Origin of the sequence: Pseudomonas sp. CFBP 8772 (assembly GCF_014841665.1) — a bacterium.
In the GTDB taxonomy this organism is placed as follows: Bacteria; Pseudomonadota; Gammaproteobacteria; order Pseudomonadales; family Pseudomonadaceae; genus Aquipseudomonas; species Aquipseudomonas graminis_B.
On sequence record NZ_JACYUI010000006.1, the window covers coordinates 57,334 to 115,004 of the forward strand.

Consider the following 57,671-nt stretch of genomic DNA (forward strand, 5'->3'; position numbering starts at 1 on the left):
TGACCATTGATCATGGGCGCCAGGTCGCGGCCCGTGAGCTTCTGCGCCACGATGAACACCGTCGACAGGCAAAATAGCAGCGCGGCGTGGGTCATGTAGATGGAGTACGACAATTTGCCCAGCAGCCTGAACACGGCGGTTTTCAGGAACGTCGATACCAGCCCGGCCTCGAACGCGAACACCAGCACCAGCACGCAGAACGTCAGACTGGCGATGGGCGAGCGGTCGCTGTAGTCGTTCATCACCATCCAGTACGTGGTGCCCGTCAGCGCCACTTCGAACACCGTCATCAGCCAGCGCACCGGCACGAATCGGTCGCGAACCAGCAAGTAGGCCAGGTACGTGATGTTGCCGGCGAAGAAGCAGGACAGACCCAGCATCGCACGCCAGACCAGCGGCTCGTTTTCGGTGAAGATCATCGTGAACGCGACGACGGCCACGCAGGCAAACATCGCGAAACGGCTTCTCAGCGAAAGCAGGCACAGGGCGCCAAAGAGCATGTAGATGTAGAACTCGATGCTGATGCTCCATGACGGGTAGTTGAACGACATGGTCTCAGTGAGCGGCGTCCAGGCTTGCAACAGCAGCAGATTGGGCAGGATCTCTGTCGGGTCGAACAGCCCGGTGAACGGCACGTTGTTGAGGGTGAAGCCTTTCTTCCAGGCCGCCCAACGCACGCCTTCGAAGCCAATAAACACCAACAGCATCACCACGTGCAGCGGGTACAGGCGGAACAGGCGCGAGATAACGAAACGCTTGAAACCGAACTGCGGCTTCAGCCCATAGGAGTGGGCCAGAACAAAACCGCTGAGCACGAAGAAGAAGTTAAGCAGGATGTCAGCTCTGCGGAAAAACGGCAGCTCGATGAAAGCGCCCACGACATGCAGGTGGTAGAACACCACCAGCAAGGCGAAAACGCCCCTGAAGCTGTCGAGCGTCGTAAATCGCTGAACTGATCCCATGGCCCAACGCCCCGTCCTGAGTGAGAAAACGCCTTTGGCGGCCGCGAATTCTCGTGGCCTTTACACGGTAGGGGGTTGGCCGGCTTATCAACAGTTGAAATATTTCATGTCCGGTACATCCGACGGCGCAAAGATTGACGCCAGCGTTTGTCAGTAGTGACCGATGAGTCACTTTGAGGATTTCTGGTCGCAGTAGCAACGACACCCGTCAATACTTTGCTGCCAGCCTCGCCGTCGACTGTCGGACAATTCCTACATCGGTTTCAGATTCTCGCGAACCTGCCGATGCACTCGTACACATGAATGTTTTGCTGGCTCCATAACAAAAAAACTCCAGCTGACGATTTCAAATATTACGGATTCTGGAGAAATGGAATGAACAGCTGGATGGCCAATATCAGCGTCAACAAGAAGCTAGCCCTCGGCTTCGGCGTCGTGCTTGTACTGACTGCCCTGCTGGCCCTGGTGGGCTGGAACAGCTTGGGCCAGATGAGCTTGCGCAGCCAATGGGTGGGTGATATCACCAAGCTCAGCCAGAAGCTCACAGACCTGCGGGTGACGCGCCTGCAATATATGCTCAGCAACGGCGACGAAGTGGCCGCGCGAAGCGTTCAGACCGCGCTCGACGCATTCAAGGCGCAGCAGCAATTTCTGCAAAAAACGTTCACTAACCCACAGAATGTGCCGCTCATCAAAACGATGGGCGAGCAACTCAGCGCTTATGAGACCTCGTTGAAAAAAATGCGCGAGGCCTACCAGGCGAGCGCCGGGGTGCGCGATAGCATGGGCGTCGACGCGGTAAAAGCAGCGGAGCTGATTGCCGCGATCAACGATGATGTGATGAAGCTCGACCCTACGGATGAACGTCGTTCCGAGCAGTACCAGGCCGTCATTAAAGCCCGCGAAGACGTGATGCTGGTGCGCTACGAAGTGCGCGGCTACACCGCCGGCGTCTCGGCCAAAACTGAGGAAGCGGCCATGCGCCAACTGACCGTCGCCCTTGACGGCCTCGCCCCACTCAACGCCATGTTTGGCGGTACTCAGGCCGAGCGCCTGAAGCAGCTGGAAGCGGCGCTGATCGGCTATCGCAACTCGGTGCAGGGATTCAAGCTCGCCACTGGCAATATCAATGCTGCGCGCACAGAGATGACCGAGGAACAGGGTGTCATCGTCAAGCTGGCACAACAGCTCACTGATCTGCAGAACACCTTGGGCCAGGCTGACATTCAGCAAGCCCGTATGCTGCAGTTGGCCGGCACGCTTCTGGCGCTGATCCTTGGCACCTTGGCGGCGATCATCATTACCCGTCAGATCACCCGTCCGCTTCAGCAGACCCTGGCTGTCGTTGACCGCATTGCCTCCGGCGACTTGTCCCACAACATGGTCGTGACCCGTAAAGATGAGCTGGGCGTTCTGCAAATGGGCATCCAGCGCATGGGCGCCACGCTGCGCGAATTGATCGGTGGCATTCGTGACAGCGTCACGCAAATTGCCAGCGCTGCTGAAGAGCTGTCGGCGGTGACCGAACAGACCAGCGCCGGGGTCAACAGCCAGAAAGTCGAAACCGACCAGGTCGCCACCGCGATGCACGAAATGTCAGCCACTGTTCACGAGGTCGCGCGCAACGCGGAGCAGGCATCGGTTGCCGCCTCCGCCGCTGACAAGCAGGCACGGGAAGGCGACAAAGTGGTGGGCGAAGCGATCATACAGATCGAGAAACTGGCCAGTGAAGTGGTCCGTTCCACTGACGCGATGTCCGTGCTGGAACAGGAAAGCGACAAGATCGGCAAGGTCATGGACGTGATCAAAGCCGTTGCCGAGCAGACCAATCTGCTGGCCCTTAACGCGGCAATCGAGGCGGCCCGTGCCGGTGAAGCCGGTCGCGGTTTTGCCGTGGTCGCCGATGAGGTCCGTGGCCTGGCGCAACGCACTCAGCAATCCACCGAAGAGATCGAAGGCCTGGTCGCCGCACTGCAAAACGGCACACGCCAGGTGTCGGAGATCATGCTCAGCAGCCGCAACCTGACTGACAGCTCGGTTACCCTGACCCGCAAGGCCGGGACGTCGCTGGAAAGCATTACCCAGACGGTGTCGAACATTCAGGCCATGAACCAGCAGATCGCGGCAGCTGCCGAGCAACAAAGCTCGGTGGCCGAAGAGATCAGCCGCAGTATCGTCAACGTGCGCGACGTGTCTGAACAGACGGCTGCCGCCAGCGAAGAAACCGCCGCTTCAAGCGTCGAACTGGCACGACTGGGCAATCAGCTGCAAATGCTGGTCAGTCACTTCAAGGTGTAAACCGGCTTTATCTGCGTCGGACGAAAAGCCGCCCGGCGCAGGCGGTGCAAGGGGTTGAAGACGAACAGCGCGGGTGCGTTGGCAAGAAAGGGATTTACTGATCCTACAATTGCCACATACTGCCCGCGCTGTTTTATTTCGTCATATTCATCTCCAACGCCGGATTTATCTCCATGAAAAGAATGTTGCCTTATCTCCTCAGTGCTGCCCTCTCCCTCGTTCCAGTCGCCTTCTCCCATGCCGCCACGGCACCTGCACCTGTCCAGCTGATCGTACTGAGTTCCGGCGGAATCATGGGCGCGTTCAAAGCAGTAGCCCCCGATTACGAACAGCGCGCGGGTGTGAAGCTGCAGGGCGAAGTCGCGCCGTCAATGGGCGCGACGCCCCAGGCCATTCCCAACCGACTGGCCCGCCATGAACCGGCCGACGTGGTGTTGATGGTCGGTGCAGCGCTGGACAAGTTGATCAAGGACGGCAAGGTCGATCCGAAAACCCGCGTCGATCTGGGCAAATCCTACATCGCCATGGCCGTGCGTCATGGTGCGCCGCACCCTGACATCAGCAGCATGGAAGCCTTCAAGCAGACCCTGCTGGACACTAAAAGCATTGCGTACTCGGACAGCGCCAGCGGCGTGTACCTGTCCCGTGTGCTGTTCAGTCAGATGCACATCGCCGACCGGATCCAGAGCAAAAGCCGCATGATCCCCGCCGAGCCCGTCGGCGAAGTCGTGGCACGGGGAGACGCCGAGATTGGCTTTCAACAGCTGAGCGAGCTCAAGCCGGTGGACGGTATCGACATCATCGGCCTGATCCCCGACCAGGCGCAGCAGATGACCCTCTACTCCGCAGGCGTCGTCACTCAGAGCAAACACCCTGAACAGGCGAAACAGTTTCTGGAATTCCTGAGTTCATCGGCAGCGGCCCCGGCCATCAAAGCCAGTGGCCTGGACCCGATCGCGAAGTAGCTGGATGCCCGGCGGCTTATTTGAGCGCCAGCTCGATCAACTCGCCGCGCACCTCATCGCCGTCGATGTGCAGCAGACCCACCGTGATCGGCAACTTGAAGCGACGCGGCCCGGCGCTGCCCGGGTTGATGAACACCACGCCATCGCGCATCTGCTGCAAGGGTCGGTGTGAGTGCCCGGTGACCACCACGCGTATCCCATCCGGCAGCGATTTCGGTACGTCGGCCAGTATGTGCGTGGTGTAAATCCCTACGTCGCCAATCCGCAAAACCGCCTCATAGGGCACGTCGCAAGCCCAGGCGTCATCGGTGTCGTTGTTGCCTCGCACCACCGTCAGCGGCGCGATGGCCTTCAACGCGTCGAGGATTTCCGGCTTGCCGATGTCGCCGCCGTGGATCAGGTAATCGCAGCCCTGCAACGCCTCCAGTGCCTGAGGGCGCAGCAGACCGTGGGTGTCCGAGATCAAGCCGATTTTGACGCTCATTGCTCAGCTCCTGGACGCCGACAGAGCGGCCTGTCTGGACTGCACGCGTTTCATGCTGATCATCGCCAGCAAGGCAACCACCGCCACCAACGAGGCGAAGAATTCGCCCACATGCTCCAGCCCGAACACTCGCACGCTGAAACCCACCGCCACCACCGGCACCGAAATCGACACGTAAAGCACCACGAAGAAGGCGGACGTCACGGCAGCCTTCTGATCAGGCGGGCTCCTGGCGGTGACCGCGCCCATCCCGGCGCGCAGGATCATGCCCTGGCCGATACCCGCCACCAGACCCGCCGCGATCAACAGCCCCAGCTGCGACGTGGCAATGCTCAGTCCCAGACAGATCATGCCGACAATCAGCCCGACGCAACCGAGGGTCATATGCCGGTCCTTCGGCAGCACCTGCAGCAGCGCCTGGCCGATGATCGACGCGACGAAGAACAAGCCGATGACCGCGCCGATCAACAGCCCGCCTTGCTCGTGCATGACGTGAATCATCACCGACGGCACCATGCTGGTGAACAGGCCTGCCACGCTGAAACCCGCCAGCCCGGCGATGGACGCGGAGATAAACACGCTGCGCACGGACGCCGGCACGGAAGGCTTTTGAATGCCCAGTTTCAGCACCGCCGGACGCTGCACGGTTTCGCGAATCAGCGCGATACCGACCGTCGCCAGCAGGAGCATGCCCAAGTGCACGTAGAACACCAGGTGCAGCGCGTCCGGCAGAAACTGGGATGTGTAGCCGGCGAGCAGAGGCCCGATGCCGAGGCCGAACATGTTGGCGGCCGTGGCCACCAACGTGGCGTTCTTCCAAGTCTTGGGGGCCAGCTCGATGACGGCCACGGTGGCCGTGCCGGTCATGATGCCCGCGCTGAAGCCGGAGAAGAGCCGTCCTGTCAGCAGGCCGCCAATCGAATCGCTGAACAGAAAGATGACCGCACTGATCGCCCCCATTGCCAGCCCTGCCAGCAGCAACGGCTTGCGCCCCAGTTGATCGGACCAGCTGCCCACCGCCAGCAGCGCTGCGATAACGCCCGCCGCGTAGATCGAGAAAATGATTGTCAGCCAGCTGGCGTCGAAGCCGAGCCGCTGTTGATAGAGGGCATACAGCGGCGTCGGCAGCGTGGTGCCGACCATGGCAATGAGCAACGCGCAGGCGGCGAAGATGAAGTCGCGCGTGGAGGTAGAAGCAGGCAAAGACATGAGCGCTCCGGGCACCGGTATAAACAAGACACGCAGTGTCGCTGATACCGGCCAGGCAAGGTAGACCTGCAAGCGTTATCGGGGCTCATGCTCAGGGCAGTTTTGATGTATGCGTGAAAATATTCATCATCAGGTTAAACACTTTGACTTTGCGTGCGTCTCGCCCATTCGCGCGGATCAACGCCCTAACGCAACAATATTGAGAGAACAATCAGGCCAACAGGGCAGATTTAAAAAACCGCAATACCGGATACCGCAAAAGACTGTTACTGAATGGAAGAATAACTAAAAGAGAGCACTAAGCGGCCGTTTGGCTAACCCGGAAAAGTTCTTTAGAGTCCCGGCCTTAATACCCGCTCAACAGTGAAAAACGTGTGAATAACGATCTACAACTTGTTAAGTCAGCACTGATGCGTTTCGCCGTCATGCTGACGCTGACGCTCTTCAGTATCGGCATGGTGTTCATCGACATCTTTGTCGCCAAGACCGACATTCTCGAAACCTCGTTCACCGAGGTCAGCCAGGAAGTCATGCTGGCGCTCATCGCCGGTGTGTTCTGGCTTTCGGCGCGCCAGCCAGGGCAACGTGGCGTTGGCATCCTGATTGGCGGCTTCTTCGCCTGCATGCTGATCCGTGAGCTGGACGGGTTGTTTGACCCGATCAGTCACAGTTTCTGGCTGTGGCCTGCACTGCTGACGGCTGGTACCTGCGTCTATAAGGCATTGGGTTACAGGAACGCGTGGCGCGACGTGGTCTCGGGGTTGGCTCGTTTTTCAGTGCGCCCGGCCTTCGGTTTCGTCATGGCGGGCCTGTTGGTGCTGATCTTCTCGCGACTCTTCGGCATGGGCTCGCTGTGGCACGGCATCCTTCAGGGCGGCTACGCGCGACTGGCGAAAACCACTGTCGAAGAAGGCGTCGAATTGCTGGCCTACAGCATCTGCCTGAGCGGCGCGCTGGATTACATCCTTGAACTGCGCCGCGAGCTTTCGCGCTTTGACGAGTTCACCGAATTGCAGATTTCCATGCCCGTCAAAGCCAGACCTCGTGCCGTCGCCGAGGCCATGGAAACCAGCATCTAAACCCGGCGCCTGCGTGTTGGCCGAGCGTCATCGGACGCTCGGCCAACGCCCGAAAATAAAGCCATCGGTTTGCCTGTCAGGCCCGACATCGGCATCCCTTTGGCGCCCTCCATCGTGCTAGCCTTGGCACTCTTTGGAGGGATGCGACTGCCCCGCAGGTTGTCCCGGATTTCAGGCAGCCAATCGCCCATGAGCAAGAAAACCCCCGTCACCATTTCCGACATCGCCCGCCGCGTGAACATGACGCCTGTCACTGTTTCCCGGGCGCTGAACAAACCCGATCTGGTCAAGCCCGCCACCCTGGCGCGCATTCTGGAAGTGGCGCAAGAACTCGATTACGTCCCCAATGCCTTTGCCCGCAGCCTCAAGCGCAGCGAGAGCATGATCATCGGTGTCATTACCGCGTCGGTGGACAACCCCTTCTACAGCGAGATGATCAAGGCGATCTCCCGCGAGGCGAAAACCCGTGGTTACACCATCATGCTGGTGGACACCGACGGCTCTGAAGAACTCGAGGCCAAGGCGGTGGATACGCTGCTCAGTTACCGCGTGGCCGGCATCGTGCTGTCGCCGGTGTCGGACGAGCCGGCGTACCAGCCGGTCTATCTCAGTCGCCTGAGCAACGGCGACATTCCCGTGGTGCAACTGGACCGCGCGCTGCCTGCCAGCCCGTTCAGCCATGTGGTGCTCGACAACTATCACAGCGGCCTGAAAGGCGCCCGTTACCTACTGGCACAAAGCCCGTCGATGCGCCGCATGCTGGTGCTGACCGGCCCTGCGCATTCGCGGATTTCCGAGGAACGCCTGAAGGGCGTGAAGGCGGCAATTGCCGAGAGCGGCAAGCCGGTGCAAGTGGATGTGTTTGCCGGTGACTACACGCTGGAGCCGTCGCATCAGAGCACACTGGATTACCTGCGCGACCACCCGCTACCGGACGCGATTTTCGGCTTCAACCAGCTCATCACCCTGGGCGCCATGAAAGCCCTGCGCGACCGCGACATCGCCCACAACAGCGTGGCCATCTGCGGCATTGACCGGCTGCCCTTCGCCGACATCTTCGGCATCCCCATCGCCTGCATCGCCCACGATGCGTCGCTGGCGGGAAGCAGCGCGGTGAAACTGCTGCTGGAGCGAATCGAGGATCGGCATCTGCCGAAGGCGCAGGTGGTGATTGTCGGGGAGCTGGAGAATGGCGTTAGCGGGTGAGCCTTTATTATCGACTCATCGCCAAACCTCTCCCGTGAAACTCTTACCCTCCCCAACTCGACGCGGTCCCCTGTAGGAGCGTGGCTTGTCCCGCGATCGACCGGGAACCGGTCGCGATGACAGACGGTACGGTATTTCTGTTTCACCGCGTCGACAGACTTTGCTGCCGGTGCCCGGCAGATCGCGGGACAAGCCACGCTCTTACCATTGCGAGTTGCGTTCTAGCGGCTCGTATATCCCCCATCAATCGGCAGCGACACACCGCTGATCATCGACGCTGCGCTGCTCAGCAGGAACAGGATTGGGGCCGCGACCTCAGCGGTTTCGGCGAAGCGGCCGAGGGGAATCGCCGCCAGCGCCGGGTCGCGTTTGCTCGGCTCGCTCCAGGCCATCTGCGCCATGGGCGTCAGGGTCACAGTGGGGTTCACGCTGTTGACGCGAATCCCGTGGCGACCCCATTCGCCACACTGCACCCGGGTCATGGCGTCCATCGCGCCCTTCGACGCGCAATAGCTCAGATGGTCATCCAGCGCCACCAACGAAGCCTGGCTCGACACGTTGACGAGGCTCCCCGCCACGCCTTCGGCGATCATCTTTTTCGCCACCGCCCCGGCGATCATCGCCGCTGCCCGCACGTTGACCGCCATGACCTGATCGAACGCCCCGGCGCTCACCTCGGTCGCGGACTCCAGTATGGAAATCCCGGCGCAGTTGACCAGCCCGTGCATCACCGGCAAGTCCGCCAACACTGCGGCCAATGAAGGCTGATCGGCCACGTCCACGCGCAACGCCACACAGCCCTGCCCTGCCAGGTTTTCCAGCGCCGCTGCATCGCGGCCCATCGCATACACCTCGGCGCCGCTGTTCAGCAGTTGCTGCGCGACCTCCCAGCCAATACCGCTGCTGGCGCCGGTGACGAGCATCCGCTGGCCGCTGAAATCAAATTGAGCCGTGTTCACAGTCACGCTCCCTGCAAGCGATGCATGATCGGTTTCAGCGCTGGATACAGCGCCACGTAATCGGCGAACAGTCGCGAATACAACTCGACGTTCTCCGCTTGAGGCTCGGCCCGGCGCTCGAGTTGAACCCAGCCTTTATGAACCTGCGCCTCGTCCACCAGACCGACCGCGTGGGCGGCGAGCAAAGCTGCACCGAGCGCCGCTTCGACTTCCTGGACGATGGTGTAGACCGGGAAGTTGGTGACGTCAGCGATGATCTGCATCCACAGGTCCGAGTGGCTGCCGCCGCCGACCACGATCAGCCGAGGGTCCAGGGATTGCGCGCCTTTTGTGCCCGCTTCGATGTTGTGCCGAAGCGCGAACGTGACGCCTTCGAGCACCGCGCGGTACAGGTGAATCCGGCTGTGATAGAGGCTCAGCCCGACAAAGCTGCCGCTGGCTCTGGCGTCCCACACCGGGCTGCGCTCGCCCATCAGGTAAGGCTGGAACAGCACGCCGTCACTGCCGGCCGGAATCTTCATCGCGGCGCGTTCGAGTATGACGTGGCTGTCTTCGCCGCTCTCGCGACCCTGCTGCTCTTCGGCCTGGCAGAACTGCTCGCGAAACCAGCTGACCGAGGCGCCGGCGGTGATCGCGCCGCCGAAGATGTAGAGGTCTTTGGCGCCGTTGAAGACGTGGGGAAAACTGACCAGACCATGCCGGGCATCGACCTGCTGATTGAGGTAGCCCCAGCACATGCTGGTGCCGATCATGGCCACGTGGTTGCCGGCCTGGGTAACGCCTGCGGCGAAGGTCGCCATGGCGGCATCGACCCCGCCCCCAAGCAGCGGAATGTCAGGGCTAAGCCCAAGCCGATCGGCCCATTCGGGTAACAGACCGCCGACCACCTCACCGGAGTGAACCAGCCGCTCGGGCATCATCGACGCCGGGATGCCCAGCGCGTCGAGCATCTCTGCCGACCAGCCCCGTGCCTTGACGTCGTAGACGCCGCCGATGTTGCCGGCAGAGCTGTGGTCCACCGCAACCTCGCCGGTCAGGCAGTAATTGACGTAGCTGTTGGGCGGCAGCAGGTAGCGCGTGTCGGCCCAGACTTGCGGCTGCTTGTCCTTGAGCCAGAGCATTTTGGTGAAGCCGTAATAACTGTCCACCGCATTGCCGGTGATCGCGTACAGCCGCTCCAAATCCACGTGCTGATTGACCCACTCGACCTGTTCCTCAGCGCGGCGGTCCATCCAGATCAGGCACGGGTACAAGGGTTTGATCTGCGCATCGACCGCAATGCCGGAGCCGCCGTACAGGCTGCTGACACACAGGGCTTTGACGCTGTCTTTGGGCAACGCGCTCTTGCGCATGCAGGCGGCGACGCAGATTTCCACGGCGTCGAGCCAGACCTGTGGCCATTGCTCAGCCCAGCGCGGTTTGGGGGTGTCGACCTTATAACTGTGGCTGTGCTGCGCGACGATCCGGCCCTGACCATCGACCAGCAATGCCTTGGTGCTTTGGGTGCCGATGTCGACACCGATGACGTAATCCATCCGGGTGCGCTCTAGTTGTTATTGGAGTGCTACGCAAAACCTGTAGGAGCGTGGCTTGTCCCGCGATCGACCGGGAACCGGTCGCAATCATGAGGCCACGGTATGCCTGATTCACCGCGTGGCGAGGTTTGCTGCCGGTGCCCGGCAGATCGCGGGACAAGCCACGCTCCTACAGAATGGGGGTTATCAGTTCACCGGTTTGAGCAGCACTTTGATCGACTTGGTCGAGTCTGCCAGGGCGAACGCTTCGGCGTAGTCGTCCAGACCGAAGTCGTGGGTGACGATGCCTTCCGACGTCACCAGCCCGCGCTCGAACAGGTCGATGGCAATCGGGTAGCAATACGGGCCCAAGTGAGCGCCGCGCACGTCGAGTTCTTTACGGTCGCCGATGATGGACCAGTCAGCGCTGGTCTCGGCGCCGAACACGCTGAACTCCACAAAGCGGCCCAGCTTGCGGATCAGATCAAGGCCTTGGGTGACGCCGATCGGCACGCCCGTGGTCTCGATGTAAACGTCGCAGCCATAGCCGTCGGTGAGGCCGTTGATGATCTCTTTGGCATTGTCGCGGCTCGGGTTGATCACCACGTCGGCGCCGAATTTTTTCGCCAGCTCCAAGCGCTCGTCGACCATGTCGATGACCACCAGCTTCTTCGGCGTTTTCAGCGCGGCGACCTGCACCATGCACAGACCCAGCGTGCCGGCGCCGGCGATCACCAGCACGTCGTCGAGCTGAACATCACCGCGGTTCACCGTGTGAATCGAGCAGGCCATCGGCTCGATCAACGCCGAATCTTCCAGCGAAACCGACTCGGGAATGTGATGCACGATAGCGGTCTTCGGGATGCGCATGTACTGCGCCATGCCGCCCTCGGCGACGTCCTTCTGGAAGCCAAAGATGTTGTGCACTTCGCACATCCAGTACTTGCCGGATTTGCAGAACTTGCACTTCTCGCACGGGACGATCTGCTCGGCGATGACCTTGTCACCCACCTTCACGCCGAAGTGCTCTTCAGCGCCCTCGCCCACCGAATCCACATAGCCGAAAAATTCGTGGCCCGGCACCACGGGCGCCTTGACCCACGGGCTCTCGCCGCCCCAGAACATCGCCGCGCCTGAGTGGCATTTGCAGTCACTGGCGCAGATCCCGCAGGCACCGATGCGAATCACCAGTTCATTGGCCCGCGCAACGGGCTTGCTGATCTGCTCCAGACGGTAGTCTTTCGGCGCATGGCAGACGACGGCCTGCATGGTATTTGTTGTGTTTTGTTCCATGTCGGTTCACCTGTTTTGATCGTTGGATGGCGTGTAGAAGCTCGCTTCTACACGCACTGCTTTTCGGTTTATTTATGCCGCTGCCGACTGATGAAGATCGCCAGCAAAATGATTCCGCCCTTGATCACGCTCTGCACATAAGGCGAGACGCCGAGCATATTCAGGCCGTTGTTCAGCACGCCCAGCAGCATCGCGCCCACCAGCGTGCCGATGATCACGCCGCGCCCGCCGGCAATCGAGGCGCCGCCCAGCACCACGGCCGCAATGGCGTCCAGCTCGAAGCCGACGCCCGCGTTCGGTTGCCCGCTCATCAGCCGCGACGACAACACCAGCCCGGCAATCGCCGCGGTCAGCCCGCTGATCGAGTACACCAGCAGCTTGAACCGCGAGGCGCGAACGCCGGACAGACGCACGGCTTCTTCATTGCCGCCGATGGCATAAACGTAGCGACCGACGCGGGTGTGCTGCAGCAGCACCCAGGCGAAGAAGTAGGTGGCAAGCATGATCAGAATCGGCACCTGGATGCCGAACAGCGTGCCGCGTCCGAACCAGGCGAACCAGTCCGGCATCCCTGCAATCGGGTAGCCGTCGGTGTACATCAGGCCCAGCCCGCGCGCGATGCCCATGGTCGCCAGCGTGACGATGATCGGCGGCATTTTCAGGTACGCGACGAAGATGCCGTTGCCCACTCCGAAGCCCACGCCAATCAGCAAACCGATGAGGATGGCGATCGGCGCCGGCACGCCTGCGACCATCAGTCCGGTGGTCAGCGTGCCGGACAAGGCCATCACCGGACCGACCGACAAATCGATGCCGCCGGTGAGGATCACGCAAGTCATGCCGACCGCAATGATGGCGTTGATCGACACCTGGCGGGCGATGTTTTCCAGGTTCGCCCCAGTGAGAAACTTGTCGCTGGCGAAGATCATGAAGACCGTCACCACCACCAGGCCAATGAAGGGATAGAAGGCGGGCGAGCGGATCAATCGGGCGAAGTTGAGCTGCATCCGGTTGGGTTGCGCGTTCATGGGTTTAATGGAGGTGTTCACTGTTCAGACTCCCGGTGGCGTGGCGCATCACTTCCTGCGGATTGATGGCCGAAGCCTCCAGCATGTTGACGATGGCGCCCTTGTTGAAAACGGCCACGCGGTCGCACATACCGATGATTTCCGGCAGTTCCGAAGAGATCATGATGATCGCGAAGCCTTGTTCGGTGAGTGTGCGCATCAGGGTGTAGATCTCCGCTTTCGCGCCGACGTCGATGCCTCGAGTCGGCTCGTCGAAGATCAGGATGTCGCAGTGGTGATTGATCCAGCGCGCGATCACCACCTTCTGCTGATTGCCGCCGCTGAGATTAATGACCCGGCTTTCACAGCTCGGCGCCTTGATCGACAGCTGCTTCATCAGTTGAGCGGTAGTGGTGTCTTCCTTGTGCCGATCAAGCAGGTGAGCCGCGCCTTCGTACTTGCCCAGATTGTTCAGGGAGATGTTCTCGCGGATGCTGAAATCCACAATCAGCCCTTCGCTCTTGCGGCTTTCCGGCAACAAACCGATGCCACTGGCCAGCGCCTGCGCCGGATCATTGAGGTGCGCAGGCTGCCCCCGCAACAGTACGTCCTTGCTGACCACCGGCAACGCACCGATCACCCCCAGCGCCAGTTCCGTGCGCCCGGACCCTACCAGCCCGGCAAAGCCGAGAATCTCGCCCTTGTGCAGATTGAAACTGTTGTGCGGGCCGTTGCGGGTCAGCTGGATGTCACGCACTTGCAGCACCACTTCGCCCTGGGCCCGGGACTGCTTGGGCGGAAAGCTCGCTTCCAGACGCCGCCCCACCATCATCTCCACCAGCGTGTCGATGTCACTGTTGGCGACGGTCAGTGCGCCGACGTTAGCGCCATCGCGCAGCACGCTGATGCGGTCGCAGACCTGAAAGATCTCTTCCAGATGGTGGGAGATGAAGATCACCGCTACGCCCTGGCTTTTCAGCTCGCGCATGATGTCGAACAGCAGCTCGGCCTCGGACGGCGTCAGGGTGGCGGTGGGTTCGTCGAGAATCAGCAAACGCGCTTCAAGGGCCAGTGCCTTGGCGATCTCGACAAACTGCTGCTCGGCCACGCTCAAATGCTGCACCGAGCAATCCAGATTGATCTTCACGCCGAGCCGGTCGAACAGCGCGATGGCCCTCTCGCGCATCTCGCCTTTGCGCAGCAAGCCGAAGCCGTTGACGATCTCGTGGCCGAGGAAAATGTTTTCCACGGCATTGAGATAGGGGATCAGGCTGAACTCCTGAAAGACAATGCCGATGCCGGCGGCAATGGCCTCGTTGTAGGTCGCGAAATGCTGCTCCGCGCCGTCAATGAGAATGCTGCCTTTGTCCTGATGCTCGACGCCCGCGAGGATCTTCATCAGGGTCGATTTGCCCGCACCGTTTTCACCGAGCAGCGCGTGAATCTCGCCGCGCTCGACCTGCAGGTTGATCGACTTGAGCGCCTGCACGCCGGGGTAGCTTTTACAGATGTTTTCCAATTGCAGAAGGCAGCTCATGGGCACCTCGTCGCAGCAGAATATCGCTGCGCAACTCGCATCAATCCGTGGCGCCCGCCTGGGCAAAAAGCCTCAGGCGAGCGGCGCCACGGCCGTTACCAGGTGAAGGTTTTCGCCTTCGCCTGATCCACCAGCAGGATGTCGACCGGAATGGTCGCCGGGACTTGTGAGCCCCACTTCTTGGCGAGCGCCAGCCCGAGGGCCAGACGCACCTGGTCGCGTGGGTATTGAGCGGAAGTGGCGATGAACTTGCTGTTGGGCTTCTGGATTTCCTTGATGGCTTCGGGCGCGCCGTCGACGCTGGTCAGCTTGACGTCCATGCCGCTGGACTCGATGGCAGCCAGCGCGCCGAGCGAGCCGTTGTCGTTGACGCTGAACAGGCCTTTGAGAGTGGGCTGCGCCTGCAGCATGTTTTCAGTCACGGTCAGCGCCTGATCACGCTCCTGCTTGCCGTTCTGGATGCTGACAATCTTGATGTCTTTGTACTTGCCCAGGGCTTCCTTGCAGCCGCGCACGCGCTCAAGAATCGGCACTACCGCGATGCCGTCGAGAATCCCGACGTCGCCCTTGCCGCCGATGTTCTTGGCCAGGTAATCGCAGGCCTGCGCCCCGGCGTCGAAGTTCTTCGAGCCAACGAACGAGTCCAGCGGGCCATTGGCCTGTGCGTCCACTGCGACGACCACCACGCCTTTGTCATGGGCCTGCTTGACCGCGGACTGAACGCCCACCGAATCGGTCGGGTTTATGATCAGGATATCGATGCCTTTCTGCAGCATGTCTTCGATGTCGCTGATCTGCTTGGACACGTCATGGCGCGCGTCAGTGACCAGCAGCGTTGCACCGATGCTGGCAGTGGCGTCCTGAAGGGCGTCCTTCATGGTCACGAAATACGGGTTGTTGATCTCTTGAAACGACGCACCGATCTTCAGCGGACCGGTCTTGGCGGCGTCTGCGGCTTGAACGTTGAGGGCGCTGCCGCAGGCGACAGCCACGGCGAGGGAACAGAGAACGGCGGAGAAGCCCTTCTTGAGGCGAGTTGTCATAGCGAAAAATCCCGTTGTTTTTATTTTTAAAGCGGAAATGTCATCGTTAACATTTTCGAAATTAGCAGAGAAACAAGGGGGCCGCAATATCCGCCAGCGACCGTTGGTAAGGCCGGCATGACGACCGTTGGCGAGTTTCCTAGCCCCGCGCGTTGACAGTCTAAAGATCTCTGCCGATACTCAGGATCGCGTTGTACGACAACGCATAACTGATAACAAAAATAAAAAGGAATGCTTCCATGACGATGACAGTCAACCGGCGCCTGTCGCCCCAAGAAATCCGCCCCACCTCCCCTTCTCATTCTGTTGACTCCGCTGTGCCCGTGTCCGCGCGTGCGCCTGTGTTTGCCCACGCCGCCACCGCGAGGGACTGATCGACGACGGCCGTTTCGATCAGCCAGTGAGCCTCATTCAAAACCGGTGACTTGAGCACCCATGTCCACGCCTTCGGCGCCTCGGCGGCGACCTCCGGTGCGGGACCGTTTTGTCAGCAGAAAGGGAGAACAATAAGAAATGAAGATCCAGACCAACCGTTCGTGGCTGTTGCTTGGCGCCGGCAGCGTCGCGTTCAGCCTGCCATTGATGAGCCTCGCTGAAGGTTTTATCGATGACACCAAAGCCACGCTCAACCTGCGCAATGCCTACTTCAACCGCAACTTCACCAATGCGGCGAACCCTCAGAACTACGCCGAAGAGTGGACGCAAAACTTCATCCTCGACGTGAAATCGGGCTTCACCCCGGGCACGGTCGGCTTCGGCCTCGATGTGCTGGGCCTGTACTCGCAAAAGCTCGATGGCGGCAAGGGCACGGGCGGCACTCAGTTGTTGCCGATCCATGACGACGGGCGCCCCGCCGACAATTTTGGCCGCCTGGGTGTGGCGGCGAAGGCGCGGCTTTCCAACACCGAACTGAAGATCGGCGAGTGGATGCCGGTGCTGCCGATCCTGCGCTCCGATGACGGTCGTTCTCTGCCGCAAACCTTCCGCGGCGGGCAGATCACCTCCAAGGAGATCGCCGGCCTGACGCTGTACGGCGGCCAGTTCCGCGGCAACAGCCCGCGCAACGATGCGAGCATGGAAGACATGTTCATGAACGGTAAATCCGCTGCGTTCAAGTCGGACCGCTTCAACTTTGGCGGCGGCGAATACACCTTCAACGAGAAGCGCACTCAGGTCGGGCTCTGGTACGCGCAGCTGGAAGACGTCTACCAGCAGGAGTTCCTCAACGTTATCCACAAGCAACCCATCGGCGACTGGACCCTGGGCGCCAACCTGGGCTACTTCCTCGGCAAAGAGGACGGCAACAAGCTGGCCGGCGAGCTGGATAACAAGACCGCCTACGCGATGCTTTCCGCTAACTACAAGGGCAACACCGTCTACCTCGGCCTGCAAAAGGTCTATGGCGATGATCAATGGATGCGTGTCAACGGCACCAGCGGCGGCACGCTGGCCAACGACAGTTACAACTCCAGCTACGACAATGCCAAGGAACGCTCCTGGCAACTGCGCCACGACCTGGATTTTGCGATATTCGGCGTCCCCGGCCTGACAATGATGAACCGCTACATCAGCGGCGATAACGTGCACACCGGCACCGTGACCGACGGCAAGGAGTGGGGACGTGAGTCCGAGCTGGCGTATACGGTGCAGAGCGGCACGTTCAAGAGCCTCAACGTCCGGTGGCGCAACTCCTCGATGCGGCGTGATTACAGCACCAACGAGTTCGACGAAAACCGAGTATTTGTCAGCTACCCGATCTCGCTGATGTAAGCGTTCAAGCGTCGTGCCGGGCAGTCAGTGGGACCGGCTTCAGCCGGGAAAGCGTCGGGCGTCACACTGCAAAGTGCAGGCACGGCATTCTCCCGGTAGCTGCGCTGTTCGGACGACATGTACAAACCGGCGTCAAAGGGGCTTACACCTTCGTCGCGTTGACAAAATTTGTGGGCCCTGTCGATAATCCCGCAAGCGTCATACGACAACCGATGACACCATAAAAACAACATCAGAATCAGGGTTTCCCACGATGACTGAATTCAACGCCCAGGCCCCGCTCAACCGCATTTTGCTGACGGGCGCCGCAGGCGGCCTCGGTAAAGTCCTGCGCGAAAGCCTGCGTCCGTTTGCCAAGGTCCTGCGTCTTTCCGATATCGCCGAAATGACACCGGCAGCCGGCCCCCACGAAGAAATCCAGATCTGCGACCTGGCCGACAAAAACGCGGTTCACGAGTTGGTCGAAGGCGTCGACGCCATCGTCCACTTTGGCGGCGTCTCGGTGGAGCGGTCTTTTGAAGAAATCCTCGGCCCGAACATCTGCGGCGTTTTCCACATCTACGAAGCCGCGCGTCGACATGGCGTGAAGCGAGTGATCTTCGCCAGCTCCAACCACGTCATCGGTTTCTACCGTCAGGATGAAGTCATCGACGCCAGCGCCGTGCGTCGCCCGGACAGCTATTACGGCCTGTCGAAATCCTACGGTGAAGACATGGCCAGCTTCTATTTCGATCGGTATGGCATCGAAACCGTCAGCATCCGTATCGGCTCCTCATTCCCTGAAGCACAGAACCGCCGCATGCTCGCCAGTTGGCTGAGCTACGACGACCTGACCCAACTGATCGAGCGCGGCCTGTTCACCCCGAACGTCGGCCACACCATCGTTTACGGCGCGTCGGACAACAGCAAGGTCTGGTGGGATAACCGCCTGGCCAATCACTTGGGCTATCAGCCGAAAGACAGCTCCGAGCAGTTTCGCGCCAAGGTCGAAGCACAACCGATGCCGGCTTCCGACGACCCCGCCATGGTTTATCAGGGTGGTGCATTCGTGGCGAGCGGGCCGTTCGGCGACGAGTAGGCCTCAACGACGGCCAGGCCGACTGCAAGGTCGGCCTCTCATCATAAAAATCAGGGAATGATCGTCATGGAAGCTGAGCTGATTCTCGATGCACGCAACGCAACCGGTGAATCGCCGGTCTGGAACGCCCGGGAACAGGCGCTCTACTGGGTCGACATTCCGGCCCGTCGCCTCCACCGCTGGAGCCCGCAGGACAGTCTCACCACAAGCTGGGAAACGCCGGAAATGCTCGCCTGCATCGCCCGTTACGATGACGGCAGCTGGCTGGCCGGCATGGAAAGCGGCCTGTTCCGCCTTCATCCCCAGGACAATGGCACTGTCGCCACGCAACTGCTGAGCAGCGTCGAGCACGCGACCGACAATATGCGTTTCAACGATGGTCGCTGCGACCGCCAGGGCCGCTTCTGGGCCGGCACCATGTTCATGGACATGGCCAAAACGCTGGCAGTGGGCTCGTTGTATCGCTACAGCGCCGGCCAGCCCGAGCCACTGACCGCGCAGCTCACAGACATGATTGTGCCCAACGGCCTGGGGTTCAGCCCCGACGGTCGCGTCATGTACCTCTCCGACTCCCACCCCTCCGTGCAGAAGATCTGGGCGTTCGATTACGACATCGACACCGGCACGCCGCACAACCGTCGGCTGTTCGTGGACATGAATCACCACGCCGGCCGCCCTGATGGCGCAGCGATCGACGCGGAGGGCTGTTACTGGATCTGCGGCAATGACGAGGGCGTGATCCACCGTTTCACCCCCGCAGGCAAGCTGGATCGATCGCTCAAGGTGCCGGTTAAAAAACCGGCCATGTGTGCCTTCGGCGGCTCAGGCCTGGACACCCTTTACGTCACCTCCATACGCCCCGGCGGGGACATCAGCGACCAGCCGCTGGCCGGCGGCGTGTTCGCGTTAAACCCTGGGGTCAAGGGCCTCGAAGAACCCCCGTTCAACGGCTGAGCCACACCCTCGGCCACCGCTGCGCCGCCGTACCGCTGTCCCGTTCTATCTGAAAAAACAATAACAACACCGGAGAACATCCATGGAATTCAAACGCACGTTGCTCCTCGCCGCACTCCCTCTCGCGCTGTGCCTCGCGAACACAGCGCTGGCGGAAACCAAAATCAAATTCGCTGAAGTACACCCCGCAGGTTATCCACCCGTTGTCGCTGAACAAAACATGGGCAAGAAACTGGAGGAGCAAAGCAAAGGCGAGATCAGCTTCAAGATGTTCGCCGGCGGTGTGCTCGGCTCCGAGAAGGAAGTCGTCGAACAGGTTCAGGCCAACGCCGTCCAGATGACCCGCATCAGCCTCGGCATCGTCGGGCCGGTGGTACCGGACGTGAACGTCTTCAACCTGCCCTTCGTGTTCCGTGATCACGCCCACATGCGCAAGGTTATCGATGGCGAAATCGGCCAGGAAATGCTCGACAAAATCACCAACTCCGAAGCCAAACTGGTCGCCCTGGCCTGAATGGACGGCGGCACCCGCAACCTCTACACCAAGAAGCCGGTACACGACGTAGCCGACCTCAAGGGCATGAAGATCCGCGTGCAGGGCAACCCGGTGTTCATCGACACCATCAACGCGATGGGCGGCAACGGTATTGCCATGGCGACGGGCGAAATTTTCAGCGCCCTGCAGACCGGTGTCATCGACGGCGCCGAGAACAACATGCCCACCCTGCTTGAACACAACCACTATCAGAACGCCAAGTTCTACACCCTGACCGAGCATCTGATCCTGCCGGAGCCTGTGGTGATGTCCAAAGCCGCCTGGGAAAAACTGAACCCGGAACAGCAGGCGCTGGTGAAGAAACTTGCAGTCGAGGCCCAGGCTGAAGAGCGCGTTCTGTGGGACAAGAAGTCGGCCGAAAGCGAGACGAAGCTTAAGGCGGCAGGTGTGGAGTTCATCACGCTGACGCCTGAGCAGAAGAAAGCCTTCTACGACGCGACAGCGGGCGTGCGAGCCAAGTATGGCGCGCCTTACGCTGACTTGATCAAGCGCATCGAAGCGGTCCAATAAGTCCTTCAGCCCGATAGCACGGCGGTGGCGGCCCTGGCCGTCCACCGTCGTTGTGGTGAGCCTATGAAAAACACGATTCTGCGCTTCAATGACGCACTGTATCGCCTCTGCATCGGGATCGCGGGCCTGTCGATGCTGACCATGGCGCTGATCATCCCGTGGGGCATCTTCGCCCGCTACGTCCTGGGTACCGGCTCCAGCTGGCCGGAACCGACTGCCATTCTGTTGATGGTGGTGTTCACCTTCTTTGGCGCCGCTGCCAGTTACCGGGCCGGCGCGCACATGGCCGTGAATATGGCCACTGACCGCCTGCCGGAAAACGCACGCAAGGCTGCCGCCGTGCTGGTGCAAATCCTCATGGCCGTGGTCTGCGTGTTCATGGCGGTCAAGGGCATGAAGCTGTGCCTGAACACCTGGAATCAGTTTCTGGGTGAAATGCCGGGGCTGCGGGTTGGCATCTCCTATCTGCCGATTCCCATCGGTGGCGTACTGACGCTGATCTTCGTTCTGGAGAAGCTGTTTCTGGGTGACCAGCGTCACCGTCGAGTGGTGAGTTACGACGTGGTCGAATCCAGCGAAGAGGCAGCATGATGGACGCATTTATTCTGTTGGGCAGCTTCATCGCACTGATCCTGGTCGGCATGCCGGTGGCGTTCGCTTTGGGCCTGTCTGCGCTGATCGGCGCATGGTGGATCGAGATCCCGTTCGACGCACTGATGATTCAGGTCGCGGGTGGCGTGAACAAGTTCTCGCTGCTGGCGATCCCGTTCTTCGTGCTGGCCGGCGCGATCATGGCCGAGGGCGGCATGTCCCGCAGGCTCGTGGCGTTTGCGGGTGTGCTGGTGGGCTTCGTGCGCGGCGGCCTGTCGCTGGTTAACATCGTCGCCTCGACGTTCTTCGGCGCCATCTCTGGCTCGTCGGTTGCCGACACCGCGTCGGTCGGTTCGGTGCTGATTCCGGAAATGGAGCGCAATGGCTATCCCCGCGACTTCTCCACGGCGGTAACGGTGAGTGGTTCGGTGCAGGCGCTGCTCACACCACCCAGCCACAACTCGGTGCTGTATTCGCTGGCAGCGGGTGGCACCGTATCGATCGCGTCGCTGTTCATGGCCGGGATCATGCCGGGCCTGCTGCTCAGCGCCGTGTTGATGGTGCTGTGCATGATCTTCGCCCGTAAGCGCAACTACCCGAAGGGCGAAGTGATCCCGCTGCGCAAGGCGTTGAAAATTGCCGGTGAGGCCCTGTGGGGCATGATGGCGATGGTGATCATCCTCGGCGGCATCCTGTCGGGGGTGTTCACCGCCACCGAGTCCGCGGCGATCGCTGTGCTCTGGGCGTTCTTCGTCACCATGTTCATCTACCGCGATTACAAATGGCGCGACCTGCCCAAGCTGATGCATCGGGCCGTGCGCACGGTTTCCATCGTGATGATCCTGATCGGTTTCGCCGCCAGCTTCGGCTACATCCTGACGCTGATGGAAATCCCCATGAAGATCACCACAGCGTTTCTGACGCTGTCGGACAACCGCTACGTGATCCTGATGTGCATCAACGTCATGTTGCTGCTGCTGGGCACGGTGATGGACATGGCGCCGCTGATCCTCATCCTCACCCCGATCCTGCTGCCGGTGATCGTCGGCATCGGCGTCGATCCGGTGCACTTCGGGATGATCATGCTGGTCAACCTGGGCATCGGGCTGATAACGCCGCCTGTGGGAGCCGTGCTCTTCGTCGGCGCCGCAGTGGGCAAGGTCACGATCGAGGCCACGGTGAAAGCGCTGCTGCCATTCTATGTCGCACTGTTCCTGGTGCTGATGGCAGTCACGTACATCCCTGCGATCTCGCTGTGGCTGCCGAGCGTGGTGCTGTAAGTCACGTGAAGTGAAAGCGCTAAAAAACGCCCTCTTTCCGAGGGCGTTTTCAGTTATCGCCCATGGCAGACATCCTGGCCTGTCTCACGGAAGGAACAGGCGTCGACATATTCAGTGACACAAATTCGTTACGTCTCGCCGCCCATCTATCCGGCGCGTTCTTCGCCGATCTGTTTCATAAACGGACGGAAAATCTCGGCTTTTTAGCTGAAAAATAACATTTTGAAATATTCCTTACTTGCGCGTGGATAAAGTTGTGCTAGCTGCTAGGCTCTGGCCTCGCCCGGCTGAACCGGTACATCTCAAGCAGTAGGTCCGACGGGTTTCGCTGTTCCTCGGTCTACGTCATGAGGTTGCGCCAGATGCCTTACACGACTTTTTCGGAAGCTCAGGTTCAGAGCTTGATCAAGGCCATCGACAGTGACGGATACGCTGTCTTGCCGGACTGGGCCAGTCCGTCCCAGCTCGAATCACTGCAAGCACTGGTTGCCCGGACCGTGGCCGATAGCGGCAACGATTACGTGGCCCTCTCTGGCCGACAGGCCGTGCAGGGAACGCCGCTCCATGAGTGGGGCTCGTCGCGGGACTTCGTCGATTTATGCCGACGCATCGTGGCGGGCGTCACCGGCGATCGCTCAAGCGAAAATGGCATGACCCAGACATTGCGCTGCCTGACCGGCAGCGGCGGGCGTCGCGAATCGCTGATCTTTCACTACGACTCGTTTGTGCTGACCACCATCCTCCCGGTCTGCATGCCCACCAGCGGAGAACGCGGCGACCTGCTGATGCTGCCGAACCGTCGGCCAATCCGCCGCACCTACTTCGCCAACCTGCTCGACAAGGTGCGCGTGGACAACGGCTGGGTGCAGCGCCGCCTCAGGAGCAAAGCCGCGAAGGCTGACAACGCCTTTACACGCATCGCCATGCAACCCGGCCACCTGTACCTGTTCTGGGGTTATCGCTCGCTGCACACCAACATGCCCGTAGCCGAAGACGCCCTGCGCGCCACAGCGGTGTTTCACTACCACAACGTCCACGGCAGCAGTTCGCTGGCCAGCCGGCTGCGCCGATCACTCGGCACCTGGAAGGACCAGGGTTTGCAGGAGGATGTGCCACAGATGTGAAGTGATCGGGTGATGCCGCAAAACGAAAGGCTTATGACGATGAGTCATGGAGATTAATCTGACGCATAAACTCTCCTTCTATATTTATGCCAAATAGTGATTAGCGAAGCGCCGATTTATATCCTTATGATCTGAGCCTCAATAGCCCAGATCGAGGTCAAGGACATGGCGATTCAGATCAAACCCGTTGCGGGAAAAATCGGTGCCGAGGTGAGCGGCGTCAAACTCTCCGCAGATGTCTCCACGCAGGATTTCGAATTCATTAATCAGGCGCTGCTCACGCACAAGGTGCTTTTCTTCCGTGAGCAGTTTCTCAGCGACGAACAGCATGAAGGCTTCTCCCGCCGCTTCGGTGATCAGGTCCCTCACCCCACCGTTCGCTCCGCCGAGAAAAGCAGCGCCATCCTGCACCTCGACGCCAGGGAAACTCGGGCTAATTCGTGGCACACCGACGTCACCTTCGTCGCCAACTACCCGAAAATCTCGATCCTGCGTGGCGTGGTCATCCCGCCCTACGGCGGCGACACCGTGTGGGCCAACACCGCGGCTGCCTACGCTGACCTCCCCGACAGCCTGAAAACCCTGGCCGACGGCCTCCGCGCGCTGCACACCAACGTCTACGACTACGCGGCACCCCGCGACACCGGCGAAGCGGGCGTGAAACGCTACCGCGAGCAGTTCACCGCCGAAGTCTACGAAACCGAACACCCACTGGTGCGCGTGCACCCTGAAACCGGCGAGCGCAGCCTGTTGCTCGGCCACTTCGTCAAACAGATTCAAGGCGTCAGCAGCAACGACTCGAAACAGCTGATCCGCTTGTTCCACGATCGCATCACGCACCTGGACAACACCGTGCGCTGGCGCTGGAACGAAGGCGACGTGGTGATCTGGGACAACCGCGCCACTCAACACATCGCCGTCAACGACTATGGCCAGGCCGAGCGCGTGGTGCGCCGTACCACCGTGGCAGGCGACATTCCGGTCGGCGTCGACGGACACGCCAGCCAGGCCATCAAACCCACACCCGAAACCCTCTCGCCCAAGACCGAAGCCGACAAGAAACACCTGGCTGCCTGATCGCGCGTCAACCACTTTCCAAGGAAGAAACGCCATGGCAAATCCCAAGCGAACATCTCTATTCAGCAAGACACGCGTAGCTACCGCACTGGCGGCGCTGCTGATGATGCCCTTGGCCGAAGCCGACGTTCTGCGCATTGGCGTGGCCAGCGCTGGTGGCGGTGATCCGGTCACGTTCAGCGGCTCGTCCCTGGGCATCGTGCGCAACCAGCAGCTCCTTGAAAAAGCCTTCGCCGGCACCGACACCGAAGTGCAGTGGTTCTTCTTCAAGGGCGCCGGGCCGGCCGTCAACGAGGCACTTTCCAATCAGCAACTGGACTTCGCCTACGAAGGCGACTTGCCCGCGGTAGTCGGCCGTTCCAATGGCTTGGACACCAAATTGCTTGCGGCCATCGGCGTGCGCTCGAATGTGTATCTGGCCGTCCCCAAAGGCTCCGAGATCAAGAGCGTCGAAGACCTCAAGGGCAAGAAGGTCGCGGTGTTCCGTGGCACCAACGCCCACCTGGTGTCGATCAAGTTACTGGCCGATCACGGCATGACCGAGCGCGACCTGAAAGTGATCAATCTGGACAGCGGCAGCAGCCAGGCCGCGCTGGCGTCCAAAGGCGTCGATGCCGCATTCGGCGGGCGCGAGCTGTTTAAACTGCGCGATCAAGGGCTGGCCGACATCATCTTCGATAACCCTGACAACAACGTGCGCTACACCCGCCAGTGCGCATTGGTGGTCCGTGGGGATTACGAAAAACAGCACGCCGACAATGTGCAGAAAGTCGTCAACGTGCTGGTCGATGCCGCGCGATGGGAATCCGAAGCCAGCAACCGCGACGCCGTGCTCAACGAGTGGGCGAAGACCAACGAACCGCTGGCCTCGCTGCAAGCCGACTTCGGTGGTCTGGATTTGCGCGACAGCGCGTCACCGCTGGTGGATGCGTTCCTGCGCGACAGCTATCAGGCCGTCGCTGATCAGGCCAGGGACGAGAAGATGATTCGCCGCCCTGTGAGCGTCGAAGGCTGGTTCGACACTCGCTATCTGGACAATGCGCTGAAAGCCAAAGGTCTTGAGCACTACTGGACCGCCTACGGTGCGGACGGCAAAGCCGCGAACACGGCGACGGCGTCTTCGGACAAACCCGCCAACAACGGAGGTTGATGCCATGGCCCGAGCCACCGCTGAAGCGCTTGATCGGCAGCACATTCCTGTGAAAACCCTAGCGCCGGTCAAGCGTCTGCCCAACGCCCCAACCCGCCCCGCTCAGCGAGTTGCGGCGCCAGCATCCACCAAGCCCTGGCTAACCCGCGCGGCCAACGTCGCGCTGGCCTGGTTGCTGCCCATCGTGCTGCTGGGCCTGTGGTACCTCGGCACGGAGCGCGGCTGGTTGTCGGAACAAGTACTGCCGCCTCCCGCGTTCGTTTACCAGACGTTGGGCGATCTGGTCAGCAGCGGCGACTTGTGGCTGAACGCCTCCGCCAGTCTGCAGCGCGTGCTGGTGGGCTTTATGATCGGCTCGGCATTGGGGATCACCCTGGGGCTGGCGATGGGGTTGTCGAAAACCGTCGAAGATTATCTGCTGCCGACGTTCAACGCGCTGGTGCAGATTCCGGTACTGGGCTGGATGCCGTTTGCACTGCTGCTGTTCGGCATCGGCGAGCCGCTGAAATATGTATTGATCGCCCACGCCGCGCTGGTCCCGGTGACGCTGTGTACGCTGCAAGCCTTCCATGAAGTGCCCAAACGCCTGCTGGAAGTGGGCCGCGCGTACGGATTCAGCCAACGCCAGATCGTCACCGACATCGTCCTGCCCTCCGCCGTCGCGCCGATCTTCACCGGCCTGCGTCTGGGATTCACCAAGGCCTGGCTGTCGCTGGTGATGGTTGAGCTGTTGGCGTCCAGCGAAGGGCTGGGCTACCTGATCGCCTATGGTCGGCAGTTGTTTCAGCTGGATCTGGTCATGGCCGCCGTGGTGGTGGTTGGCACCCTCGGGCTACTGATTGATCGCGGTTTCGAATTCATCGAGCGGCGCCTAAACCGAGGCCGTCCGGTCAAGACCGGGAGGTTGGCATGAGCACACTGACAATCCCACACGGCACCCAGACCCACCGCTATCGAGGTTGGGTGGTTCCCCTCTTGGCGGTGGCAGTCTGGTGGCTTGCATCCAGCCAGGGCTGGAGCAGCTCCGGCTTGTTGGTTTCGCCACAAAAGGTCGCCGTCACCACCTGGGAGCAAGTGACGTCCGGGCAGTTCTGGCGTGCGATTTCCGCCAGTCTTGCCCGCGACCTGAGCGGCTTTTTCATCGGCACCACACTGGGTCTGGTGCTCGGTTGTCTGCTGGGGTTTTCGCGGCTGTTCGAGCGAGTGGTGGGCCCGAGCTTCAACACGTTCAAACAGATCTCGTTGTTCGCCTGGATCCCGCTGATCTCGGTGTGGTTCGGTCTGGGCGACGTCGCCAAAGTGGTGTTCCTGTCCCTCGCAGCACTGGTGCCGGTGGTGGTCAACACGTGCGACGGCTTGCGCAGCGTTTCCCCGGCGCTGCTGGAAGTCGCGAAGGTCTACGGCTTCACCCGCTGGCAGACGATCACCGGCGTCATGCTGCCCGCAGCGCTGCCTTCGATCTTTACCGGTATCTACCTGGCGCTGGTGTATTCGTGGCTGGCGACCATCGGCGCCGAATACCTGCTGGTGTCGGGCAGCGGCATCGGCAATACGCTGATCGATGGCAGCGAGCACTTCATGATGGACCTCGTGCTGTTCGGCATGATCGTCATCGGGCTGGTCGGCTGGGGGCTTAACCTCTTGGCGCGTCTTTTTGAACGACGCCTGCAACGGCTGTACGGCATTGCCCCTCGCTGAGGTCGTCGTGCTCGGCCTCTCCCGAATCTCTCGCTTCCCCAAACCGAATGTCAGAAGGAACGCTCATGCCCAGTACCCAACCGCTTACCGCCCAGCCCCTCGCCCCGTCACAGGGCAACGGGCTGCGCCTGGAAAACATCAGCAAGCACTTTACCCATGCAGGCGCCGACACCCAACTGCACGTTCTGGACAACGTCCAGCTGGACATCGCGCCGGGGGAGTTCATCACCATCGTCGGTGCCAGTGGTTGTGGCAAATCAACGCTCCTCAGGTTGATCCTCGGCCTGGACGAAGCATTCGACGGCCGCATCCTGCTGGACGACAAGCCGATCAGGGGCACGGGGCTTGAGCGCGGCATCGTGTTCCAGGATCACCGGCTTTTCCCGTGGCTCACGGTTGAGCAGAACGTCGCGGTCGGCCTGAAGAACGCACCGCTGAGCGCCGCGCAAAAGCGTGACACCGTACGCGAACACATTCAGCTGGTTGGCCTGCAGGATTTCACTGAGTCGTACCCGCACCAGATTTCCGGCGGCATGGCGCAACGGGTGGCGATCGCCCGGGGACTGGTCAATCGGCCCAGCGTGCTGCTCCTTGACGAACCCTTCGGCGCACTGGATGCGCTGACCCGTACGCGATTGCAGCGTGAGTTGCAGCACATCTGGCAGCAGGAAAAGATCACCATGGTCCATGTCACCCATGATGTGGATGAGGCGGTTTATCTCGGTGATCGGGTGGTGGTGATGCAGCCGCATCCGGGGCGCATCCGGCGTATCGTCGACATCGACCTGCCCCGCCCGCGCAATCGCAGCGACGCACGGTTTATCTCTCTAAGGGATGACGTGCTCAGCGATTTCGCGGAGTTGTCCTAGCGGGTGAAGACCGCCTTCGAGGCGGCCCTCCGCCGGTGCTTCAATCCGACGTATCCACCGACACGCGATTGCGACCGTTCTTTTTGGATTCGTACAGGGCCTGATCTGCGCGCTCGATGAGCGTTTTGTGATCGTCCATCGGCGAGGTCATGTCAGCGACGCCCAGGCTGATCGTGCAATGAATGGCTTCGCCTTCCTGCATGACGTCCAGCGCCTCGACGGCGGCGCGCAGACGCTCGGCGAACATGGCGCCGCCTTGCTTGTCGGTGTCGGGCAGCAACACCGCAAACTCTTCGCCGCCGTAACGACCGGCGATGTCAGCTTCACGGATGTGTTCACGCACGACGTCCGCCACCCGCTGGATCACCCGGTCGCCGCATTGATGCCCGTAGGTGTCGTTGACGCGCTTGAAGTGATCGATGTCGAACATCACCAGTGACGCCGTAGTGCCGTAACGGACGTGCCGAGCATGCTCCAGACGCAGCGCTTCTTCCCAGTGACCGCGGTTGTACAGGCTGGTCAGGCGATCAGTGCTCGATAGCTTCTGCAGCTCGCGGTTGGCGGCCTGCAATTGCAGACGGTTCGTCGCCACATCGGTGACGTCGTAGATCACCAGACACACATGGCTGACCACCCCGGTCGTCGACCGCAGCGGATACATCGTGGTGTTCTGGTACATGAAGTCTTCTTGCCCGGTGATGGGCTGATAGCTCTTGAAATGAACCAGATAAGGGCGCTGCTCCCAGATCGTGAACGCTGGGGTTCCCAGCGTAATCACGCTGTCGATCTTGTTCTTCAGCCAGCGCTCGTTGATCTCCGGGAACAGCGAAAAGAACGAACGGGTCGCCGCTTCATACGACAGTATCCCGGAACGGTTCTCCATGAAGGTGTTCCAGACCTGCACCCGGTACTCCTGATCCAGCACCACCACGCCGACGTCGATGTTCTGCGTCACGGTGAGCAGCCAGTGCAATTCTTTGAAATCGATACGATCGTTCATGAATCAGCTCATCAAATGGGCGAGTTTCCGCGACAGCAGCTCGACCGAGTCCTCGGTGAACAACATCAACAGATCGAAATGGATGTTATGGCCTTCCAGGCTGTAACTGATCTCCACAGCCAGCGTCTTCTTCCAGCGCCGCTCGTTGAGACGGATCAGCTCTTCAATGCCGCTGTGCAAGCCCAGCACTTGGGGGTGGCTTTGGGAAAAGGCGACGTCGAGCTGCTCCGCAATGCCGCTCAGACAAGCGCCGATCAGGATGGAAGACAGGTCCAGCAACATCTCCATGTCAGAGTAGTCGGCGTCGTCGACCTTCATCAGTTGCGCCATGTCGGAGATTTCCGAATCATGAAACAACAACAGCGCTTCGCCGGCGATGCCGCCACCGATATAGCCCTGACACACCGCCGTGAGCCGGTCATTGGCCTGGGCATCCGCCAGCGCCATGTGCAGCTCGCCCACCTCCAGCATGTTGACGTTGGGCACCGGCAGTTGCACGAACACGCCCAAGACCCGCGCCAGCAACGCGGCGGCGCGGCCCATTGCGACGTTCACGGTCTCGCGGAATGCGTCATTGAAACTGATGGCGGCCTGATCGCCACCCGATGCCAGGGCCAGAGACTGATTGGCGCTCTCTCCCAACAGGCCTAGTCGCTCAAGGGTCTGCTGCAGTTGATCGGGATCAGCCGGTTTTTTCAGGAAGGCCAGCGCACCCAGTTCCAGGGTGCGCCGCACCGCTTCTTCCTGAACGTCACCGGAGACAACGATGACACTGGCCTGCAGGCTTTCCGCGCGAATGGCGGCCAGCGTCTGATAACCGTCCATGTCCGGCATCGTCAGATCCAGCAACACAACGCGGCCCAGACCCTGGCGAATCGCCTCGATCCCTTCACGGCCATTGGCCGCCGTGGTCACCGACACATCCCACTCGGGCGGCAGGGCCTTCATCAGCTGCTTGCGCGCCATGTTGGAGTCGTCGCAAATCAGTAAGGGAATCGTGGGCATCTACTTCTCACAGCAAAAGAATTTCAGGCCTGGCCCGGAGTAAAGCAGCTTCGCCACAGAGAAGCGAAGGTACGCCAGACTGTAGCCGATGACAGGTCATCAAAGTGTCAAGGCTGTGGGTAGATTCGCCACCCATCCAGCAATGGGCTGCGTGATATGCAATTACTGTGCACAGCCTAACTGACTTCTATCAATTGGATGGTTTAGACACCTTCACTTGGATAGCGCGCGGCGTAGGAGGATAACTCAGTGGGCATGGCGAGAAGATGTCAAATGCTCGTCTCAGCTGCGAAACAAGCTGGTCTTGCAGAAATGAGGGCATAAAAAAACCCCGGCGCGAACGTCGGGGTTTTTGTTGACCACATCCTTGTGGCCCTTCGCATGAACCTTGAATCAGTCGCCTGACGACTGTCACACTGTCAGCCGGCTATCTTCCAGGTTCAGCAGAATGTAATTACTCAGCTTTCAGGCCATCAGCCGAAACAGCTTTCACGCCTTTGATTTTCTTGGTGATCGCAACAGCGGTGGTTTTCTGCGCATCCGTGATAGCGACAGTCGACGACAGGGATACCACGCCTTTGTTGGTCTCAACCTTGATGTCGGAGCCTGGAATGCCTTTTTCGGTCAGCAGGTCAGATTTTACCTTGGTGGTGATCCAAGTGTCAGAAGTAGCTTCTTTGGTTTTGGCGACTTCGTTTGCAGCTACAGTCATTGGAGCTTGAGCAGAGGTCTGAGCCATGGCTACGTTGGCCATAGTCAGAGTCAGAGCAGTGGCGGTAGCAGCAGCAATAGCGAACTTCTTCATACGGGTAACTCCTGTTTTTCTCAGAATCTGCGCCAATCTGATTGGCTGCAGGGTTACCTACAATGTCGCAAGCGCTGTGCCAACACACGATCACAAATATATTCCTTATAAATCAAAGACTTATGTTTTCATGGATCCACAGCTGTCGTGCAGATTGCCCGCTTTACGAAAGTTCCGCTTGCAAGATGCATGTTCTGACGAGCCGCCCGACGACGGTCTGGCTCCCTAAGCCATTAATTGCATTCAAAAAAAAGAGCCCCGAAGGGCTCTTTTTCATCAACTGCAGGAGACGGGTTAAACCCCCGACGCCTTGGCAGCTGCAACGTCTTTGATCGAAAGCTTGATACGGCCGCGGTTATCCACGTCCAGCACCAGCACTTCGACTTCTTGACCTTCTTTCAAGATGTCGGTGACCTTCTCTACGCGAGCGTCGCTCAACATGGAGATGTGCACCAGACCGTCTTTGCCCGGCAGGATGTTAACGAACGCGCCGAAGTCAACGATGCGCTCGACCTTGCCGACGTAGATCTTGCCGATCTCGGCTTCAGCGGTGATGCCCAGAACGCGCTGACGTGCAGCTTCAGCAGCTTCCTTGGTTTCGCCAAAGATCTTGATCGAGCCGTCGTCTTCGATGTCGATCGACGCTTTGGTTTCTTCGCAGATGGCACGGATGGTAGCGCCGCCCTTGCCGATCACGTCGCGGATCTTGTCGGTGTCGATCTTCATCGCGATCATGGTCGGAGCGTTTTCCGACAGCTCGGTGCGCGACTGACCAATGATGGTGTTCATCTGACCCAGGATGTTCAGACGTGCTTCCAGCGCCTGACCCAAAGCGATCTCCATGATCTCTTCGGTGATGCCCTTGATCTTGATGTCCATCTGCAGCGCGGTGACACCTTTGGCGGTACCGGCCACTTTGAAGTCCATGTCGCCCAGGTGGTCTTCGTCACCCAGGATGTCGGTCAGGATGGCGAACTTCTCGCCTTCTTTAACCAGACCCATGGCGATACCGGCGACCGGCGCCTTCATTGGAACACCAGCGTCCATCAGCGCCAGCGAAGCACCACAGACCGACGCCATGGAGCTGGAACCGTTGGACTCGGTGATTTCCGATACGACGCGGATGGTGTACGGGAACACGTCGGCAGCCGGCAGCATGGCCTGAACCGAACGGCGGGCCAGACGGCCGTGACCGATTTCACGGCGACCGGCGCCACCCATGCGACCACACTCGCCCACCGAGAACGGAGGGAAGTTGTAGTGCAGCATGAACGGGTCTTTCTTCTCGCCTTCGAGGGTGTCGAGCAGCTGAGCGTCACGCGCGGTACCCAGGGTGGCCACGACCAGCGCCTGAGTTTCGCCACGGGTGAACAGCGCCGAACCGTGAGTCTTCGGCAGAACGCCGACTTCGATGTTCAGCGGACGCACAGTCTTGGTGTCGCGACCGTCGATACGCGGCTTGCCGTTGACGATGTTTTCGCGAACGGTGCGGTATTCGATCTCGCCGAATGCCGCTTTGACTTCGCTGGCGGACGGGCTGCCGTCTTCAACAGCCAGCTTGGCAACGATCTGATCCTTCAGCTCACCCAGGCGAGCATAGCGATCGGCCTTGACGGTGATGGTGTAGGCCTCGGAGATCGCTGCGCCGAACTCGGAGCGGATAGCGCCCAGCAGTTCAGTGGCTTCAGCTTTCGGCGCCCAGTTCCAGGTTGGCTTGGCAGCTTCGGCGGCCAGCTCTTTGACGGCCTTGATGACCGACTGGAATTCGTCATGGGCGAACAGCACGGCGCCCAGCATCTGGTCTTCGGTCAGCTCTTTGGCTTCCGACTCAACCATCAGTACCGCTTCTTCGGTGCCGGCAACGACCATGTCCAGGCTCGATGCTTTCAGTTGCTCGTACGTCGGGTTCAGCAGGTAGCCGGTGCTCTCGTGGAAAGCAACGCGCGCGGCACCGATCGGGCCGTCGAACGGAATACCGGAGATTGCCAGCGCAGCCGAAGTACCGATCATCGCAGCGACGTCCGGATCGGTTTTCTTGCTGGTGGAGACGACGGTGCAGACAACCTGCACTTCGTTCATGAAGCCTTCCGGAAACAGTGGGCGGATCGGACGGTCGATCAAACGCGAGGTCAGTGTTTCTTTTTCGGAAGGACGGCCTTCACGCTTGAAGAACCCACCAGGGATCTTGCCAGCGGCGTAGGTCTTTTCCTGGTAGTGAACGGAAAGAGGGAAAAAGCCTTTGCTTGCGTCTGCATGCTTGGCGCCGACCACAGTCACGAGAACGGTGACGTCGTCGTCAACGGTGACCAATACAGCACCAGAGGCTTGACGGGCAATACGGCCAGTCTCGAGGGTTACGGTCGATTGACCGAATTGAAATTTCTTGATTACCGGGTTCACGGTTTCCTACCTTCTTTGTGGCTCTTGGGGAACTGGTTTCTTGCGAATTCTTGGGCAGCGAGGGGAATCGGACCCTTCGGCAGTCCAGATACAACTAGAGGCTGGGAGCCCGCCAGCCCACTGGTAAAACCAGCGGAACATGACGACCAACCAACCTCTATCCGAGTCGTTATTAGCGACGCAGACCCAGACGACCGATCAGGGCGCTGTAACGGCTAACGTCCTTACCTTTCAGGTAATCCAGCAGCTTGCGACGCTGGTTTACCATACGGATCAGACCACGACGGGAGTGGTGATCCTTGCCGTTGGCCTTGAAGTGGCCTTGCAGTTTGTTGATGTTGGCGGTCAGCAGTGCAACTTGCACTTCTGGCGAACCAGTATCACCAACAGCTTGCTGGTAGTCGGTTACGATCTGAGCTTTATCTTCAACGCTGAGTGCCATGTGGGCATTCCTTTTATCAAGAAACCGCTCCTGAGAGACGGTTTCAACAGGCCGAGAGCTGACTCTCGTATTTAAATGTGAGGAGTGACCATGCCTGTTAACAGCCACCCTCGTACCGCCGTGCCAGGAAACCCTGCCGCGACGGGTCCGGTCACTCTGACCGAATCAGTCGACGCGGCGCAATGCGCCCGTCTTCACTCACTTCACCGATCCCGATGAAGCGTCCTTCATGATCCTGCACCCGCACCATGCCAAACTTCGGCGCGTCGGGGGCTCTCACCGGCTGGCCATGCAGCCAGTAGAACGAACTGTGCTCGGAGAACTGCAGCAGCGGCCAATCCAGCAATCCGCTGTCCGATGGCATCAGGAAGCGATCAACCGCTTCGTTACCGCCTTCGGCATGCACGGCTTCCAGCTCTTCCAGCGTTACCGTCTGGGCCAGCGTGAAAGGACCGGCCTGGGTGCGACGCAACTGGGCGACGTAAGCACCGCAGCCCAGCTTTTCACCGATATCTTCCACGAGGGTACGAATATAGGTGCCTTTGGTGCAGTCGACAGCCAAACGAGCGGTCTCACCTTCACACGCCAATAATTCCAGGCGCGCAATAGTAACAGAACGCGGTTCGCGCTCCACCACTTCCCCTGCTCGGGCCAGCTTGTATAACGGCTGACCGTCCCGCTTGAGGGCGGAGTACATCGGCGGTATCTGACTGATATCCCCGCGAAATGCCGGAAGCACCGCCTCGATATCCGAGCGACCAACGGTCACAGGCCGCGTCTGCAGCACCTCACCCTCGGCGTCGGCCGTGGTGGTGGTCTTGCCGAGCTGCATCAGGGTTTCATAACCCTTGTCGGAATCGAGCAGGTACTGGGAAAACTTGGTGGCTTCACCGAAGCACAGCGGCAGAACGCCGGTTGCCAGCGGATCGAGACTGCCCGTATGGCCGGCTTTTTCGGCGTTGAGCAACCAGCGCACTTTCTGCAGCGCGGCGTTGGACGTGAAGCCCAGCGGCTTGTCGAGCAGGATGATCCCGCTGACGTTACGGCGAATACGCTTGACCTGAGCCACGCCTTATTCCTCCGGACCGTCTTGCTTGGGTGCGGTTTGGTGCTGACCATCTTCAGCCACCGCACGCTCGATCAATGCCGACAAATGCGCGCCACGGGCAACGCTTTCGTCGTAATGGAAATGCAGTTGCGGAACGCTGCGCAGCTTCATCTCACGGGCCAGCTGCATACGCAGGAACCCTGCAGCAGCATTGAGCACCTTGATCGACTGCGCGATTTCTTCGGCGCTGTCCTGCCCCATCACGGTCATGAAGATTTTGGCGTGGCCGACATCACGGCTGACGTCGACGGCGGTGATGGTGACCAACCCCACGCGGGGGTCTTTGATTTCACGACGGATCAGCTGTGCCAGCTCACGCTGCATCTGATCGCCGATACGTTGGGTACGGCTGTATTCTTTTGCCATGTCTTGTTACCTGTCACTGCTGACCCATGGCAAAAGCCATGTGGTCTGAAAGCGGCAAACGCCCGGCCTGGCGAGAGCCGGACCGGGCGTTGCGTTTAGAGTCCATGACCGGCGCCTGGCATTTTCATGCGACGCAGCCATGACTCCTGAAGCTCGCGATTTAGAGGCTGCGAGCCACTTGGACCTTCTCGAAGACTTCGATCTTGTCACCGACCTTGACGTCGTTGTAGCTCTTGACGCCAATACCGCACTCCATGCCGGCACGTACTTCGGAAGCGTCATCCTTGAAGCGACGCAGGGATTCCAGCTCGCCTTCGAAGATAACGATGTCTTCACGCAGTACACGGATTGGACGGTTACGGAAGACAACGCCTTCGATGACCATGCAACCTGCGATCGCGCCGAATTTCGGCGAGCGGAACACGTCGCGGACTTCAGCGATACCCAGGATGTTCTCCCGAACGTCACTGCCAAGCATACCGGTGAGGGCTTTCTTGACGTCTTCGATGATGTCGTAGATGACGTTGTAGTAACGCATGTCCAGACCTTCCTGCTCGACGATCTTGCGCGCGCCAGCATCGGCACGCACGTTGAAGCCGAACAGTACAGCGTTGGAGGCCAGTGCCAGGTTGGCGTCGCTTTCGGTGATACCACCGACGCCGCCGCCCACTACGCGCACTTGCACTTCATCGTTACCCAGGCCATTCAATGCACCCTGCAACGCTTCCAGAGAACCGCGGACATCGGATTTGAGGACGATGTTGAGCGTCTTCTTCTCTTCCTGACCCATGTTCTCGAAGATGTTTTCCAGCTTGCCGGCGTGAGCACGGGCCAGCTTGACTTCGCGGAACTTGCCTTGACGGAACAGAGCCACTTCACGGGCTTTCTTCTCGTCGGCAACAACGCTCATCTCGTCGCCAGCGTCCGGCGTACCGTCCAGGCCGAGAATCTCGACAGGGATCGATGGACCGGCTTCTTTGATTGGCTTGCCGTTCTCGTCGAGCATTGCCCGAACGCGACCGTAGTTGGAGCCAACCAGAACCATGTCGCCTTGACGCAACGTACCGTCCTGAACCAGAACAGTCGCAACCGGGCCGCGGCCCTTGTCCAGACGCGATTCAACGACAACACCACGACCCGGAGCCGACGGCGTTGCCATCAATTCCAGAACTTCGGCCTGCAGCAGAACGGCTTCAAGCAGCTCGTCAACGCCCGTACCCATCTTCGCGGAGACCGAGACGAAAGGCGTCTCGCCACCCCACTCTTCGGACGTTACGCCGTGAACGGACAGTTCACTGCGGATACGGTCCAGGTCGGCGCCCGGCTTGTCGATCTTGTTCACGGCAACAACCAGCGGAACACCGGCAGCCTTGGCGTGTTGCACGGCTTCGATGGTCTGCGGCATTACGCCGTCGTCGGCAGCGACAACCAGAATCACGATGTCGGTTGCCTTGGCACCACGGGCACGCATTGCGGTAAACGCAGCGTGACCCGGGGTATCGAGGAACGTCACCATGCCACGTTCGGTTTCTACGTGGTACGCACCGATGTGCTGGGTGATACCACCGGCTTCGCCAGCAGCAACCTTGGCGCGACGGATGTAATCGAGCAGCGAGGTCTTACCGTGGTCAACGTGACCCATGACCGTTACAACCGGCGCACGGGAGAACGTCTCACCTTCGAACTTCAGGGACTCGGCCAGGGAATCTTCCAGCGCGGTGTCGCTGACCAGGGTCACTTTGTGGCCCAGTTCTTCAGCGACCAGCTGGGCAGTTTCCTGATCCAGAACCTGGTTGATGGTGGCCGGAGTACCCAGCTTGAACATGAACTTGATGATCTCGGCCGCTTTGACCGACATCTGCTGAGCAAGATCGCCCACGCTGATGGTCTCGCCGATCTTCACTTCACGAACGACAGGGCCGGTAGGGCTCTGGAAACCGTGCGCGTTGCGCTTCTTCAGCTTGGCCTTGCCGCGACCGCCGCGACGGAAGCCATCGCTTTCTTCGTCGGTAGTACGAGGAGCAACGCGTGGCGTTGGCGCCTTTTCCTTGACCGATGCGCGATGCGGGGCGTTCTTGCGATCGCCGTCACCACCGCCGCCGCTGCGACGATTGTTATCGTCGTTGCGTGGTTTGTCAGGGCGACGCGGTTCGTCTTTCTTGCGATCGGCAGTAGGCGCAGGTGCCGCAGCCGGAGTTTCCCGGGCTGGCTCGGCAGCTTGCGGTGCCGGTGCCGGCGCTGCAACAGCCTCGGCAGCCGGGGCACCAGACGAAGGCTGACGGCGCGCTTCTTCTTCAGCACGCTGACGGGATTCTTCTTCAGCCTTTTGGCGAGCGGCATTCTCTACCGCACGACGTTCGTCCAGCTCGCGCTTGCGTTCGGCTTCGATTTCTTCCGGGCTGCGCTGAACGAAAACTTTCTTTTTGCGTACTTCAACGCTGATGCTTTTGCTGCCAGCAACGCGCAGGGTACTGGTGGTCTTGCGCTGCAAAGTGATCTTGCGCGGCTCTTCCACCTTGGCCTTGTGACCGCTTTTCAGGTGCGTCAACAGGGCTTGCTTTTCGATATCGGTCACAACTTGTTCGGCGGCGTTGTGCGGCAAACCTGCCTCACGCATCTGCTGTAACAGGCGCTCTACCGGTGTGTCGACCGTTTTGGCCAGTTCTTTCACCGTGACTTGCGTCATGCACTTCTCTCCTCAGGCCGCATCTACTTACTCGAACCAATGGGCTCGGGCGGCCATGATCAACTTGCCGGCACGATCATCGTCAATGCCGTCGATGTCGAGCAGATCGTCAATAGACTGCTCGGCCAGGTCTTCGCGGGTAATTACGCCGCGCACCGCCAGTTCCATCGCCAAATCCTTGTCCATACCCTCAAGCGAGAGCAGGTCTTCGGCCGGATGGGCGTCTGCCAGCTTTTCCTCAGTAGCGATGGCTTTAGTCAACAAACGATCCTTGGCACGAGCGCGAAGCTCGTTGACGGTATCTTCGTCAAAGCCGTCGATGTTGAGCATTTCTTCCAACGGTACGTAGGCAATCTCTTCCAGGCTGGTGAAGCCTTCGTCTACCAGAACCTGAGCGAGATCCTCATCGACTTCCAGCTCGTCGATAAAGTTGCGCAGGATGTCACCGGTTTCCGCTTGCTGCTTGGCCTGGATGTCCGATTCGGTCATCACGTTAAGGGTCCAGCCAGTCAACTGACTGGCCAACCGCACGTTCTGGCCACCGCGGCCAATCGCCTGGGCGAGGTTATCTGCGCCTACAGCGATGTCCATGGCGTGGGCATCTTCATCAACGATGATCGCTGCCACTTCGGCAGGCGACATGGCGTTGATGACGAACTGCGCCGGGTTATCGTCCCAAAGCACGATATCCACACGCTCGCCGCCCAACTCGCCGGAAACAGCCTGCACGCGCGAACCACGCATGCCGATGCACGCGCCCTGCGGGTCAATGCGTTTGTCCTTGGAGCGAACTGCGATCTTTGCACGCGATCCAGGATCACGAGAGGCAGCCATCACCTCGATGAGCCCTTCAGCGATTTCCGGAACTTCAATCCGGAACAGCTCGATCAGCATTTCCGGCGCAGTACGCGACAGAATCAACTGAGGGCCGCGGTTCTCGGTGCGGATTTCTTTGAGCAATGCTCGGACGCGGACACCTACGCGGAAAGTTTCCCGCGAAATGATGTCTTCACGCGCCAGCAGAGCTTCGGCATTGTTGCCAAGGTCGACGATGACATTGTCACGTGTAACTTTTTTAACAGTGCCGGAAATGATTTCGCCCAGACGCTCACGGTAGGCGTCCACGACTTGAGCTCGCTCGGCTTCGCGAACTTTCTGCACGATGACTTGCTTGGCAGTCTGCGCAGCGATGCGGCCGAACTCGATGGAATCGATCTTCTCTTCTACTACATCGCCAACGTTGGCACCGGGGTGCGTCAGCGCAACTTTGCTCGGCCACGTTTCGATCGCCGGATCGTCGAGATCGTCTTCTTCGACCACCGTCCAACGACGGAATGTCTCATAGGCGCCTGTTTGACGATTGATCTCGACACGCAGATCTACTTCATCTTCAAAACGCTTCTTGGTGGCCGTAGCCAGCGCTATCTCAAGCGCTTCAAAAATCACATCGGCCGGTACGCCTTTTTCATTGGATACCGATTCAACAACCAGCAGTACTTCTTTGCTCATCGTACGCCTCGCCTTTCGCAAGCCATTGGATCCGCGGGATCCGCTGTATCTGGCACGTCTTAGTCAAACGTGGGAATAATGTTGGCTTTGTCGATCAGATCGATCGGCAACAGAAACTCGTGATCTTCAACCTGGACCACGACGTCCTGCTCCTCCACCCCGCGGAGAAGGCCTTGAAAGTTGCGTCGACCTTCAAACGGTGAACGCAGCTTTATCTTCACTTGTGCCCCGGCAAACTCCGCAAACTGCTCAATGGTAAACAGTGGGCGTTCCATGCCTGGAGAGGAAACTTCGAGCGTGTATTCGGAGCTGATTGGATCTTCTACATCCAGAATACCGCTGATCTGACGGCTGACGATCGCGCAATCGTCCACCAGCACGCCGCCTTCTTTATCGATATAGACGCGCAACATCGAGTGACGCCCTTGAGACGAAAACTCGATACCCCAGCATTCATAGCCTAGGGCCACGACCACCGGGGCCAGCAAGGCCTGCAACTCTTCTAGCTTGCTCGACACCTGAACCCCCTCGTGCATGCTGCAAATAAAAAATGGGCAAAAGCCCAATCATGAAAACGCCGGCGAAAAGCGGCGTCATAAAGTGTCCAGCTAACAAAAAGCCCCTGAAAAGGGGCTCCGCTAAAACTGGTTGCGGGGGCTGGATTTGAACCAACGACCTTCGGGTTATGAGCCCGACGAGCTACCAGACTGCTCCACCCCGCGACAAAGCTGGGGCGGAAGTATACGACCGATCCAAATTTGGGTCAATCCGACACATCCACCTACAAGAAAGCCCGCTACTGCGGGCTTTCTTGTTAATTGGTACCGAGAAGGGGACTCGAACCCCTACACCCTATGGGCACAACCACCTCAAGGTTGCGTGTCTACCAATTCCACCACCTCGGCATTACAACTCTTTTGCAGCCCCAAAAACAGCTGCGAATCCGGTATTACTTTTGCTCTGGAGTGACAGGAACATCAGCAGGCACTGCAGCTGGTTTCTGTTGCCCCTCCAAAACCGGAACATCATCTGCTGCCGGCTTTTGCTTCACTTCCAGTACCGCTGGATTTGGCAAACCTACTTGAGTCAGCTGGTGAGCTTTCTCTTTAGCAAAGTAACCTAACCCTAAGCTGGTCATGAAGAAACAGGCGGCAAGTATAGCAGTAAGTTTACTGAGAAAGGTAGAGGAACCTTGTCCACCGAACACAGTATTTGATGCACCTGCTCCAAATGATGCGCCAGCGTCGGCACCTTTACCCTGCTGCAGCAAAACCAGAGCAACAACGCCCAGAGCACCCAGCAGATGAAGAACGACTACGACTGTTTCCAGCATTTTTTCAGTTTCCCGCGGCGCGAATGATCGCACCGAACTCATCTGCATTCAGGGAGGCGCCACCAATGAGGCCTCCATCGATATCCGGCATGCCGAACAGTTCGACCGCATTGGCCGCCTTCACGCTGCCGCCATATAGAAGACGCACACCTTGTGCGACTTCAGGATTCTCTTGTCTCAACTGCGCACGAATCGCTGCGTGCACTTCCTGCGCCTGTTCAGGCGAGGCAGTCAATCCGGTACCAATGGCCCAGACCGGCTCGTAAGCAATGACCGCATTAACGAAAGCACCGACGCCAAGTTCTTCGATGATGCTGCCCAGCTGCTGCCCGACAACCTCAAGCGTCTTGCCTGCTTCTCGCTCCTCGAGTGTCTCGCCGATGCAAAGTATCGGGATCAGACCTGCTGCCTGTGCAGCCTCGAACTTGCGGTTCAGGACCTCGTTACTTTCGCCCATTACCTGACGACGCTCCGAATGCCCTACGAGCACAAACTTGCAACCTGCATCCGCCAACTGGGTCGACGACACTTCGCCAGTCAACGCGCCCTGCCCTGCTTGATGGGCGCAGTTCTGCGCACCGACGGAGATCAACTGCCCTTCCAGGCAATCAACCACAAGACTCACGTGCAGGCTTGGCGGGAAGACCGCCACATCTACGCCACCCGGAAGGGCGAGATTTGCAAGACCCTCGATCAGCTCAGCGACGCTGGCGCGGGTACCGTGCATCTTCCAGTTACCAGCTACCATAGGGCGACGCATGCTGTACCTCGTCGGTCAAAGTGGGCGCAGATGTTACCCAACAGTTTCAACACTGGCAAGCCGAAATCAGGCGCAAACTTCAGCAACCAGTTTTGCCAGTTCATCGGCATACCCGCGAACCAGGATTTCGTCCTCGCCCTCGACCATTACACGCACCAGCGGCTCGGTACCAGACTTGCGCAGAAGCACACGCCCACGCCCGCCCATGGCGACGGTCACGCGGTCACAGGCTTCAATAACGGCGGGGTGCTTGACCGGATCAACGCCTCCTCCCTCAAACCGCACATTGATCAATACCTGAGGGCATTTCTTCAGGCCTTCGCGCGATTGCGCGAGGCTCTGTCCGGTACGCTTCATCGACAGCAGTACCTGTAATGCAGCGATGATTGCATCCCCCGTTGTGGTATGCCGGAAGCAGACGACATGGCCCGAGTTCTCGCCGCCCACTTGCCAATCGCGCTCCAGCAGCTCGGCGATGACATAGCGGTCGCCAACATTGGCTCGCACGAACGGAATATTGAGATCCGCAAGCGCCAGTTCCAGTCCGAGGTTGCTCATCAGCGTGCCCACGACACCGCCTTGCAACTGGCCGCGCTCCTGAAGGTCCCGCGCAATGATGTAAAGCAGCTCATCACCATCGACGATCGCGCCGGTATGGTCGACCATCAGCACACGGTCGCCGTCACCGTCGAAACCGATGCCCAGGTCAGCACCATGCTCGACAACGGCGGCCTGCAGCGCTCCCATGTGGGTGGAGCCGCAATTGTCATTGATGTTGAGCCCGTTGGGAGCCGCCGACAGCACAGTGACCTCGGCGCCAAGCTCTCGGAACACATTTGGCGCTACCTTGTACGTCGCACCATGGGCGCAATCGACAACGAGCTTCAACCCGTCGAAGTCAGTGCTGGTCGGAACGCTGCTTTTACAGAATTCGATGTAACGGCCAGCGGCGTCGTTGATACGGGACACCTTGCCGAGTTTCTCGGACTCCTCGACGGTCATCGGCGAGTCGAGCAACTCCTCGATCATCAGCTCGATTTCATCAGGCAGCTTGGTGCCCTGCCCGGAGAAGAATTTGATGCCGTTGTCGTAATGCGGATTATGTGACGCACTGATCACGATGCCCGCTTCGGCATGGAATGTACGCGTCAGATAGGCGATCGCAGGCGTCGGCATCGGACCCAGGAGCATCACGTCCGCACCCGCCGCAGATAAGCCGGCTTCGAGCGCCGACTCGAACATGTAGCCCGAAATACGGGTGTCCTTGCCCACCAGAATTCGGCATGCGCCCATTTTCCGGAATGCCATCCCTGCCGCCCAGCCAAGCTTGAGCATGAAATCAGGGGTAATCGGGAATTGACCTACACGACCGCGGATACCGTCGGTACCGAAATATTTCTTGGTGCTCATGGGTGCTCCAGATTTCTTATTTTGCTGACTGAACAGCAGCAATCATACGCACTACGTCGACCGTCTCCGGGACGTCGTGCACACGTAGGATTTTTGCGCCTTTGACCATCGCCATGGCGGCAAGCGCCAGGGCGCCGTGCAGACGCTGGTCAACAGGCTTGTCGAGAACCTTGCCGATCATGCTTTTGCGGGAGACACCGACCAACAGTGGACGGCCCAATGCATGAAGGGCTTCCATGTGTTTGAAGAGGCTCAAGTTATGCTCAAGGGTCTTGGCGAACCCGAATCCCGGATCAAGGATAATTCTCTCGGCAGGAATACCCGCTTCGACGCACTGCTCCATGCGCTCGCGCAAAAATGTACTGACCTCACCGACCAGATCAGTGTAGTGAGGGTCATTCTGCATGTCCGTCGGTTCGCCGCGCATGTGCATGAGGCAGACGGGTAAACCCGTTGCCGCAGCGGCGTCCAGCGCCCCGTCACGGCGAAGCGAGCGAACATCGTTGATGAGCCCTGCCCCCAGACGTGCAGTCTCGCGGATGACCGCCGGCGTGGAGGTGTCGACCGAAATAATCACATCGAGCTCGGCGCTGATGGCTTCAACGACAGGTGCCACGCGCTCCAGCTCTTCAACGGGAGAAACCGATCGCGCGCCGGGCCTTGTTGACTCACCCCCGACGTCGATCAAGGTCGCACCCGCCAGCATCATCGCTTCGGCATGACGCAACGCAAGGTCGCGCTGCGCAAAACGGCCGCCGTCCGAGAACGAATCAGGGGTGATATTGAGGATCCCCATCACGTGCGTGCGGGATAAATCAAGAACCCGGTTGCCGCAAGGCAACCGGGTCGGGTGAAGCGCAGAAGTCATGTCAGACCTTAGTGTTCAGCAGCAGGGCCGCCAATAGGCGATTCCGGACGCGGACCTACAGGTGCGATCGGGGTGCCGGAATCTCCGGAACCACCTTCCCAATCACGAGGCTCGCGCGGTGTGCGGCCTGCCATGATGTCATCGATCTGCTCGGCATCGATGGTTTCGTATTTCATCAACGCATCAGCCATCGCTTCCAGCTTGTCACGGTTGTCCGTGAGGATCTGTTTCGCGGTCCCGTAGCATTGATCAATGATGCTGCGCACTTCGGAGTCGATCAGACGAGCAGTGTCCCCGGAGAGACTGGCGTTCTGACCGCCACCGCCACGCCCCAGGTAACCGCCTTCTTCCTCGTCCGAATACATCAATGGACCAAGCTTCTCCGAGAGGCCCCATTTGGTGACCATGTTCCGAGCGATCTGGCTGGCCCGCATAATGTCGTTGGAAGCACCCGTGGTGACACCATCGAAGCCAAGCGTCATTTCTTCCGCGATTCGACCGCCGTACAGCGAGCAGATCTGACTGATCAGGGCACGCTTGGACAGACTGTAGCGGTCCTCCTCGGGCAGGAACATCGTCACACCTAACGCACGACCGCGCGGGATGATCGACACTTTGTAGACCGGATCATGCTCTGGCACGACGCGGCCAACAATCGCATGACCTGCCTCGTGATAAGCCGTATTGCGCTTCTCTTTGTCGGACATGACCATCGATTTGCGCTCAGCGCCCATCATGATCTTGTCTTTCGCCAATTCGAACTCTTTCATCTCGACGATGCGCTTACCGGTACGGGCAGCGAACAGCGATGCCTCGTTAACCAGGTTGGCCAGATCGGCACCGGAGAACCCCGGGGTACCACGAGCAATCACGCCTGGCTGAACATCGTCGCCCATTGGCACTTTGCGCATGTGTACTTTAAGAATCTGCTCACGACCGCGGATATCGGGCAGGCCAACCACTACCTGACGGTCGAAACGGCCTGGACGCAGCAGGGCAGGGTCGAGAACGTCTGGACGGTTGGTGGCAGCGATCACGATGATGCCGTCGTTCATCTCAAAGCCGTCCATCTCAACCAGTAACTGGTTGAGCGTCTGCTCACGCTCATCATGACCACCGCCCATGCCACCGCCACGATGGCGGCCTACGGCATCGATTTCGTCGATGAAGATGATGCAAGGCGCGTGTTTCTTGGCCTGTTCAAACATGTCACGAACACGGCTTGCACCCACGCCGACAAACATTTCGACAAAGTCGGAACCGGAGATCGTGAAAAACGGAACCTTGGCTTCACCCGCGATGGCCTTCGCGATCAGGGTTTTACCTGTACCTGGAGGACCCACCATGAGGACGCCGCGAGGGATGCGACCGCCGAGGCGCTGGAACTTGCCCGGGTCGCGCAGAAACTCGACGAGCTCGCCGACTTCCTCCTTGGCCTCATCACAGCCGGCGACATCAGCCAGCGTGGTTTTGACCTGATCCTCGGAGAGCAGACGCGCCTTGCTTTTACCAAAGCTCATCGGTCCGCCTTTGCCCCCCGCACCGCCCTGCATCTGACGCATGAAGAACATGAAGACAGCAATAATCACGAGGATAGGGAAGCTGGCGACAAGGAGCTGAGTCCAGATGCTTTGCTGCTCTGGCTGCTTGCCCTCGATCACAACGTTGTTGTCGACCAGGTCACCGATCAAACCGTTGTCCTGAATGGCAGGGCGAATGGTCTTGAAGGAGTCGCCATCGCTGCGCTTGCCGGTAATGACGTAACCGTCAACGGCAACCTTCTCGACTTTGCCGTCCTTCACCTGCTGGATGAATTCGGAATAGTTGAGGGTCTGTGGCTCGTTAGGACTGGAGAAGTTGTTCATCACGGTCACGAGAACCGCCGCGATAATCAACCACAGGATCAAATTCTTTGCCATATCGTTCAATTAGCTACCCTCTGAAGCAAGCTCCACGCTGGAGCGTGCCTCGCATGATATTTACCGGCCTAACGTACTACAGATCCTACAGGCGTGGCAGGCGGCGTCTGTAACCCTTTGTGAAACTTTGACTACGCGATGTTGGTTACGCTCCCTTGATTAAGCCATTTGAAAAAAGCTATCGCTTGATCAAAGGCGCTCATCGCTTGCCGATCCTTCTACGCCGCGAAAGCCGCGACCCAACAAGTACTGCTCCCTGGAACGGTCTCGCGACGACAAAGGCTTGCGCATCTGTACCTTGTCGAACAGCTTGCGGATGTCCTTGTGGTACACGTCAAACCCTTCACCCTGGAAGACTTTGATCAGGAAATCGCCACCTGGGCGCAGCACACGGCCGGCTAAATCAAGCGCCAACTCACAGAGGAACATTGCGCGGGGCATATCAACAGCGCTCAATCCACTCATATTGGGGGCCATGTCGGAAATCACAAGGTCTACCTGCGTATTACCGACAGCCTCGAGGATCTGCGCCAGTACCTCATCCTGGGTGAAATCCCCCTGAATGAAAGTCACGTCAGGGATGCTGTCCATTTCCAGGATGTCAGATGCAATCAGCCGACCTTGACCACCAATCAGACGACTGGTCACCTGCGACCAGCCGCCTGGCGCCGCGCCAAGGTCGATGACCGTCATGCCAGGACGAATGATCTTGTCCTTCTCCTGAATCTCCAGGAGCTTGTAACTGGCGCGGGAACGGTAGCCATCCCGCTGCGCCATTTTGACGTACTTGTCGTCGAAGTGTTCTTTAAGCCAGTTATGGCTGGTTTTGGAACGTGCCACGGAGCACCTCAAAAAATTAGGACGAGTCGCGATTAACCGGGCGGTCCCGGACTCGCTCGGGTAAACTGGCCGCCGCTTTTTACAAGATCAGACGCAGAGGTCAGATTATGCCGCTCACTCAAGAGCAGAAGAAACAATACAAATCCATTGGCCACCATCTGAAACCGGTGTTGATCGTGGCGGACAATGGTCTGACTGAAGGTGTGTTGGCCGAACTGGAGCGCGCACTGGGCGATCACGAGTTGATTAAAATCAAACTCAACATCCTCGACCGCGAAAGCCGCCTGGCAGCCATCGCTGAACTGTGCAAAGTCGGCAAGGCCGATCTTGTGCAGGTCATTGGCAAAATGGCGCTGATTTACCGCAAGAACCCGAAGGTAAACAAGCAGCTGTCCAACGTCCACCGCTTCAACTGATCCTCTTCGGGTCAGCGGCGAACACGCGCTGGCCGTTAGATTCGATGCCCAGCTGCAAAGTTGAGCGCCGAACCGGTCAGACCCGACATGCGACCGCCGGTTCGATAGGCCATGCAATGACCTTCGAACCCGCTGTCTGAATCTACACCCGCGCAATGCGGGTGTTGATCATCAAACGTGACGCACTTCCACGATTTCGTACTCGATCACACCGCTTGGTGTCTTCACAGCGACGACATCGCCCTCTTCCTTGCCAATTAACGCGCGAGCGAGCGGCGAGCCCACCGAAATCTTGCCCAGTTTGAAGTCAGCTTCGTCCTCACCCACGATGTGATAGGTGACGCGGTCGTCTGTCTCCACGTTTGCAATTTCGACGGTAGTGCCGAAGATCACTTTCCCAGTGTGAGGGATGGTGGTGACGTCGATGATCACCTGATTCTGGATCCGGCCTTCGATGTCGCGGATGCGCGCTTCGACCATGCCCTGCTGTTCGCGGGCGGCATGGTACTCGGCGTTTTCCTTGAGATCGCCCAGCTCGCGCGCAGTCCCGATGTCCTGACTGAGCTTGGGACGAACCACCTTGGTCAGGTGTGCGTGTTCCTCTTCCAGGGCGCGAGCGCCCTGAACGGTCATTGGGTACTTGATCATGCTTTCAGTCCTGCGTGTAGATCCTGCAAGCGGCGTACGGTTTTTTCAGGGCCGAACTTCAGCGCTTCACAGATGGCCTCGCCCGCAGCGATAGTCGTGGTGCAGTAGATCTTGTGCTGCAGGGCATTGCGGCGAATGGAGTAGGAATCAGCGATCGACTGGCGCCCTTCGGTCGTGTTGATGATCAGCGTGACTTCGTCATTCTTGATCATGTCGACCACGTGTGGACGGCCCTCGGTCACCTTGTTGACGCGGCGAACTTTCAGCCCGGCCTCTTCGATCAGGCGTGCGGTCCCAGCGGTTGCAACGATATCGAAGCCCAGTTCGATCAAGCTGCGTGCCACACCTGCCACCAGCGGCTTGTCGTCGTCACGCACGCTGATGAAGGCCGTGCCGCCAGTCGGCAGGACTTCACTGGCGCCCATCTGGGCTTTCGCGAATGCTTCGCCGAAGGTGTCGCCGACACCCATGACTTCGCCGGTCGACTTCATTTCTGGGCCGAGGATCGGGTCGACGCCCGGGAACTTGGCGAATGGGAACACCGCTTCTTTCACGCTGTAGAAATTCGGAATGATTTCTTTGGTGAAGCCGAGTTCTTTCAGCGTTTTGCCAGCCATGACGCGAGCGGCAATCATCGCCAGGGAGACTCCGATGCACTTCGACACGAACGGTACCGTACGCGATGCGCGCGGGTTCACTTCAATGACGTAGATGTCTTCGCCCTGCAATGCGAGCTGCACGTTCATCAGACCGACAACGCCGAGCTCCAGGGCCATTTTCTTGACCTGCTCACGCATTTCGTCCTGGATATGCGCCGGCAGCGAATACGGTGGCAGCGAGCATGCCGAGTCACCGGAGTGAACACCGGCCTGTTCGATGTGCTGCATGATTGCGCCGATCACCACGTCGGTGCCGTCGCAGACCGCATCAACGTCCATTTCGATGGCGCAGTTGAGGAAGTGGTCAAGCAGCACCGGGCTGTCGTTGGACACTTGAACCGCTTCACGCAGGTAGCGCTTGAGTTCGTCTTCTTCGTAGACGATCTCCATCGCACGGCCGCCCAGTACGTAGGACGGACGCACCACCAGCGGGTAGCCGATCTTCGCCGCCGCCCGAATGGCTTCGTCTTCGCTGCGCACGGTGGCGTTTGGTGGCTGACGCAGGTTCAGTCGCTCGACCATCTGCTGGAAGCGCTCACGGTCTTCTGCACGGTCAATGGCGTCCGGGCTGGTGCCGATGATTGGCACGCCTGCAGCTTCCAGTGCGCGCGCCAGCTTCAACGGGGTCTGGCCGCCGTACTGGACGATCACGCCTTTCGGCTTCTCGACGCGGACGATTTCCAGCACGTCTTCCAGGGTCACCGGCTCGAAGTACAGACGGTCAGAGGTGTCGTAGTCGGTCGATACGGTTTCAGGGTTGCAGTTGACCATGATGGTCTCGTACCCGTCTTCACGCAGGGCCAGCGCGGCGTGTACGCAGCAGTAGTCGAACTCGATGCCTTGGCCAATGCGGTTCGGACCGCCACCCAGAATCATGATCTTGTCGCGATTCGTCGGGTTGGCTTCGCACTCTTCCTCGTACGTGGAGTACATGTACGCGGTGTCGGTGGCGAACTCGGCTGCGCAGGTGTCAACGCGCTTGTAGACCGGCAGCACGTCCAGTTTGTGACGATGCGTGCGCAGGTTCTTCTCGGTCACACCCAGCAGCTTGGCCAGGCGGGCATCGGAGAAGCCCTTGCGCTTGAGGCGATACATGATGTCGCGGTCAATCGCCGACAGGCCGAGGGTCTTGACCTTCTCTTCGTCCTTGATCAGATCTTCGATCTGCACCAGGAACCAGGGGTCGATCATGTTCATGCCGAAAATCTGTTCAACCGTCATGCCGGCACGGAAAGCGTCAGCGACGTACCAGATGCGCTCGGCACCCGGAACCGTCAGCTCGCGCTTGAGAATGCTCATGCTTTCCGGATTGCTGAGGTCCAGCTTCGGATCGAGACCGCTGACACCCACTTCCAGGCCGCGCAGGGCTTTCTGCAGGGATTCCTGGAAAGTCCGGCCGATGGCCATGACTTCGCCGACTGACTTCATTTGAGTGGTCAGGCGCGCGTCAGCTTTGGCGAACTTCTCGAACGCAAAGCGTGGCAGTTTGGTCACGACGTAGTCGATCGATGGCTCGAACGACGCCGGGGTCTTGCCGCCGGTGATTTCGTTCTGCAACTCGTCCAGCGTGTAGCCGACAGCCAGCTTGGCTGCCACTCGGGCGATCGGAAAACCGGTGGCCTTGGAAGCCAGTGCAGAAGAGCGAGAAACCCGCGGGTTCATCTCGATCACGACCATACGGCCGGTGTCCGGGCAGATGCCGAACTGAACGTTTGAGCCGCCTGTTTCGACGCCGATCTCACGCAGGACCGCCAGCGAGGCGTTACGCAGGATCTGGTATTCCTTGTCGGTGAGCGTCTGTGCCGGCGCGACCGTGATGGAGTCGCCGGTGTGCACGCCCATCGGGTCGAAGTTTTCAATGGAGCAGACGATGATGCAGTTGTCCTTTTTGTCGCGGACAACTTCCATTTCGTATTCTTTCCAGCCGATCAGCGATTCGTCGATCAGCAGCTCTTTGGTCGGCGACAGGTCGAGACCGCGGGCGCAGATTTCTTCGAACTCTTCACGGTTGTACGCGATGCCGCCACCAGTGCCGCCCATGGTGAAGGACGGACGAATGATGCACGGGAAGCCCAGCTTTTCGAGGACCGTATTGGCCTCTTCCATGCTGTGGGCGATACCGGAACGCGGGCAAGCCAGGCCGATGGACTTCATGGCCTTGTCGAAACGGGAGCGGTCTTCAGCCTTGTCGATGGTATCGGCATTGGCGCCGATCATCTCAACGCCGAACTTCTCCAGAACGCCTTCGCGCTCCAGGTCCAGCGCGCAGTTCAGTGCGGTCTGGCCGCCCATGGTTGGCAGCAGCGCGTCGGGGCGTTCTTTTTCGATGATCTTGGCGACGGTCGCCCATTTGATCGGCTCGATGTAGGTCGCATCCGCCATGGCCGGGTCGGTCATGATGGTGGCCGGGTTCGAGTTGACCAGAATGACGCGGTAACCCTCTTCGCGCAGGGCCTTGCAGGCCTGGGCGCCGGAGTAGTCGAATTCGCAGGCCTGGCCGATTACGATCGGGCCAGCGCCAAGAATCAGGATGCTTTTAATGTCTGTACGTTTTGGCATGGGTTGTCACTCGAATCCTGTGTCAGTCGGCAAGCCGTCTTGAACATCTCAGGTGCCGGGCGGGCTATCGAACCTTGTCCGATCCGCCGCGGCCACCTGCTCGCTACAGTCGCAAGGCAGCCTTAGCGGCGCTTGTCCATCGCTGTGATGAAACGATCAAACAGCGGCGCGACGTCGGTCGGGCCCGGGCTCGCTTCAGGGTGGCCCTGGAAGCTGAACGCGTCCTTGTCGGTGCGCTCGATGCCTTGCAGGCTGCCGTCGAACAGCGATTTGTGAATCGCGCGAACGTTGCTCGGCAAGGTCGCTTCATCCACCGCAAAACCGTGGTTCTGGCTGGTGATCATGACCACGCCGGTGTCCAGGTCCTGAACAGGGTGGTTGGCGCCATGGTGGCCCAGATCCATCTTGATGGTCCGAGCGCCGGAAGCGAGCGCCAACAGCTGGTGACCCAGGCAGATACCAAAGACTGGAATGTCAGTCTCCAGCACATCCTTGATCGCCTGAATGGCGTAGTCGCAGGGCTCCGGGTCGCCAGGGCCGTTGGACAGGAAGATGCCGTCCGGCTTGAGGGCAAGCACTTCACTGGCAGGGGTTTGCGCAGGTACGACCGTGACACGGCAACCACGCTCAACCAGCATGCGCAGGATGTTCAGCTTGACGCCGTAGTCCCAGGCGACCACGTGGTACTTCAAATCAGCTGCGGCAACTTCGGGGCTGCTGTCGGACTGCAGATTCCAGACCGTGGAGCGCCACTCGTAGGTGTCTTTCGTGCTGACTTCCTTGGCGAGGTCCATGCCCTTCAGGCCCGGGAAGCCCCGTGCTGCCGCGATGGCCGCTTCTTCGGAAATGTTGTCGCCAGCCATGATGCAGCCACTTTGAGCGCCCCTCTCGCGAAGGATACGCGTCAGGCGGCGAGTGTCGATGCCCGCAATCGCAACGGTTTTATTGGCTTTCAGATACTCAGCGAGCGGCATCTTGTTACGCCAGTTGCTCGCCACCAGTGGCAGGTCGCGAATCACCAGACCCGCCGCCCAGACGCGGTCAGACTCGGCGTCTTCCGGCGTGGTGCCGGTGTTGCCGATGTGCGGGTAAGTCAGGGTGACGATTTGCTGGGCATAGGAAGGATCGGTAAGAATTTCCTGATAGCCGGTCATTGCGGTGTTGAACACCACTTCACCAACGGTTTGACCGTCGGCACCAATGGCTTCGCCGCGAAAAATGCTGCCATCAGCAAGGGCGAGTATGGCTGGCTTAGTCAAGAAGACCTCCCGTAATAAAGCCTGAAAGGGCGATCGCAGGTTGTAAAAAAGCGGAATGACGTATAGACACGTCACCCCGCTTTTTTCATAGAATTATCTGCGCGCTTTTAGTGGACACACTAAAGCTGTAGCTTACAGAAAGAGGTCTTTTTAATCCACCGCTAAAATTGCCGTGAGGGCTGGGGAGTGCGACGGGACATCGCGTAGCGGGTGTGTAATGACTTGAAACTGCGGGCAGGATACAGGGAAAGCCCCTCTCCTGCCCGCATTGTTACTTGTCAGATTCAGAGCACCGGACCACTCAACGCAGATCGAGCACGTCCTGCATGTCGTAAAGACCCGGCGCCTTGCCATCGAGCCACAGCGCTGCACGCACTGCACCCTTGGCGAATGTCATGCGACTTGACGCCTTGTGCGTAATCTCCAGGCGCTCGCCCTCGGCGGCGAACAGCACAGTGTGATCACCTACGACGTCACCGCCACGGACCGTGGCGAAACCGATCGTCTCGCGGTCACGAACACCCGTGTAGCCCTCACGACCGTAGACAGCGACCTTGCTCAAGTCACGCCCCAAGGCATTGGCAACGACCTCACCCATGCTGACCGCCGTACCCGACGGAGCATCGACTTTGTTGCGGTGATGAGCTTCGATGATCTCGATGTCCGCATCCTCACCCATCACTCGCGCCGCCAGATCCAGCAGCTTGAACGACAGGTTCACACCCACACTGAAATTGGACGCGAAGACGACAGGAATGTCCCGGCTCGCCTCCCCCAGCAGGCGCTTTTGTTCGACGCTCAAGCCGGTGGTACCAATGACCATCGCCTTGCCCGCCTTACGACAGAGCGCCAGATTTTTCAGCATGACGTCCGGCAATGTGAAGTCGATCAGGACGTCGAACTCGTCGGCAACCTGCTCCAGATTACCGGTCAACTGGACACCGATACGCCCCAGCGATGCGAGTTCGCCGGCGTCGGCACCGATCATCGTGCTGCCGGGACGAACGATTGCCGCCGTCAGCCCGGTGAGCGGCGCACGATCCTGCACCGCCTCGATCAGGTTCTTGCCCATGCGCCCGGCGGCGCCCATCACTGCAATGCGTCGCATGCCCTACCCCTTAGAGATCGCCGAAGAAACGCTTCACACCTTCGAACCAGCCACTGGCTTTAGGCGAGTGAGAGCTGTCACCTTCAAGGGAGGCACGGAACTCTTCGAGCAATTCACGCTGACGACGCCCGAGGTTGACCGGAGTTTCGACAGCAACACGGCACATCAGGTCGCCGGCGCCGCCACCACGTACAGGGGCAACGCCCTTGCCGCGCAGGCGGAACTGCTTACCGGTTTGCGTGCCTTCCGGGATCTTCAGTTTGACGCGACCATCCAGCGTCGGCACTTCCAGCTCACCACCCAGCGCAGCGTCAGTGAAGCTGATTGGCACTTCGCAGTACAGGTGCTTGCCGTCGCGCTGGAAGATCGCGTGTTCACGCACGTTGATCACGACGTACAGGTCGCCCGTTGGGCCGCCCTGCGTCCCCGCTTCACCTTCGCCCGACAGACGAATACGATCGCCGGTATCGACGCCTGGCGGCACTTTGACCGACAGCGTCTTGGACTCTTCCACACGGCCTTCGCCATGGCAGGAGTCGCAAGGATCGGAGATGATCTTGCCGTTGCCGTGGCAACGCGGGCAGGTCTGCTGAACAGAGAAAAAGCCCTGCTGCATGCGCACCTGGCCGATGCCGCCGCATGTCGGGCAGGTCACAGGGGACGAGCCCTTTTTGGCGCCGCTGCCGTCGCACGGCTTGCAGTTGACCAGCGTCGGCACACGGATGCTGACGGTCGTGCCGCGCACCGCTTCTTCAAGATTCAACTCGAGGGTATAGCGAAGATCGCTGCCACGTTGGGCACCACCACGACCACCGCCGCCAGCGCGACCCCCGCCGAAGAAGTCGCTGAAGACATCGCCGAAGATGTCGGAGAAGTTGGCGCCACCGCCGCCGAATCCGCCGCCACCCATACCTTGATCGACGCCGGCATGACCGTATTGGTCATAGGCCGCGCGCTTGCTGGCATCGGAAAGCACTTCGTACGCTTCGTTGGCTTCCTTGAAGGCGTCTTCCGAAGCCTTGTCACCCGGGTTGCGGTCAGGGTGATATTTCATGGCGAGACGGCGATACGCCTTTTTCAGATCTGCTTCACTGGAGCCACGCTCCACGCCCAATACTTCGTAATAATCACGCTTTGACATAACTTTTCCGCACTCTTGAGGACGTCCGGCATGACCCTCCTGAGTCTGCCGAACTCGTTGAGCCCCTTTCAGGCCCGGACCCAACTCACGTCAATTCAACGATCCTGGTCTTGGTTCAACGGCCTTCGATCGACCGAGAAAAGCGGCTGAACAAGCCGGAGTGCAGGAGCATCCGGCTTTGCCACAAAGCCCGCGATACGGAATCGCGCGCTTGAAAATTCGGGTGTTCCAGACACGCCAACGCGGGAGCAAGCTCCCGCGCGGCGACATCCTACCAGCGACCACTGGAAGGTGGTCAACCGGCGATCAAGTGAGCCTGCGCTTACTTGTTTTCTTTTACTTCTTCGAACTCGGCGTCGACAACGTCGTCGGCCGGCTTGCTTTCTTCCTGAGCCGGCTGAGCACCGCCTTCAGGTTTTTCGCCTTGCTCGGCGTACATTTTCTGAGCGACCGGCGCGGAGACTTTCGACAGCTCTTCGATCTTGGCGTCGATGGCAGCCTTGTCGTCGCCTTTCACAGCGGCTTCAAGTGCAACCAGTGCAGCCTCGATAGCGGTCTTCTCTTCGGCGGTGACTTTATCGCCAGCGTCGGAGATCATTTTGCGCGTCGAGTGAACCAGCGCATCGCCCTGGTTACGGGCAGATGCCAGCTCTTCAAACTTGCGGTCTTCGTCCGAGTTCGCTTCAGCGTCGCGAATCATCTGCTGGATTTCTTCGTCCGACAGACCAGAGTTGGCCTTGATCACGATCGACTGAGTCTTGCCCGTCGCCTTGTCTTTCGCGCCGACGTGCAGGATGCCGTTGGCGTCGATGTCGAAGGTCACCTCGATCTGAGGCACGCCACGTGGTGCTGGCGGAATCTCGGCCAGGTCGAACTTGCCCAGGGACTTGTTCTGAGCCGCTTGCTTACGCTCGCCCTGCAGCACGTGAATGGTCACTGCGCCCTGATTGTCGTCGGCAGTCGAGAACACTTGGGATTTCTTGGTAGGAATCGTGGTGTTTTTCTCGATCAGCGCGGTCATCACGCCGCCCATGGTTTCGATACCCAGCGTCAGCGGGCTGACGTCCAGCAGCAGAACGTCTTTCACGTCGCCGGCCAGTACCGCACCCTGGATGGCTGCACCCATAGCGACGGCTTCGTCAGGGTTGACGTCTTTACGCGCTTCTTTACCGAAGAACTCGGTGACCTTCTGCTGAACCAGTGGCATACGGGTCTGACCGCCGACCAGGATCACGTCGTTGATCGCGCCGATGTCGATACCCGAATCTTTCAACGCAATGCGGCAAGGCTCGATGGTGCGCTGAACCAGGTCTTCAACCAGCGATTCCAGCTTGGCGCGCGAGATCTTCACGTTCAAGTGCTTAGGACCGGTGGCATCTGCAGTGATGTACGGCAGGTTCACGTCGGTCGAATTGCTCGAAGACAGTTCGATCTTCGCTTTCTCGGCAGCTTCTTTCAGACGCTGCATCGCCAGCGGATCACCTTTCAGGTTCATGCCGGATTCTTTCTTGAATTCGTCAACCAGGTAATCGATCAGGCGGATGTCGAAGTCTTCACCACCCAGGAACGTGTCGCCGTTGGTGGCCAACACTTCGAACTGGTGCTCGCCATCGACTTCAGCGATTTCAATAACGGAGACGTCGAACGTACCGCCACCCAGGTCATAAACGATGACGGTGTGATCGCCCTTCGCTTTGTCCATACCGTAAGCCAACGCAGCTGCGGTCGGCTCGTTGATGATGCGCTTCACGTCCAGACCTGCAATACGACCGGCGTCTTTGGTGGCCTGACGCTGGCTGTCGTTGAAGTAAGCAGGGACGGTGATGACTGCTTCAGTCACGGTCTCGCCGAGGTAGTCTTCGGCGGTCTTCTTCATTTTCTTCAGGATTTCAGCCGAAATCTGAGGAGGGGACATTTTCTTGTCGTTGACTTCAACCCACGCATCGCCGTTATCAGCCTTGGCGATTTTGTAAGGGACCATCTTGATGTCTTTCTGCACGACTTCTTCGTCGAACTTACGGCCGATCAGACGCTTCACCGCGTACAGGGTGTTGTGCGGGTTGGTGACTGCCTGACGCTTGGCCGATTGGCCTACGAGGATCTCGCCATCATTGGCATACGCAATGATCGACGGGGTGGTACGAGCGCCTTCGGCGTTCTCGATAACCTTGGCTTTACCGTTTTCCAGAACCGAGACGCAGGAGTTGGTGGTCCCCAGGTCGATACCGATAATCTTGCCCATTTTTGACTCTCCCGAAACTTAAATTTGGTTGCCGCAACTGCATTTACAAATTGCGGTAATTCTTAAACGCTTGGCCTGTAAATGGGGGCCACTCAGCTAATTTCAAGCCTGCTCGTCAATCGACGGCGAAACAGGCGATGGCGCCTTGCTGACCACGACCATGGCCGGGCGAAGCAGACGGCCATTGAGCTGATAACCCTTCTGGAACACCTTGAGCACGCTGTTCGGCTCGACGTCCGCGCTTTCCTGCATCGCCATTGCCTGATGGTGCTCGGCGTTGAACGGCTGGCCATGTGGGTCGATGGCTTCAAGGTTGTAGCGCTTGAGCGTGTCGTAGAACATTTTCAGCGTCAGCTCGATGCCTTCGCGCATCGGCCGGATGCTCTCGTCATCCGAGTTGGACAAGTCCAGACCACGCTCAAGGCTGTCGACGATCGGCAGCAGATCGCTCGCAAACTTTTCGAGCGCAAACTTGTGCGCCTTCTCAACGTCTTGCTCGGCACGGCGGCGGACGTTCTGCAGATCCGCAGCCACACGCAGAGACTGGTCCTGCGCCGCCTTCAGCTGTTCTTCAAGCACTTGCACACGGGTTGCCAGATCATCTTGAGAAGTCGCCGTGTCGGCAGCCTGATCCTGGGCCTGCATGTCCGGGTTCTGTTCGTCAGCCATAAATTCTCTCCTTCTAATTACATCCGTGAGCTCAACTCACGCCTCTGCCCGGCTATATGGGGTCGTAATTTTCGGGTTCAAGGGGTTTAGGTGCAGGATCGGCCGAATAACCCTACAAATATTCCGACATGAGTTCGACGGCCCCGCACGGTGGCGAAATGCAGGTTTGATGCTAAAAATGGGCGATGACCTTTCAAATCGAGCTAAGAGCGGGCATTGTCAGCCCAAACCAAAACACTGTATAAATAACCAGACAAGTTGTTTGGGAGCCGCTCTGATGCTGGTCCACCTGTCCATACATAACTA

At 59.4% G+C, this 57,671-nt stretch carries 50 protein-coding genes, 2 tRNA genes and 2 pseudogenes (2 of these 54 only partly in view); 19 read left to right on the plus strand and 35 right to left on the minus strand.

The features are described 5' to 3' along the window. A protein-coding gene (locus IFT99_RS13880; RefSeq protein WP_192132914.1) for an acyltransferase family protein crosses the window boundary here: on the minus strand, positions 1–962 show its 5' portion. Its footprint begins 214 nt before the window's first position; the window shows 962 of its 1,176 coding nt (coding positions 1–962); the start codon lies at positions 960–962; its stop codon lies off the left edge, out of view. A gap of 387 nt (positions 963–1,349) precedes the next feature. Here IFT99_RS13880 and IFT99_RS26785 point away from each other — a divergent pair. Beyond that, positions 1,350–2,405 (plus strand): annotated as a pseudogene (locus tag IFT99_RS26785) (methyl-accepting chemotaxis protein); the annotation flags it as partial. Positions 2,406–2,546: 141 nt separating this feature from the next. Then, positions 2,547–3,260, plus strand: coding sequence for a methyl-accepting chemotaxis protein (locus IFT99_RS26790; RefSeq protein ID WP_432213743.1), 714 nt, complete (start codon positions 2,547–2,549; stop codon positions 3,258–3,260). Here IFT99_RS26790 and IFT99_RS13890 read toward each other — a convergent pair. Further along, the gene (locus IFT99_RS13890; protein WP_192133295.1) at positions 3,245–3,499 is read right to left on the minus strand and encodes a hypothetical protein; all 255 of its coding nucleotides are present in this window, start codon (positions 3,497–3,499) and stop codon (positions 3,245–3,247) included. The genes IFT99_RS26790 and IFT99_RS13890 overlap by 16 nt on opposite strands. Between IFT99_RS13890 and IFT99_RS13895 the strand changes: the two genes are divergently transcribed. Continuing rightward, positions 3,434–4,225 (plus strand): substrate-binding domain-containing protein, encoded by a 792-nt coding sequence (locus IFT99_RS13895; protein ID WP_192132918.1) that lies wholly within the window; start codon positions 3,434–3,436, stop codon positions 4,223–4,225. The genes IFT99_RS13890 and IFT99_RS13895 overlap by 66 nt on opposite strands. A gap of 16 nt (positions 4,226–4,241) precedes the next feature. On the opposite strand, the gene IFT99_RS13900 is transcribed toward IFT99_RS13895, so the two are convergent. Continuing rightward, positions 4,242–4,709 carry a metallophosphoesterase family protein gene (locus IFT99_RS13900; RefSeq protein ID WP_192132920.1) on the minus strand — a complete coding sequence of 156 codons (468 nt, stop codon included), beginning with the start codon at positions 4,707–4,709 and terminating at the stop codon, positions 4,242–4,244. A 3-nt stretch (positions 4,710–4,712) separates the two neighbouring features. After that, positions 4,713–5,918, minus strand: a complete 1,206-nt coding sequence (locus IFT99_RS13905; protein ID WP_192132922.1) for an MFS transporter — start codon at positions 5,916–5,918, stop codon at positions 4,713–4,715. 410 nt (positions 5,919–6,328) lie between these two features. On the opposite strand from IFT99_RS13905, the gene IFT99_RS13910 reads away from it, so the two are divergent. Beyond that, positions 6,329–6,997, plus strand: a complete 669-nt coding sequence (locus tag IFT99_RS13910) for a hypothetical protein (RefSeq protein WP_065987576.1) — start codon at positions 6,329–6,331, stop codon at positions 6,995–6,997. A gap of 189 nt (positions 6,998–7,186) precedes the next feature. Then, positions 7,187–8,203 (plus strand): LacI family DNA-binding transcriptional regulator, encoded by a 1,017-nt coding sequence (locus tag IFT99_RS13915; RefSeq protein ID WP_065987577.1) that lies wholly within the window; start codon positions 7,187–7,189, stop codon positions 8,201–8,203. A 221-nt stretch (positions 8,204–8,424) separates the two neighbouring features. On the opposite strand, the gene IFT99_RS13920 is transcribed toward IFT99_RS13915, so the two are convergent. From IFT99_RS13920 to IFT99_RS13945, 6 genes are all read right to left on the minus strand, one after another. Continuing rightward, complete coding sequence (locus IFT99_RS13920) at positions 8,425–9,162, minus strand: SDR family oxidoreductase (protein WP_192132924.1); 738 nt, start codon at positions 9,160–9,162, stop codon at positions 8,425–8,427. 2 nt (positions 9,163–9,164) lie between these two features. After that, positions 9,165–10,697 (minus strand): FGGY-family carbohydrate kinase, encoded by a 1,533-nt coding sequence (locus IFT99_RS13925; RefSeq protein WP_192132926.1) that lies wholly within the window; start codon positions 10,695–10,697, stop codon positions 9,165–9,167. Between the two features lie 186 nt (positions 10,698–10,883). Beyond that, positions 10,884–11,969 carry an alcohol dehydrogenase catalytic domain-containing protein gene (locus IFT99_RS13930; RefSeq protein ID WP_065987580.1) on the minus strand — a complete coding sequence of 362 codons (1,086 nt, stop codon included), beginning with the start codon at positions 11,967–11,969 and terminating at the stop codon, positions 10,884–10,886. A gap of 68 nt (positions 11,970–12,037) precedes the next feature. Further along, positions 12,038–12,997, minus strand: a complete 960-nt coding sequence (locus IFT99_RS13935) for an ABC transporter permease subunit (RefSeq protein ID WP_192133276.1) — start codon at positions 12,995–12,997, stop codon at positions 12,038–12,040. A 4-nt stretch (positions 12,998–13,001) separates the two neighbouring features. Beyond that, the gene (locus IFT99_RS13940) at positions 13,002–14,513 is read right to left on the minus strand and encodes a sugar ABC transporter ATP-binding protein (protein WP_192132928.1); all 1,512 of its coding nucleotides are present in this window, start codon (positions 14,511–14,513) and stop codon (positions 13,002–13,004) included. Positions 14,514–14,608: 95 nt separating this feature from the next. Further along, positions 14,609–15,556: a substrate-binding domain-containing protein gene (locus IFT99_RS13945; protein WP_192132930.1), complete on the minus strand. Its 948-nt coding sequence runs from the start codon at positions 15,554–15,556 to the stop codon at positions 14,609–14,611. 513 nt (positions 15,557–16,069) lie between these two features. Here IFT99_RS13945 and IFT99_RS13950 point away from each other — a divergent pair. The 12 genes and pseudogenes from IFT99_RS13950 (at position 16,070) to IFT99_RS14005 (ending at position 28,213) form a co-directional block, all read left to right on the plus strand. Then, positions 16,070–17,326, plus strand: a complete 1,257-nt coding sequence (locus IFT99_RS13950; RefSeq protein ID WP_065987584.1) for an OprD family porin — start codon at positions 16,070–16,072, stop codon at positions 17,324–17,326. 253 nt (positions 17,327–17,579) lie between these two features. After that, complete coding sequence (locus tag IFT99_RS13955) at positions 17,580–18,404, plus strand: NAD-dependent epimerase/dehydratase family protein (protein ID WP_192132931.1); 825 nt, start codon at positions 17,580–17,582, stop codon at positions 18,402–18,404. A 66-nt stretch (positions 18,405–18,470) separates the two neighbouring features. Then, the gene (locus IFT99_RS13960) at positions 18,471–19,358 is read left to right on the plus strand and encodes an SMP-30/gluconolactonase/LRE family protein (protein WP_192132933.1); all 888 of its coding nucleotides are present in this window, start codon (positions 18,471–18,473) and stop codon (positions 19,356–19,358) included. A gap of 82 nt (positions 19,359–19,440) precedes the next feature. Continuing rightward, a pseudogene (locus tag IFT99_RS13965) lies at positions 19,441–20,424 on the plus strand (TRAP transporter substrate-binding protein). A gap of 63 nt (positions 20,425–20,487) precedes the next feature. Further along, positions 20,488–21,015 (plus strand): TRAP transporter small permease, encoded by a 528-nt coding sequence (locus tag IFT99_RS13970; RefSeq protein WP_065987588.1) that lies wholly within the window; start codon positions 20,488–20,490, stop codon positions 21,013–21,015. After that, on the plus strand, positions 21,015–22,295 hold the full coding sequence (locus IFT99_RS13975) for a TRAP transporter large permease (RefSeq protein ID WP_074888520.1): 1,281 nt from the start codon (positions 21,015–21,017) through the stop codon (positions 22,293–22,295). The genes IFT99_RS13970 and IFT99_RS13975 overlap by 1 nt, the downstream gene beginning before the upstream one ends. A 362-nt stretch (positions 22,296–22,657) precedes the next feature. Beyond that, positions 22,658–23,419 carry a hypothetical protein gene (locus IFT99_RS13980; protein ID WP_192132935.1) on the plus strand — a complete coding sequence of 254 codons (762 nt, stop codon included), beginning with the start codon at positions 22,658–22,660 and terminating at the stop codon, positions 23,417–23,419. A 165-nt stretch (positions 23,420–23,584) separates the two neighbouring features. Next, positions 23,585–24,496: a TauD/TfdA dioxygenase family protein gene (locus IFT99_RS13985; protein ID WP_192132938.1), complete on the plus strand. Its 912-nt coding sequence runs from the start codon at positions 23,585–23,587 to the stop codon at positions 24,494–24,496. A gap of 34 nt (positions 24,497–24,530) precedes the next feature. Next, complete coding sequence (locus tag IFT99_RS13990) at positions 24,531–25,646, plus strand: ABC transporter substrate-binding protein (RefSeq protein WP_192132940.1); 1,116 nt, start codon at positions 24,531–24,533, stop codon at positions 25,644–25,646. 4 nt (positions 25,647–25,650) lie between these two features. Beyond that, complete coding sequence (locus IFT99_RS13995) at positions 25,651–26,559, plus strand: ABC transporter permease (RefSeq protein ID WP_192132942.1); 909 nt, start codon at positions 25,651–25,653, stop codon at positions 26,557–26,559. Continuing rightward, positions 26,556–27,344 carry an ABC transporter permease gene (locus tag IFT99_RS14000; protein WP_192132943.1) on the plus strand — a complete coding sequence of 263 codons (789 nt, stop codon included), beginning with the start codon at positions 26,556–26,558 and terminating at the stop codon, positions 27,342–27,344. The genes IFT99_RS13995 and IFT99_RS14000 overlap by 4 nt, the downstream gene beginning before the upstream one ends. Positions 27,345–27,409: 65 nt before the next feature. Then, positions 27,410–28,213 carry an ABC transporter ATP-binding protein gene (locus tag IFT99_RS14005; protein WP_192132945.1) on the plus strand — a complete coding sequence of 268 codons (804 nt, stop codon included), beginning with the start codon at positions 27,410–27,412 and terminating at the stop codon, positions 28,211–28,213. Positions 28,214–28,253: 40 nt separating this feature from the next. Here IFT99_RS14005 and IFT99_RS14010 read toward each other — a convergent pair whose 3' ends face one another. The 18 genes from IFT99_RS14010 to rlmE form a co-directional block, all read right to left on the minus strand. Beyond that, the gene (locus tag IFT99_RS14010; protein WP_192132947.1) at positions 28,254–29,213 is read right to left on the minus strand and encodes a sensor domain-containing diguanylate cyclase; all 960 of its coding nucleotides are present in this window, start codon (positions 29,211–29,213) and stop codon (positions 28,254–28,256) included. A 3-nt stretch (positions 29,214–29,216) separates the two neighbouring features. Next, the gene (locus tag IFT99_RS14015) at positions 29,217–30,218 is read right to left on the minus strand and encodes a response regulator (protein WP_192132949.1); all 1,002 of its coding nucleotides are present in this window, start codon (positions 30,216–30,218) and stop codon (positions 29,217–29,219) included. 454 nt (positions 30,219–30,672) lie between these two features. Further along, on the minus strand, positions 30,673–31,023 hold the full coding sequence (locus tag IFT99_RS14020) for a BON domain-containing protein (protein ID WP_065987597.1): 351 nt from the start codon (positions 31,021–31,023) through the stop codon (positions 30,673–30,675). Between the two features lie 294 nt (positions 31,024–31,317). Then, entirely contained in the window at positions 31,318–33,423 is a 2,106-nt protein-coding gene (gene pnp / locus IFT99_RS14025; protein ID WP_065987598.1) for a polyribonucleotide nucleotidyltransferase, read from the minus strand. A 172-nt stretch (positions 33,424–33,595) separates the two neighbouring features. Continuing rightward, positions 33,596–33,865: a 30S ribosomal protein S15 gene (gene rpsO / locus IFT99_RS14030; protein ID WP_037015114.1), complete on the minus strand. Its 270-nt coding sequence runs from the start codon at positions 33,863–33,865 to the stop codon at positions 33,596–33,598. 151 nt (positions 33,866–34,016) lie between these two features. After that, on the minus strand, positions 34,017–34,934 hold the full coding sequence (gene truB, locus IFT99_RS14035) for a tRNA pseudouridine(55) synthase TruB (protein ID WP_065987599.1): 918 nt from the start codon (positions 34,932–34,934) through the stop codon (positions 34,017–34,019). Positions 34,935–34,937: 3 nt separating this feature from the next. Further along, positions 34,938–35,339 (minus strand): 30S ribosome-binding factor RbfA, encoded by a 402-nt coding sequence (gene rbfA / locus IFT99_RS14040; protein WP_065987600.1) that lies wholly within the window; start codon positions 35,337–35,339, stop codon positions 34,938–34,940. A gap of 160 nt (positions 35,340–35,499) precedes the next feature. Then, positions 35,500–38,025: a translation initiation factor IF-2 gene (gene infB / locus IFT99_RS14045; RefSeq protein ID WP_192132951.1), complete on the minus strand. Its 2,526-nt coding sequence runs from the start codon at positions 38,023–38,025 to the stop codon at positions 35,500–35,502. A 27-nt stretch (positions 38,026–38,052) separates the two neighbouring features. Beyond that, the gene (gene nusA / locus IFT99_RS14050; RefSeq protein WP_065987602.1) at positions 38,053–39,534 is read right to left on the minus strand and encodes a transcription termination factor NusA; all 1,482 of its coding nucleotides are present in this window, start codon (positions 39,532–39,534) and stop codon (positions 38,053–38,055) included. Between the two features lie 59 nt (positions 39,535–39,593). Continuing rightward, positions 39,594–40,052, minus strand: coding sequence for a ribosome maturation factor RimP (gene rimP / locus IFT99_RS14055; protein WP_065987699.1), 459 nt, complete (start codon positions 40,050–40,052; stop codon positions 39,594–39,596). 127 nt (positions 40,053–40,179) lie between these two features. After that, positions 40,180–40,256: transfer RNA gene (locus tag IFT99_RS14060), tRNA-Met, on the minus strand. Positions 40,257–40,353: 97 nt separating this feature from the next. Then, positions 40,354–40,439, minus strand: a tRNA-Leu gene (locus IFT99_RS14065). A 44-nt stretch (positions 40,440–40,483) separates the two neighbouring features. Next, positions 40,484–40,867: a preprotein translocase subunit SecG gene (gene secG, locus IFT99_RS14070; protein WP_122535425.1), complete on the minus strand. Its 384-nt coding sequence runs from the start codon at positions 40,865–40,867 to the stop codon at positions 40,484–40,486. Between the two features lie 4 nt (positions 40,868–40,871). Next, positions 40,872–41,627 (minus strand): triose-phosphate isomerase, encoded by a 756-nt coding sequence (tpiA, locus tag IFT99_RS14075; RefSeq protein ID WP_192132953.1) that lies wholly within the window; start codon positions 41,625–41,627, stop codon positions 40,872–40,874. Between the two features lie 66 nt (positions 41,628–41,693). Next, the gene (glmM, locus tag IFT99_RS14080; protein WP_192132954.1) at positions 41,694–43,037 is read right to left on the minus strand and encodes a phosphoglucosamine mutase; all 1,344 of its coding nucleotides are present in this window, start codon (positions 43,035–43,037) and stop codon (positions 41,694–41,696) included. Positions 43,038–43,053: 16 nt separating this feature from the next. Continuing rightward, the gene (gene folP, locus IFT99_RS14085) at positions 43,054–43,905 is read right to left on the minus strand and encodes a dihydropteroate synthase (protein ID WP_192132955.1); all 852 of its coding nucleotides are present in this window, start codon (positions 43,903–43,905) and stop codon (positions 43,054–43,056) included. An 8-nt stretch (positions 43,906–43,913) separates the two neighbouring features. After that, positions 43,914–45,824: an ATP-dependent zinc metalloprotease FtsH gene (gene ftsH / locus IFT99_RS14090; RefSeq protein ID WP_065987606.1), complete on the minus strand. Its 1,911-nt coding sequence runs from the start codon at positions 45,822–45,824 to the stop codon at positions 43,914–43,916. 189 nt (positions 45,825–46,013) lie between these two features. After that, positions 46,014–46,664, minus strand: a complete 651-nt coding sequence (gene rlmE / locus IFT99_RS14095; RefSeq protein WP_192132956.1) for a 23S rRNA (uridine(2552)-2'-O)-methyltransferase RlmE — start codon at positions 46,662–46,664, stop codon at positions 46,014–46,016. 107 nt (positions 46,665–46,771) lie between these two features. Between rlmE and IFT99_RS14100 the strand changes: the two genes are divergently transcribed. Further along, positions 46,772–47,080, plus strand: a complete 309-nt coding sequence (locus IFT99_RS14100) for a YhbY family RNA-binding protein (RefSeq protein ID WP_065987608.1) — start codon at positions 46,772–46,774, stop codon at positions 47,078–47,080. Between the two features lie 171 nt (positions 47,081–47,251). Here the strand turns inward: IFT99_RS14100 and greA are convergent, their stop codons facing one another. The 7 genes from greA to grpE form a co-directional block, all read right to left on the minus strand. Next, complete coding sequence (gene greA / locus IFT99_RS14105; RefSeq protein ID WP_037015137.1) at positions 47,252–47,728, minus strand: transcription elongation factor GreA; 477 nt, start codon at positions 47,726–47,728, stop codon at positions 47,252–47,254. Further along, positions 47,725–50,946, minus strand: coding sequence for a carbamoyl-phosphate synthase large subunit (gene carB / locus IFT99_RS14110; protein WP_192132963.1), 3,222 nt, complete (start codon positions 50,944–50,946; stop codon positions 47,725–47,727). The genes greA and carB overlap by 4 nt, the downstream gene beginning before the upstream one ends. A gap of 122 nt (positions 50,947–51,068) precedes the next feature. After that, a complete protein-coding gene (gene carA / locus IFT99_RS14115; RefSeq protein ID WP_192132970.1) occupies positions 51,069–52,205 on the minus strand; it encodes a glutamine-hydrolyzing carbamoyl-phosphate synthase small subunit in 1,137 nt (378 codons plus the stop codon). A gap of 301 nt (positions 52,206–52,506) precedes the next feature. Beyond that, positions 52,507–53,313: a 4-hydroxy-tetrahydrodipicolinate reductase gene (gene dapB / locus IFT99_RS14120; protein WP_192132972.1), complete on the minus strand. Its 807-nt coding sequence runs from the start codon at positions 53,311–53,313 to the stop codon at positions 52,507–52,509. A gap of 10 nt (positions 53,314–53,323) precedes the next feature. Continuing rightward, positions 53,324–54,454, minus strand: a complete 1,131-nt coding sequence (gene dnaJ / locus IFT99_RS14125; protein ID WP_065987612.1) for a molecular chaperone DnaJ — start codon at positions 54,452–54,454, stop codon at positions 53,324–53,326. 322 nt (positions 54,455–54,776) lie between these two features. Next, a complete protein-coding gene (dnaK, locus tag IFT99_RS14130; RefSeq protein ID WP_065987613.1) occupies positions 54,777–56,696 on the minus strand; it encodes a molecular chaperone DnaK in 1,920 nt (639 codons plus the stop codon). Between the two features lie 102 nt (positions 56,697–56,798). Beyond that, the gene (grpE, locus tag IFT99_RS14135; protein WP_065987614.1) at positions 56,799–57,365 is read right to left on the minus strand and encodes a nucleotide exchange factor GrpE; all 567 of its coding nucleotides are present in this window, start codon (positions 57,363–57,365) and stop codon (positions 56,799–56,801) included. 277 nt (positions 57,366–57,642) lie between these two features. Here grpE and recN point away from each other — a divergent pair, with 277 nt between their 5' ends. Continuing rightward, on the plus strand, positions 57,643–57,671 hold the 5' end (the start) of the coding sequence (gene recN / locus IFT99_RS14140; RefSeq protein ID WP_192132974.1) for a DNA repair protein RecN. Its footprint extends 1,645 nt past the window's final position; the window shows 29 of its 1,674 coding nt (coding positions 1–29); the start codon lies at positions 57,643–57,645; its stop codon lies beyond the right edge, outside the window.

Bases quoted from the DNA above. Each gene is read 5' to 3' on its own strand.
- IFT99_RS26790 (WP_432213743.1), top strand. From the start codon at position 2,547: ATGCACGAAATGTCAGCCACTGTTCACGAGGTCGCGCGCAACGCGGAG.
- IFT99_RS13895 (WP_192132918.1), top strand. From the start codon at position 3,434: ATGAAAAGAATGTTGCCTTATCTCCTCAGTGCTGCCCTCTCCCTCGTT.
- IFT99_RS13890 (WP_192133295.1), bottom strand. From the start codon at position 3,499: ATGGGAGAAGGCGACTGGAACGAGGGAGAGGGCAGCACTGAGGAGATA.
- IFT99_RS13900 (WP_192132920.1), bottom strand. From the start codon at position 4,709: ATGAGCGTCAAAATCGGCTTGATCTCGGACACCCACGGTCTGCTGCGC.
- IFT99_RS13905 (WP_192132922.1), bottom strand. From the start codon at position 5,918: ATGTCTTTGCCTGCTTCTACCTCCACGCGCGACTTCATCTTCGCCGCC.
- IFT99_RS13910 (WP_065987576.1), top strand. From the start codon at position 6,329: ATGCGTTTCGCCGTCATGCTGACGCTGACGCTCTTCAGTATCGGCATG.
- IFT99_RS13915 (WP_065987577.1), top strand. From the start codon at position 7,187: ATGAGCAAGAAAACCCCCGTCACCATTTCCGACATCGCCCGCCGCGTG.
- IFT99_RS13925 (WP_192132926.1), bottom strand. From the start codon at position 10,697: ATGGATTACGTCATCGGTGTCGACATCGGCACCCAAAGCACCAAGGCA.
- IFT99_RS13930 (WP_065987580.1), bottom strand. From the start codon at position 11,969: ATGGAACAAAACACAACAAATACCATGCAGGCCGTCGTCTGCCATGCG.
- IFT99_RS13935 (WP_192133276.1), bottom strand. From the start codon at position 12,997: ATGAACGCGCAACCCAACCGGATGCAGCTCAACTTCGCCCGATTGATC.
- IFT99_RS13940 (WP_192132928.1), bottom strand. From the start codon at position 14,513: ATGAGCTGCCTTCTGCAATTGGAAAACATCTGTAAAAGCTACCCCGGC.
- IFT99_RS13945 (WP_192132930.1), bottom strand. From the start codon at position 15,556: ATGACAACTCGCCTCAAGAAGGGCTTCTCCGCCGTTCTCTGTTCCCTC.
- IFT99_RS13950 (WP_065987584.1), top strand. From the start codon at position 16,070: ATGAAGATCCAGACCAACCGTTCGTGGCTGTTGCTTGGCGCCGGCAGC.
- IFT99_RS13955 (WP_192132931.1), top strand. From the start codon at position 17,580: ATGACTGAATTCAACGCCCAGGCCCCGCTCAACCGCATTTTGCTGACG.
- IFT99_RS13960 (WP_192132933.1), top strand. From the start codon at position 18,471: ATGGAAGCTGAGCTGATTCTCGATGCACGCAACGCAACCGGTGAATCG.
- IFT99_RS13970 (WP_065987588.1), top strand. From the start codon at position 20,488: ATGAAAAACACGATTCTGCGCTTCAATGACGCACTGTATCGCCTCTGC.
- IFT99_RS13975 (WP_074888520.1), top strand. From the start codon at position 21,015: ATGGACGCATTTATTCTGTTGGGCAGCTTCATCGCACTGATCCTGGTC.
- IFT99_RS13980 (WP_192132935.1), top strand. From the start codon at position 22,658: ATGCCTTACACGACTTTTTCGGAAGCTCAGGTTCAGAGCTTGATCAAG.
- IFT99_RS13985 (WP_192132938.1), top strand. From the start codon at position 23,585: ATGGCGATTCAGATCAAACCCGTTGCGGGAAAAATCGGTGCCGAGGTG.
- IFT99_RS13990 (WP_192132940.1), top strand. From the start codon at position 24,531: ATGGCAAATCCCAAGCGAACATCTCTATTCAGCAAGACACGCGTAGCT.
- IFT99_RS13995 (WP_192132942.1), top strand. From the start codon at position 25,651: ATGGCCCGAGCCACCGCTGAAGCGCTTGATCGGCAGCACATTCCTGTG.
- IFT99_RS14000 (WP_192132943.1), top strand. From the start codon at position 26,556: ATGAGCACACTGACAATCCCACACGGCACCCAGACCCACCGCTATCGA.
- IFT99_RS14005 (WP_192132945.1), top strand. From the start codon at position 27,410: ATGCCCAGTACCCAACCGCTTACCGCCCAGCCCCTCGCCCCGTCACAG.
- IFT99_RS14010 (WP_192132947.1), bottom strand. From the start codon at position 29,213: ATGAACGATCGTATCGATTTCAAAGAATTGCACTGGCTGCTCACCGTG.
- IFT99_RS14015 (WP_192132949.1), bottom strand. From the start codon at position 30,218: ATGCCCACGATTCCCTTACTGATTTGCGACGACTCCAACATGGCGCGC.
- IFT99_RS14020 (WP_065987597.1), bottom strand. From the start codon at position 31,023: ATGAAGAAGTTCGCTATTGCTGCTGCTACCGCCACTGCTCTGACTCTG.
- rpsO (WP_037015114.1), bottom strand. From the start codon at position 33,865: ATGGCACTCAGCGTTGAAGATAAAGCTCAGATCGTAACCGACTACCAG.
- rbfA (WP_065987600.1), bottom strand. From the start codon at position 35,339: ATGGCAAAAGAATACAGCCGTACCCAACGTATCGGCGATCAGATGCAG.
- infB (WP_192132951.1), bottom strand. From the start codon at position 38,025: ATGACGCAAGTCACGGTGAAAGAACTGGCCAAAACGGTCGACACACCG.
- nusA (WP_065987602.1), bottom strand. From the start codon at position 39,534: ATGAGCAAAGAAGTACTGCTGGTTGTTGAATCGGTATCCAATGAAAAA.
- secG (WP_122535425.1), bottom strand. From the start codon at position 40,867: ATGCTGGAAACAGTCGTAGTCGTTCTTCATCTGCTGGGTGCTCTGGGC.
- tpiA (WP_192132953.1), bottom strand. From the start codon at position 41,627: ATGCGTCGCCCTATGGTAGCTGGTAACTGGAAGATGCACGGTACCCGC.
- glmM (WP_192132954.1), bottom strand. From the start codon at position 43,037: ATGAGCACCAAGAAATATTTCGGTACCGACGGTATCCGCGGTCGTGTA.
- folP (WP_192132955.1), bottom strand. From the start codon at position 43,905: ATGACTTCTGCGCTTCACCCGACCCGGTTGCCTTGCGGCAACCGGGTT.
- ftsH (WP_065987606.1), bottom strand. From the start codon at position 45,824: ATGGCAAAGAATTTGATCCTGTGGTTGATTATCGCGGCGGTTCTCGTG.
- IFT99_RS14100 (WP_065987608.1), top strand. From the start codon at position 46,772: ATGCCGCTCACTCAAGAGCAGAAGAAACAATACAAATCCATTGGCCAC.
- greA (WP_037015137.1), bottom strand. From the start codon at position 47,728: ATGATCAAGTACCCAATGACCGTTCAGGGCGCTCGCGCCCTGGAAGAG.
- carB (WP_192132963.1), bottom strand. From the start codon at position 50,946: ATGCCAAAACGTACAGACATTAAAAGCATCCTGATTCTTGGCGCTGGC.
- dapB (WP_192132972.1), bottom strand. From the start codon at position 53,313: ATGCGACGCATTGCAGTGATGGGCGCCGCCGGGCGCATGGGCAAGAAC.
- dnaJ (WP_065987612.1), bottom strand. From the start codon at position 54,454: ATGTCAAAGCGTGATTATTACGAAGTATTGGGCGTGGAGCGTGGCTCC.
- dnaK (WP_065987613.1), bottom strand. From the start codon at position 56,696: ATGGGCAAGATTATCGGTATCGACCTGGGGACCACCAACTCCTGCGTC.
- grpE (WP_065987614.1), bottom strand. From the start codon at position 57,365: ATGGCTGACGAACAGAACCCGGACATGCAGGCCCAGGATCAGGCTGCC.